At 49.3% G+C, this 52128-nt stretch carries 67 protein-coding genes, 2 tRNA genes and 4 pseudogenes (2 of these 73 only partly in view); 63 read left to right on the top strand and 10 right to left on the bottom strand.

Translation table 11 applies throughout. The features are described from left to right. The 37 genes and pseudogenes from ACH0WD_RS06860 to ACH0WD_RS06680 form a co-directional block, all read left to right on the top strand. A protein-coding gene (locus ACH0WD_RS06860; protein ID WP_000424138.1) for a CII family transcriptional regulator crosses the window boundary here: on the top strand, positions 1-74 show its final stretch. It extends 217 nt beyond the left edge of the window; 74 of the gene's 291 nt are visible here — the last part of the coding sequence; its start codon lies off the left edge, out of view; the stop codon is at positions 72-74. A 20-nt stretch (positions 75-94) separates the two neighbouring features. Next, positions 95-256: a hypothetical protein gene (locus tag ACH0WD_RS06855; protein ID WP_000166968.1), complete on the top strand. Its 162-nt coding sequence runs from the start codon at positions 95-97 to the stop codon at positions 254-256. Further along, complete coding sequence (locus ACH0WD_RS06850; RefSeq protein WP_023241434.1) at positions 243-1064, top strand: replication protein; 822 nt, start codon at positions 243-245, stop codon at positions 1062-1064. Before ACH0WD_RS06855 ends, ACH0WD_RS06850 begins: the two co-directional genes overlap by 14 nt. Continuing rightward, positions 1061-2437: a replicative DNA helicase gene (locus ACH0WD_RS06845; RefSeq protein ID WP_023241433.1), complete on the top strand. Its 1377-nt coding sequence runs from the start codon at positions 1061-1063 to the stop codon at positions 2435-2437. The genes ACH0WD_RS06850 and ACH0WD_RS06845 overlap by 4 nt, the downstream gene beginning before the upstream one ends. Before the next feature lie 72 nt (positions 2438-2509). Beyond that, positions 2510-2716: a hypothetical protein gene (locus ACH0WD_RS06840; RefSeq protein ID WP_112922110.1), complete on the top strand. Its 207-nt coding sequence runs from the start codon at positions 2510-2512 to the stop codon at positions 2714-2716. A 17-nt stretch (positions 2717-2733) separates the two neighbouring features. Next, positions 2734-2997 carry a hypothetical protein gene (locus ACH0WD_RS06835; protein WP_001518144.1) on the top strand — a complete coding sequence of 88 codons (264 nt, stop codon included), beginning with the start codon at positions 2734-2736 and terminating at the stop codon, positions 2995-2997. Between the two features lie 2 nt (positions 2998-2999). Next, positions 3000-3206, top strand: coding sequence for a hypothetical protein (locus ACH0WD_RS06830; protein ID WP_112922111.1), 207 nt, complete (start codon positions 3000-3002; stop codon positions 3204-3206). Between the two features lie 8 nt (positions 3207-3214). Continuing rightward, a complete protein-coding gene (locus tag ACH0WD_RS06825) occupies positions 3215-3625 on the top strand; it encodes a recombination protein NinB (protein ID WP_172480781.1) in 411 nt (136 codons plus the stop codon). After that, complete coding sequence (locus tag ACH0WD_RS06820; RefSeq protein ID WP_172480780.1) at positions 3622-3804, top strand: NinE family protein; 183 nt, start codon at positions 3622-3624, stop codon at positions 3802-3804. The genes ACH0WD_RS06825 and ACH0WD_RS06820 overlap by 4 nt, the downstream gene beginning before the upstream one ends. Then, positions 3801-3971 carry a protein NinF gene (locus ACH0WD_RS06815; RefSeq protein WP_062946370.1) on the top strand — a complete coding sequence of 57 codons (171 nt, stop codon included), beginning with the start codon at positions 3801-3803 and terminating at the stop codon, positions 3969-3971. Before ACH0WD_RS06820 ends, ACH0WD_RS06815 begins: the two co-directional genes overlap by 4 nt. Then, positions 3964-4200, top strand: coding sequence for a hypothetical protein (locus tag ACH0WD_RS06810; RefSeq protein WP_001089628.1), 237 nt, complete (start codon positions 3964-3966; stop codon positions 4198-4200). Before ACH0WD_RS06815 ends, ACH0WD_RS06810 begins: the two co-directional genes overlap by 8 nt. Next, a complete protein-coding gene (locus ACH0WD_RS06805; protein WP_023241429.1) occupies positions 4181-4651 on the top strand; it encodes a hypothetical protein in 471 nt (156 codons plus the stop codon). The genes ACH0WD_RS06810 and ACH0WD_RS06805 overlap by 20 nt, the downstream gene beginning before the upstream one ends. After that, positions 4639-4821 carry a hypothetical protein gene (locus tag ACH0WD_RS06800; protein ID WP_015995309.1) on the top strand — a complete coding sequence of 61 codons (183 nt, stop codon included), beginning with the start codon at positions 4639-4641 and terminating at the stop codon, positions 4819-4821. Before ACH0WD_RS06805 ends, ACH0WD_RS06800 begins: the two co-directional genes overlap by 13 nt. Beyond that, positions 4818-5582, top strand: coding sequence for an antitermination protein (locus tag ACH0WD_RS06795; RefSeq protein WP_023241428.1), 765 nt, complete (start codon positions 4818-4820; stop codon positions 5580-5582). Before ACH0WD_RS06800 ends, ACH0WD_RS06795 begins: the two co-directional genes overlap by 4 nt. 152 nt (positions 5583-5734) lie before the next feature. Beyond that, positions 5735-5809 (top strand) — tRNA-Asn (locus ACH0WD_RS06790). A gap of 5 nt (positions 5810-5814) precedes the next feature. Continuing rightward, positions 5815-5890: transfer RNA gene (locus ACH0WD_RS06785), tRNA-Thr, on the top strand. A gap of 245 nt (positions 5891-6135) precedes the next feature. Continuing rightward, positions 6136-6339: a phage holin family protein gene (locus ACH0WD_RS06780; protein WP_000286100.1), complete on the top strand. Its 204-nt coding sequence runs from the start codon at positions 6136-6138 to the stop codon at positions 6337-6339. Then, a complete protein-coding gene (locus ACH0WD_RS06775) occupies positions 6317-6814 on the top strand; it encodes a lysozyme (protein ID WP_023241427.1) in 498 nt (165 codons plus the stop codon). The genes ACH0WD_RS06780 and ACH0WD_RS06775 overlap by 23 nt, the downstream gene beginning before the upstream one ends. A gap of 88 nt (positions 6815-6902) precedes the next feature. Further along, positions 6903-7340, top strand: coding sequence for a lysis protein (locus tag ACH0WD_RS06770; protein ID WP_023241426.1), 438 nt, complete (start codon positions 6903-6905; stop codon positions 7338-7340). A 195-nt stretch (positions 7341-7535) separates the two neighbouring features. Next, positions 7536-8033: pseudogene (locus ACH0WD_RS06765) on the top strand (KilA-N domain-containing protein). A gap of 648 nt (positions 8034-8681) precedes the next feature. Then, complete coding sequence (locus ACH0WD_RS06760) at positions 8682-9113, top strand: terminase small subunit (RefSeq protein WP_000147264.1); 432 nt, start codon at positions 8682-8684, stop codon at positions 9111-9113. Next, entirely contained in the window at positions 9097-10416 is a 1320-nt protein-coding gene (locus ACH0WD_RS06755) for a PBSX family phage terminase large subunit (protein ID WP_000445802.1), read from the top strand. The genes ACH0WD_RS06760 and ACH0WD_RS06755 overlap by 17 nt, the downstream gene beginning before the upstream one ends. 132 nt (positions 10417-10548) lie before the next feature. After that, complete coding sequence (locus ACH0WD_RS06750) at positions 10549-11901, top strand: anti-CBASS protein Acb1 family protein (RefSeq protein ID WP_000130171.1); 1353 nt, start codon at positions 10549-10551, stop codon at positions 11899-11901. After that, on the top strand, positions 11855-12814 hold the full coding sequence (locus ACH0WD_RS06745; RefSeq protein WP_023230828.1) for a phage minor head protein: 960 nt from the start codon (positions 11855-11857) through the stop codon (positions 12812-12814). The genes ACH0WD_RS06750 and ACH0WD_RS06745 overlap by 47 nt, the downstream gene beginning before the upstream one ends. Before the next feature lie 15 nt (positions 12815-12829). Further along, positions 12830-14092 carry a hypothetical protein gene (locus tag ACH0WD_RS06740; protein ID WP_052939564.1) on the top strand — a complete coding sequence of 421 codons (1263 nt, stop codon included), beginning with the start codon at positions 12830-12832 and terminating at the stop codon, positions 14090-14092. 12 nt (positions 14093-14104) lie between these two features. After that, complete coding sequence (locus ACH0WD_RS06735; protein ID WP_052939563.1) at positions 14105-14563, top strand: hypothetical protein; 459 nt, start codon at positions 14105-14107, stop codon at positions 14561-14563. A gap of 13 nt (positions 14564-14576) precedes the next feature. After that, positions 14577-15680, top strand: coding sequence for a major capsid protein (locus ACH0WD_RS06730; protein WP_052939562.1), 1104 nt, complete (start codon positions 14577-14579; stop codon positions 15678-15680). 10 nt (positions 15681-15690) lie between these two features. Then, entirely contained in the window at positions 15691-15975 is a 285-nt protein-coding gene (locus ACH0WD_RS06725; protein WP_052939561.1) for a hypothetical protein, read from the top strand. A 61-nt stretch (positions 15976-16036) separates the two neighbouring features. Then, the gene (locus ACH0WD_RS06720) at positions 16037-16243 is read left to right on the top strand and encodes a hypothetical protein (RefSeq protein WP_052939560.1); all 207 of its coding nucleotides are present in this window, start codon (positions 16037-16039) and stop codon (positions 16241-16243) included. A gap of 2 nt (positions 16244-16245) precedes the next feature. Continuing rightward, on the top strand, positions 16246-16647 hold the full coding sequence (locus ACH0WD_RS06715) for a hypothetical protein (protein ID WP_052939559.1): 402 nt from the start codon (positions 16246-16248) through the stop codon (positions 16645-16647). Then, positions 16647-16826 carry a DUF551 domain-containing protein gene (locus ACH0WD_RS06710; RefSeq protein ID WP_052939558.1) on the top strand — a complete coding sequence of 60 codons (180 nt, stop codon included), beginning with the start codon at positions 16647-16649 and terminating at the stop codon, positions 16824-16826. Before ACH0WD_RS06715 ends, ACH0WD_RS06710 begins: the two co-directional genes overlap by 1 nt. After that, positions 16819-17181 (top strand): hypothetical protein, encoded by a 363-nt coding sequence (locus tag ACH0WD_RS06705; protein WP_052939557.1) that lies wholly within the window; start codon positions 16819-16821, stop codon positions 17179-17181. Before ACH0WD_RS06710 ends, ACH0WD_RS06705 begins: the two co-directional genes overlap by 8 nt. 87 nt (positions 17182-17268) lie before the next feature. Then, positions 17269-17706: a hypothetical protein gene (locus ACH0WD_RS06700; protein WP_001144359.1), complete on the top strand. Its 438-nt coding sequence runs from the start codon at positions 17269-17271 to the stop codon at positions 17704-17706. Next, complete coding sequence (locus tag ACH0WD_RS06695) at positions 17703-18089, top strand: hypothetical protein (protein ID WP_000198516.1); 387 nt, start codon at positions 17703-17705, stop codon at positions 18087-18089. Before ACH0WD_RS06700 ends, ACH0WD_RS06695 begins: the two co-directional genes overlap by 4 nt. Positions 18090-18106: 17 nt before the next feature. After that, on the top strand, positions 18107-18847 hold the full coding sequence (locus ACH0WD_RS06690; protein ID WP_000896574.1) for a phage tail tube protein: 741 nt from the start codon (positions 18107-18109) through the stop codon (positions 18845-18847). Between the two features lie 44 nt (positions 18848-18891). Continuing rightward, complete coding sequence (locus ACH0WD_RS06685; RefSeq protein WP_000644471.1) at positions 18892-19545, top strand: DUF6246 family protein; 654 nt, start codon at positions 18892-18894, stop codon at positions 19543-19545. Positions 19546-19766: 221 nt separating this feature from the next. After that, positions 19767-20495 carry a KilA-N domain-containing protein gene (locus ACH0WD_RS06680; protein ID WP_000065269.1) on the top strand — a complete coding sequence of 243 codons (729 nt, stop codon included), beginning with the start codon at positions 19767-19769 and terminating at the stop codon, positions 20493-20495. A gap of 21 nt (positions 20496-20516) precedes the next feature. Here ACH0WD_RS06680 and ACH0WD_RS06675 read toward each other — a convergent pair whose 3' ends face one another. Then, positions 20517-20729, bottom strand: a complete 213-nt coding sequence (locus ACH0WD_RS06675; RefSeq protein ID WP_223155098.1) for a hypothetical protein — start codon at positions 20727-20729, stop codon at positions 20517-20519. A gap of 79 nt (positions 20730-20808) precedes the next feature. Here ACH0WD_RS06675 and ACH0WD_RS06670 point away from each other — a divergent pair, with 79 nt between their 5' ends. Continuing rightward, entirely contained in the window at positions 20809-21066 is a 258-nt protein-coding gene (locus ACH0WD_RS06670; RefSeq protein ID WP_023230837.1) for a hypothetical protein, read from the top strand. 20 nt (positions 21067-21086) lie between these two features. Here ACH0WD_RS06670 and ACH0WD_RS06665 read toward each other — a convergent pair whose 3' ends face one another. Next, the gene (locus ACH0WD_RS06665; protein ID WP_000049860.1) at positions 21087-21413 is read right to left on the bottom strand and encodes an Arc family DNA-binding protein; all 327 of its coding nucleotides are present in this window, start codon (positions 21411-21413) and stop codon (positions 21087-21089) included. A gap of 110 nt (positions 21414-21523) precedes the next feature. On the opposite strand from ACH0WD_RS06665, the gene ACH0WD_RS06660 reads away from it, so the two are divergent. From ACH0WD_RS06660 to ACH0WD_RS06625, 8 genes are all read left to right on the top strand, one after another. Further along, on the top strand, positions 21524-21697 hold the full coding sequence (locus tag ACH0WD_RS06660; protein WP_001154344.1) for a hypothetical protein: 174 nt from the start codon (positions 21524-21526) through the stop codon (positions 21695-21697). Between the two features lie 73 nt (positions 21698-21770). Further along, entirely contained in the window at positions 21771-22409 is a 639-nt protein-coding gene (locus ACH0WD_RS06655; RefSeq protein ID WP_001028069.1) for a P22AR C-terminal domain-containing protein, read from the top strand. A gap of 79 nt (positions 22410-22488) precedes the next feature. Beyond that, positions 22489-23277, top strand: a complete 789-nt coding sequence (locus ACH0WD_RS06650; protein WP_001187765.1) for an ORF6N domain-containing protein — start codon at positions 22489-22491, stop codon at positions 23275-23277. A 406-nt stretch (positions 23278-23683) separates the two neighbouring features. Continuing rightward, positions 23684-24058: a hypothetical protein gene (locus ACH0WD_RS06645; protein WP_023167675.1), complete on the top strand. Its 375-nt coding sequence runs from the start codon at positions 23684-23686 to the stop codon at positions 24056-24058. Further along, positions 24051-24428, top strand: coding sequence for a hypothetical protein (locus ACH0WD_RS06640; RefSeq protein ID WP_000247488.1), 378 nt, complete (start codon positions 24051-24053; stop codon positions 24426-24428). Before ACH0WD_RS06645 ends, ACH0WD_RS06640 begins: the two co-directional genes overlap by 8 nt. 82 nt (positions 24429-24510) lie before the next feature. Then, the gene (locus ACH0WD_RS06635) at positions 24511-24864 is read left to right on the top strand and encodes a hypothetical protein (protein ID WP_000758150.1); all 354 of its coding nucleotides are present in this window, start codon (positions 24511-24513) and stop codon (positions 24862-24864) included. A 101-nt stretch (positions 24865-24965) separates the two neighbouring features. After that, complete coding sequence (locus ACH0WD_RS06630) at positions 24966-25352, top strand: hypothetical protein (protein ID WP_023135292.1); 387 nt, start codon at positions 24966-24968, stop codon at positions 25350-25352. 39 nt (positions 25353-25391) lie between these two features. Beyond that, positions 25392-27632, top strand: a complete 2241-nt coding sequence (locus tag ACH0WD_RS06625) for a tape measure protein (RefSeq protein WP_023135291.1) — start codon at positions 25392-25394, stop codon at positions 27630-27632. 24 nt (positions 27633-27656) lie between these two features. Here the strand turns inward: ACH0WD_RS06625 and ACH0WD_RS06620 are convergent, their stop codons facing one another. Next, on the bottom strand, positions 27657-27896 hold the full coding sequence (locus ACH0WD_RS06620; RefSeq protein ID WP_000730009.1) for a hypothetical protein: 240 nt from the start codon (positions 27894-27896) through the stop codon (positions 27657-27659). 85 nt (positions 27897-27981) lie between these two features. Here ACH0WD_RS06620 and ACH0WD_RS06615 point away from each other — a divergent pair, with 85 nt between their 5' ends. The 8 genes and pseudogenes from ACH0WD_RS06615 to ACH0WD_RS06580 form a co-directional block, all read left to right on the top strand. Next, on the top strand, positions 27982-28329 hold the full coding sequence (locus tag ACH0WD_RS06615; RefSeq protein WP_001115294.1) for a phage tail protein: 348 nt from the start codon (positions 27982-27984) through the stop codon (positions 28327-28329). Positions 28330-28364: 35 nt separating this feature from the next. Then, complete coding sequence (locus tag ACH0WD_RS06610) at positions 28365-29069, top strand: phage minor tail protein L (protein ID WP_001204732.1); 705 nt, start codon at positions 28365-28367, stop codon at positions 29067-29069. Continuing rightward, positions 29069-29788, top strand: a complete 720-nt coding sequence (locus ACH0WD_RS06605) for a C40 family peptidase (protein ID WP_001156981.1) — start codon at positions 29069-29071, stop codon at positions 29786-29788. The genes ACH0WD_RS06610 and ACH0WD_RS06605 overlap by 1 nt, the downstream gene beginning before the upstream one ends. Beyond that, complete coding sequence (locus tag ACH0WD_RS06600; protein WP_016062821.1) at positions 29731-30258, top strand: tail assembly protein; 528 nt, start codon at positions 29731-29733, stop codon at positions 30256-30258. The genes ACH0WD_RS06605 and ACH0WD_RS06600 overlap by 58 nt, the downstream gene beginning before the upstream one ends. A gap of 9 nt (positions 30259-30267) precedes the next feature. Then, positions 30268-33447, top strand: coding sequence for a host specificity protein J (locus tag ACH0WD_RS06595; RefSeq protein ID WP_016062822.1), 3180 nt, complete (start codon positions 30268-30270; stop codon positions 33445-33447). A gap of 8 nt (positions 33448-33455) precedes the next feature. After that, entirely contained in the window at positions 33456-34415 is a 960-nt protein-coding gene (locus ACH0WD_RS06590) for a DUF6453 family protein (protein WP_001113925.1), read from the top strand. Positions 34416-34425: 10 nt separating this feature from the next. Continuing rightward, positions 34426-35562 carry a tail fiber domain-containing protein gene (locus ACH0WD_RS06585; protein WP_001272645.1) on the top strand — a complete coding sequence of 379 codons (1137 nt, stop codon included), beginning with the start codon at positions 34426-34428 and terminating at the stop codon, positions 35560-35562. Positions 35563-36166: 604 nt separating this feature from the next. After that, positions 36167-36421 (top strand): annotated as a pseudogene (locus tag ACH0WD_RS06580) (Arm DNA-binding domain-containing protein); the annotation flags it as partial. Positions 36422-36438: 17 nt separating this feature from the next. Here the strand turns inward: ACH0WD_RS06580 and ACH0WD_RS06575 are convergent. Continuing rightward, a pseudogene (locus ACH0WD_RS06575) lies at positions 36439-37218 on the bottom strand (IS3 family transposase); the annotation flags it as partial. A gap of 1 nt (position 37219) precedes the next feature. Between ACH0WD_RS06575 and ACH0WD_RS06570 the strand changes: the two are divergent. From ACH0WD_RS06570 to ACH0WD_RS06535, 8 genes and pseudogenes are all read left to right on the top strand, one after another. After that, positions 37220-37942 (top strand): annotated as a pseudogene (locus tag ACH0WD_RS06570) (diol dehydratase reactivase subunit alpha); the annotation flags it as partial. 109 nt (positions 37943-38051) lie between these two features. Beyond that, positions 38052-38375: a DUF1889 family protein gene (locus ACH0WD_RS06565; RefSeq protein WP_001573898.1), complete on the top strand. Its 324-nt coding sequence runs from the start codon at positions 38052-38054 to the stop codon at positions 38373-38375. Positions 38376-38715: 340 nt separating this feature from the next. After that, positions 38716-39954: an MFS transporter gene (locus ACH0WD_RS06560; protein WP_012543325.1), complete on the top strand. Its 1239-nt coding sequence runs from the start codon at positions 38716-38718 to the stop codon at positions 39952-39954. A 131-nt stretch (positions 39955-40085) separates the two neighbouring features. Next, positions 40086-41507 (top strand): 3-isopropylmalate dehydratase large subunit, encoded by a 1422-nt coding sequence (leuC, locus tag ACH0WD_RS06555; protein WP_001274857.1) that lies wholly within the window; start codon positions 40086-40088, stop codon positions 41505-41507. Position 41508: 1 nt separating this feature from the next. Then, positions 41509-42135 carry a 3-isopropylmalate dehydratase small subunit gene (leuD, locus tag ACH0WD_RS06550; protein WP_000379342.1) on the top strand — a complete coding sequence of 209 codons (627 nt, stop codon included), beginning with the start codon at positions 41509-41511 and terminating at the stop codon, positions 42133-42135. A 14-nt stretch (positions 42136-42149) separates the two neighbouring features. Then, on the top strand, positions 42150-43028 hold the full coding sequence (locus ACH0WD_RS06545; protein WP_000780210.1) for a fumarylacetoacetate hydrolase family protein: 879 nt from the start codon (positions 42150-42152) through the stop codon (positions 43026-43028). Next, positions 43028-43942: an alpha/beta fold hydrolase gene (locus ACH0WD_RS06540; protein ID WP_000105592.1), complete on the top strand. Its 915-nt coding sequence runs from the start codon at positions 43028-43030 to the stop codon at positions 43940-43942. Before ACH0WD_RS06545 ends, ACH0WD_RS06540 begins: the two co-directional genes overlap by 1 nt. A gap of 33 nt (positions 43943-43975) precedes the next feature. Next, complete coding sequence (locus ACH0WD_RS06535; protein ID WP_000859023.1) at positions 43976-44941, top strand: LysR family transcriptional regulator; 966 nt, start codon at positions 43976-43978, stop codon at positions 44939-44941. Here ACH0WD_RS06535 and ACH0WD_RS06530 read toward each other — a convergent pair. Beyond that, a complete protein-coding gene (locus ACH0WD_RS06530) occupies positions 44886-45158 on the bottom strand; it encodes a hypothetical protein (RefSeq protein ID WP_001675688.1) in 273 nt (90 codons plus the stop codon). The genes ACH0WD_RS06535 and ACH0WD_RS06530 overlap by 56 nt on opposite strands. 691 nt (positions 45159-45849) lie before the next feature. Here ACH0WD_RS06530 and ACH0WD_RS06525 point away from each other — a divergent pair. Then, complete coding sequence (locus tag ACH0WD_RS06525) at positions 45850-46248, top strand: hypothetical protein (RefSeq protein ID WP_000766845.1); 399 nt, start codon at positions 45850-45852, stop codon at positions 46246-46248. A 46-nt stretch (positions 46249-46294) separates the two neighbouring features. Here the strand turns inward: ACH0WD_RS06525 and stbE are convergent, their stop codons facing one another. The 5 genes from stbE to ACH0WD_RS06500 all read right to left on the bottom strand — a co-directional run. Next, a complete protein-coding gene (stbE, locus tag ACH0WD_RS06520; RefSeq protein ID WP_001247032.1) occupies positions 46295-47053 on the bottom strand; it encodes a fimbrial biogenesis chaperone StbE in 759 nt (252 codons plus the stop codon). Further along, entirely contained in the window at positions 47019-48344 is a 1326-nt protein-coding gene (gene stbD, locus ACH0WD_RS06515; protein WP_000899102.1) for a fimbrial usher protein StbD, read from the bottom strand. Before stbD ends, stbE begins: the two co-directional genes overlap by 35 nt. Before the next feature lie 4 nt (positions 48345-48348). Further along, entirely contained in the window at positions 48349-50910 is a 2562-nt protein-coding gene (locus ACH0WD_RS06510) for a fimbrial outer membrane usher protein (RefSeq protein WP_000075334.1), read from the bottom strand. Beyond that, positions 50894-51655, bottom strand: a complete 762-nt coding sequence (stbB, locus tag ACH0WD_RS06505) for a fimbrial biogenesis chaperone StbB (protein WP_000861796.1) — start codon at positions 51653-51655, stop codon at positions 50894-50896. The genes ACH0WD_RS06510 and stbB overlap by 17 nt, the downstream gene beginning before the upstream one ends. Before the next feature lie 61 nt (positions 51656-51716). Beyond that, positions 51717-52128, bottom strand: the 3' portion of a protein-coding gene (locus ACH0WD_RS06500) for a fimbrial protein (protein WP_000062038.1). The gene runs 125 nt beyond the window's last position; the window shows 412 of its 537 coding nt (coding positions 126-537); the start codon falls outside the window, past its right edge; it ends in the stop codon at positions 51717-51719.

Below are 52128 nucleotides of genomic sequence, written 5' to 3'. Positions count from 1 at the left end.
AAGCTGTGATGCCGAGAAATAAAAAACGCCCGGCGGCAACCGAGCGTTCTGACCAAATCCAGATGGATTTCTAAGGGCATCAGGAGAGGTAATTATGACAAAACGTAGTAAGAAATACCAGGAAAAAGAAGAGATTCGACATCCTGATTCACCTGAGGGATTAGTGGTAGCCGCAGCAAATAACAGGGCGTTCGCAGAGCGCCTTGTTGGTGTTTACAGACTAGCCAAAGCAGGAGTGAAACATGGGCGTCGTTAAGTTAGCTGATTACAGGCCTCAACTGGAGGTCGTGGAGCATCGCGTGGCAGATACCGAAGATGGTTTCATGCGCGTTGCTAACGAGATTACCGACAGTCTGCTGATGGCTGATTTAACCGTCCGGCAGCTGAAGGTGATGCTCGCTATCATGCGCAAGACATACGGATTCAATAAGCCGATGGATCGACTCACAAACACGCAGATAGCAGCCATGACAGGTATTCATCACACTCATGTTTGCGCTGCCAAGCGCCAGCTTATCGAGCGTAAATTCCTCATTGCTGATGGCGTGAAAATCGGAGTGAACAAGGTGGTTTCTCAGTGGATTAGCCAGGACAGCTTAACATTAGCTAAAGCAGCTAATAAAACATTAGCCAAGTCGGCTAATGGGTATAAGCCAAGTCAGCTAAACACAAAAGACAATATACAAAAGACAATAAATACAAATACCCCCTTACCCCCTAACGGGGGCGGCGATGGGCAGGTTAAACCTGAACGTCGCAAGGCAGAACGAATCGACTATGAATCCTTCCTGAACGCCTACAACACCGAAGTCGGTGACAGACTTCCACATGCTGTTGCGGTCAACGAGAAACGCAAACGTCGCCTGAAGAAAATCATCCCGCAACTGAAAACGCCAAACGTGGACGGTTTCAGAGCGTATGTCAGGGCGTTTGTGCATCAGGCCAAGCCGTTTTACTTCGGAGACAACGACACGGGCTGGACGGCAGATTTTGATTACCTGCTGAGGGAAGATTCGTTAACGGGAGTACGGGAAGGGAAGTTTGCAGACAGGGGGATTGCATGAGACAGGATATCGAAGCGAGCGTTATCGGTGGCCTGCTGATTGGTGGATTAACTCCAACCGCCAGTGACGTTCTGGCAACGCTTGAGCCGGAAGCGTTTTCAATTCCGCTCTACAGGAAAGCCTTCGAAGTTATCCGTAAGCAGGCGAGAAACAGAAACCTAATCGACGCGCTGATGGTTGCCGAGGCGTGCGGAGAGGAGCATTTCACGTCAATCCTGATGACCAGTAAGAACTGCCCGAGTGCCGCAAACCTGAAGGGATATGCCGGAATGGTCGCGGATAACTATCACCGCCGTCTAGTGCTGGAAATCATGGATGAAATGCGTGAACCAATTCAGAGCGGAACCATCGATACATCGAGTCAGGCGATGGATGAACTTGTAAAGCGTCTTTCAGCCATCAGAAAGCCCCGTGACGAGGTTAAACCTGTACGGTTAGGGGAAATCATCACTGACTACACTGACACGCTTGACAGGCGTCTGAGGAACGGAGAAGAGTCAGATACCCTGAAGACCGGAATCGACGAACTTGACGCCATCACCGGAGGGATGAACGCAGAAGACCTGGTGATAATCGCTGCTCGTCCTGGTATGGGGAAAACCGAACTGGCGCTGAAGATTGCCGAAGGCGTTGCAAGCCGCGTTATTCCTGGTTCTGACATCCGGCGCGGAGTGTTGATTTTCTCGATGGAAATGAGCGCATTGCAGATTGCAGAGCGAAGCATTGCCAACGCCGGGAGGATGTCGGTTAGCGTGCTGCGAAATCCTGCATCGATGGATGACGAAGGCTGGGCGCGCGTTGCTAACGGCATGAGTCAGCTTGCAGATTTGGATGTATGGGTAGTCGATGCCTCGCGGTTATCGGTCGAAGAAATACGCTCAATCGCAGAACGGCACAAACAGGAAAATCCAAACCTGTCACTCATCATGGCGGATTATCTTGGCCTGATTGAGAAGCCGAAAGCAGACCGCAACGACCTCGCAATTGCTCACATCTCCGGAAGCCTGAAGGCGATGGCGAAAGACCTGAAAACGCCTGTTATCTCCCTGAGTCAGCTTTCACGCGATGTTGAGAAGCGACCAAACAAACGCCCGACAAACGCAGATTTGCGTGATTCAGGAAGCATTGAACAGGACGCAGACTCAATCATCATGCTCTATCGGGAAGCGGTATATGACGAGAGCAGTAGCGCCGCGCCATTTGCTGAAATCATCGTGACGAAAAACCGTTTTGGCTCGCTTGGTACGGTTTACCAGCGGTTCTGTAACGGACACTTTGTTGCATGTGACCAGGATGAAGCCAGACAGATTTGCACAGCATCAAATGCACCTGCTGCGCGTGGCAGACGATATGCACAAGGGGCTGACGTATGACCATCTACATCACTGAGCTAATAACAGGCCTGCTGGTAATCGCAGGCCTTTTTATTTGGGGGAGAGTAAATCGTGGCTGAGTTTATGCTCGTCGCACTCAAATGCGTTGGCGTTGGATGGATTCTTCTGACGTTTTTTATTGTTCTGCATAGCTACATTCGTCTTGTGAATGACGGTAAAGACCCATGGTATACGTTGTTTGGCGCTGCATTTGTCTGGGTGATTATCGGTGTTATGCCTGTCTCTGTAGCAAAAATGGCGTGGCGTTTTGTGAGTTGAACTGAGGGTAAGTATCGATGGACGAATCAAGAAAGCAGTTTGAAGAATGGTTTGAAAATTACACCGGATGTGATCCTAAAAATAAAATATACGCCAATATGGTTGAGATGTATTGGCAAGCGTGGCAGGCATCGCGAGCAGCTATCGAGATTGAGCTGCAAAAGCCAAAGAAAGGCCCACTTCCCGGTGATTATCACATTGGCTATGACTCAGGTGCAGAATCGCAATACGAAAGCGATGTAGAGGCTATCCGCGCCGCTGGAATCAAAGTGAAGGAGTGAGTATGACAAATCAGCAGCAAATAGAGTTCATCCTTGAGCAGATCCGAAAAATGCGAGAAAAGAACCAGCCAGACATGATGGAAATATGGAGACGCCAGCAGGAAGAATACCGCAAGCATATTTTTGGTGAGAGAAAACAGGATGACTGGAGCCTATATGGCTATGGTACCAGGACAAATAAAAACGGATATAGCCTTTACAAATATTGAGGAATTCCATGAAACAGACAATTTTCCTCAGGAGTAAGCAACAACAGCAAGCCGCAATCAACGCCATCCTCGCAACACCACTCGATAAAGACAAGCCAGTTACCATCCGCATTACTGACTACAAGCGCAATCTTGACCAGAACGCAAAATTTCACGCGATGGTCGCAGATATCGCTAGGCAAGCTCAGTGGCGCGATAAATGGTTAAAACCAGAACAATGGAAGGTTTTGTTGATCAGCGGTCATGCAGTGGCAACAAAGCAGGAAGCTGATGTTTTGCCCGGGCTTGAAGGCGAATACGTCAACATTCGCGAAAGCAGCGCGCAGATGAGTGTGAAGCGTATGGCAAGTCTTATCGAGTACACAACAGCCTGGGCTATTGGTCATGGTGTCAGATTTACCGACAGGAGGTACGAATGAGACGACAGCGACGAAGTATCACCGACATCATCTGCGAAAACTGCAAATACCTTCCAACGAAACGATCCAGAAATAAACGCAAGCCAATCCCAAAAGAATCTGACGTAAAAACCTTCAACTACACGGCTCACCTGTGGGATATCCGGTGGCTTAGAGAACGCGAGAGGAAAACAAGGTGATTGACCCAAATCGAAGTTACGAACAAGAAAGCGTCGAGCGGGCTTTAACGTGCGCTAACTGCGGTCAGAAGCTGCATGTGCTGGAAGTTCACGTTTGTGAGCACTGTTGCGCAGAACTGATGAGCGATCCGAATAGCTCGATGCACGAGGAAGAAGACGATGAATAGCGTCAAGCCATATTCACCGAGGGAGCAGGATTACATCAGGCGCGTCGCCGGTAAGGTTCCGGCAGAAGTAATGGCGGCGGCACTTGGCAGAACCAGAAACAGCCTGGTTAACTGGGCTAATCGACATGGAATAAGCCTGAGGGTTCCTTACGGAATACTTAAAAAGCACTGGCCTGAATATGCTGAAAAAATGACAAAAGGGGGACGCAATGGCACTAAAGAGAGATAAGTTTGATGACGTTTTCTCCCAACTGGTGAGGGAGCGAACGGACTGGATCTGCGATTACTGCGGACGAACATTCCACCACGAAAGACAAAAACTCCACTGCTCCCACTTCAAATCCCGACGACACAAAGCAACCCGATACCATCCCTATAACGCCTTCGCCCACTGCATTGGCTGTCACCGAAAACTCGAAGAGGACCCATACGAATTCACCGCGCATGCGGAGATTGTCTATGGGGAGATGACAATAGAGCGTGTAGCGCGTCTGGCGTGCATTCCTGTGCGCTTAAAGCCTTGGCAGATGGATGAGCTATACCAGCACATGAAGAGCGAACTGAAGCGGTTACAGGAGCTAAGGGCGCATGGTGTTACAGGGCGCATCGATTTCACATTGCCAGACTGGTATCAGGACGGAATTCAACTCCGCATGGGGGAATCTCAATGTGCAGCATAACCAGCATTAACCAGGCAAAACAGCAGCGTGAACGTGACGAAGCTGAATTGCGCAGCGTCAGAGAGATGACGGAGCAACACCAGAAGGCGATGGATTATCTGCATGAGCGAGAGCGTGAACTGGTGAACCGGCTTGGATTGAACAAGCCAGCGGGAGGCGATGCTGCATGAATTTGGAAAATGTAGTGAAGTTTCACTTCGCAAAATCTACTCAGATAAACGATATCCCTCGCGCAACAGCTTCAGAAACGTTAACTGGCACTGATGTTATGGCAGCTATGGGTATGACTCAAAGTCGCGCATCGTTAGGTTACAGCGCGTTTCTTGGGAAGATGGAAATCAGCAGCAATGACCGTGAGAAAGCTATTGAACTGCTGACCCAATATGCACTTGAGCACTGCGATAAGGTCGCCGCCTTACGTAAGCTCGAAAACGATATTAAGCCAAAGGTAATGCAAGTGCTCGCAACATTCGCATTTGCTGATTACTCACGTAGCGCTGCCAGTACGCGAACCTGTGACTGCTGTGGTGGAAAGAAGTTTATCGATGCTGAAGTCATGACGATGAAAAGCATCGGAAAACCATATCTGGAAGAGCGTAAAGAGACGGTTAAAGTTCTGTGCCGCAAATGCAAAGGGAAGGGGGTGCTTACCAACGCTTGCCAATGCAATGGCAAAGGCGTAGTGGTAGACAAAGAGAAAACTATTCTACAAGGTGGCGTTCCTGCGTATAAAACCTGCGGACGCTGTAATGGGCGTGGATATGCTCGTCTTCTGCCTGATAGCGTTCGAAAATACATCTGCGCAACGGTGATTGATGTTCCTGAAACCACATGGCGCAGGTCTTACAAGGACTTCTTCGAAAGCTTGGTAGGTGAGTGCATTAAGCAGGAGGAATATGCAAATCAGATGTTGAGTAAAGTCACACAGTGATAAATATTTTCTACTAAAAAGACGTTCTGTAGAATGTGTTCTTTACAAAGTGGCGATTTTTGTTTAATATCGTTTCTAACAGTAGAAATCCGTCCTTTGTTAAGGTGGATTTGAAAGTATGCCCTGCGGATTCCGTGGGGCTTTTTTATTTTGGGTCAGTCGTATAAAGGTCATTACGGAAGGCTGTTAACCTTCTTATCGTGGTTCGAGTCCACGCTGTCCCGCCAAACATGCTGGTTTAGCTCCAATGGTAGAGCAGTCGCCTTGTAAGCGAATGGGTAGCGGTTCAAGTCCGTTAACCAGCACCATAACTGAGCCGTAGCCACTGGCTATCCTGAACTAATCAGTGATAGTTATGCTGCGGCCTTCTACACATGACCTTCGCGAAAGCGGGTGGCAAGAGGTTGCGATAACAACCTCCTGCCGTTTTGCCCGTGCATATCGGTCACGAACAAATCTGATTACTAAACACAGTAGCCTGGATTTGTTCTATCAGTAATCGACCTTATTCCTAATTCAATAGAGCAAATCCCCTCAATAAAGGGGGTAGAGCATGTACCGTATGGACAAAATAAGAGAATGGTTCAGTTACAGCTTCGGAGGACTGACTGCGATGGGTGGCATTCTCTCCCTGAATGACTGGGCTGTAATCATTGGTATTCTTTGTACTGTCGGCACATTTGGCATCAACTGGTACTACAAACGCAAAGAGCGTGAGGACAGATTGAATGGCAATGTCACCGGCACTACGAAATAGCGTAATAGCGGCGATAAGTGGCGGGGCTATTGCCATAGCATCTGTGTTAATCACTGGCCCCGGTGGTAACGATGGTCTGGAAGGTGTCAGATACAAACCATATAAGGACGTAGTAGGTGTATTAACTGTGTGTTATGGCCACACTGGAAAAGACATTATACCCGGTAAAACGTATACCGAGGCAGAATGCAAAGCCCTCCTGAATAAAGACCTCGCTACTGTCGCCAGACAAATTAACCCGTACATCAAAGTCGATATACCGGAAACAACGCGAGGCGCCCTTTACTCGTTCGTCTACAACGTGGGCGCAGGTAATTTCAGAACATCGACGCTTCTTCGCAAAATAAATCAGGGTGATATCAAAGGCTCATGTGATCAGCTACGTCGCTGGACATACGCTGGCGGTAAGCAATGGAAAGGGCTGATGACTCGCCGTGAGATTGAGCGTGAAGTCTGTTTGTGGGGGAAGCAATGAGCATGATTTGCTTTTTCATGGCAGCGTTGCTCGCATTTAATGGCAACGATGCGTGGCCGTGGTTTCTGGCCGTTGGGGTGTTGATGTCATGAGTCGGTTAACCGCAATCATCTGCGCTGTGGTTATTTGCCTGCTGGTTTCAATGGGGTGGGCTGTTAATCATTACCGTGATAACGCCATGACTTACAAAGATCAGCTCGACAAAGCCGCATCCATTATCGCTGACATGCAGAAGCGTCAACGTGATGTAGCAGAACTCGACGCCAGATACACAAAGGAGCTTGCTGATGCTAACGCGACTATCGAAAGTCTCCGCGCTGATGTTTCTGCTGGTCGTAAGCGCCTGCAAGTCTCCGCCACCTGTCCAAAGTCAACGTCCGGAGCCAGCGGCATGGGCAATGGAGAAAGCCCAAGACTTACAGCAGATGCTGAACTCAATTATTACCGTCTCAGAAGTGGAATCGACAAAATGACCGCGCAGGTTAACTACCTGCAGGAGTATGTCAGGACTCAGTGCCTGAAATGATTCGTCAACCAATAAACAGAACAGCCTGACTTCGGTCAGGCTTTTTTATACCCAAATTTCACCGCGCATTCTCGTGCGCATATCAACCAAGAGCCTTTCGGGGTAGAGCTTGAGATAGGGTAGTGGTAACGCTGACCGCTCTTGGGCTGCCCGTATCTACGAGAACAGGCTCAACCACCAAAAGGTATCAGCGAAATGAAATCATTAACCCTCTTCAATCAACCAATCCGTGTCGGGGAAGACGGCATGATCTGCCTCACCGATATGTGGAAAGACAGTGGCAAAAGTGATGCTGAATCTCCGTACCACTATCTGCGAAACAAGCAGACCAAGGAGTTCCTGGCCGAATTGAAGAAAAACCACGAATCTGTGGTTTTAACGACGCGCGGCGTACACGGCGGAACCTATGGCGGGAAATTTGTTGCTTACGATTATGCGGCCTGGTTAAACCCCGGGTTCAAGTACGCGGCCTATAAAGTCCTCGATGACTACTTCACCGGGGAGCTTCATCATCGCAACAGCTTAAGTGCGCAGCTCAACATGAAATGTCATGAGTTTGACCAGAAGAAAGACATGGCGAGCTTCTGCGGACAAGGCCTCGCGGCATAGCGCTACACGAAACCTGGTTTGATCGCTGAGATTAACACCCTGGCTAACCAGCTGCAGATTACGATCCCCGGGCTGCCAGGATGAGTAATCGCGTCATTGAATGCGCCTCCAGAGCGGGGCGCGACTTCTCAGAGTTCATGAAAGGCGAGAAGGGCATGATGGAAGCGTTGGCCTCGGTGGATTAGTTTGGCGAGCAGCTGCGCCTCAACGGCTGTGTCAATCATCACTTTGTCAGCTACATGATGCGGAACTCGATCATGCAGGCATTCATGGACATGGCAAAAGCCGAGAAGAAAGAAGAGCGCCGGCGTAAGCGAGCGGAAGCAAAAGCGAAGTAGCCATTACAAAGCCCATCAACGGGTGGGCTTGATAATGAAACCGGAATTTATTCTGGGTCACCAATTAGCAGCAGTACCGCGAAACAACCCAAGCCAGTAAGTGGGGTAAATAACAGCGTTGTATCGTCGCAGTATCATCGCATTAACAATGACCGCAGCCCTTAATGGGAGCTCCTTCTGCGTGAGTGTGCAATGATAATCAATAACGATGCATACCGGGGTTTGCAGCTTTTTCGATGGCTGGTTTATCCCTCATTGCTCGCCATCTCGATGCGGGGGTAGAAGAAATCGAGAGTGTTTTACAGAGCTTTCTATCGTAAAGGCTCGATAAAGCAGAATATGTTTTATGTGTGCCTGTAGGCATGATACTCAATAACTAGTGGAATATTCCAATATGACAGGTCTGACAATTAAGCAAGAAGCTTTCTGTCAGGCATACATCGAAACGGGTAATGCTTCTGAGGCTTATCGGACGGCGTATGCTGCTGACAAGATGAAGCCGGAGGCAGTACATGTTCAAGCATGTAAGTTGCAGGATAACCCTAAGATAGCCCTAAGGATAAAAGAATTGAGGGGCGAGATTAAGCAACGCCATAACGTCACCGTCGATTCTCTCCTCGCTGAACTGGAAGAGGCCAGACAAAAAGCCTTAAGCGCCGAGACGCCACAATCATCTGCAGCTGTAGCGGCGACAATGGGCAAAGCTAAGCTGGTCGGCCTTGATAAGCAGATTATCGATCACACCTCATCTGATGGAACCATGGCAACGAAGCCAACCACTATTCGCCTGGTAGGAGTTGACCCAGCCAATGGAAAGCCAAGTTGACCTCCAGATACCTGCCAAGTTAGTTCCTGTATTCGCGACAGAAGGAGTCCGTTATCGTGGTGCTCACGGTGGACGTGGATCTGCTAAGACGCGTACTTTTGCACTAATGACTGCCGTCAAAGCGTATCAAGCGGCAGAAGCCAATATCAGTGGAGTTATCCTGTGCGCTCGAGAATACATGAACTCGCTGGAAGAATCCTCCATGGAGGAGGTAAAGCAGGCAATTCGCTCCGTGGCGTGGCTTGACGATTACTTCGACATTGGAGAGAAATACATCAGGACAAAGAACCGCAAGGTCAGCTATGTATTCTGCGGTCTTCGCCATAACCTAGACAGCATCAAATCAAAAGCGCGAATTCTTGTAGCCTGGGTTGACGAGGCCGAGTCTGTTTCTTCGACTGCGTGGAAAAAGCTTCGCCCGACCGTTCGTGAAGAAGGCTCAGAAATCTGGGTTACGTGGAACCCGGAGAAGGACGGCAGCGCCACCGACAAACTTTTCAGAAAGAATCCCCCAAAAAGCTCAATTATTGTCGAGATGAACTATGTTGACAATCCATGGTTCCCCGCGGTGCTTGAGGAAGAGCGACAGGAAGACCTGGCAAACCTTGATTACGCAGATTACGCGTGGATATGGGAGGGGGCTTACCTCGAAAACTCAGATAAGCAGGTGCTGGCTAACAAATACGTCGTGCAGAGCTTCGAAGACAATCTATGGAGGAAATCAGAGCGCTTGCTGTTCGGTGCTGACTTCGGATTCGCGAAAGACCCCAGCACGCTTATTCGCATGTTCATTCTGGATAACAACCTCTACATCGAATACGAGGCCTACGGCAATGGCGTAGAGCTCGACGATATGTGGAAGTTTTATGCAGGCAAAACCGATGCCACGCCGAAACAGCTTGAGGACTGGGAGGTCACTGACGATGCGAAATTCCCCGGTATCCCTGAAGCGCGTAAATGGCCCATCAAAGCCGACAACTCCAGGCCAGAAACTATCAGCCATATCAAAGGGCAGGGATTCAACATCTCAGCTGCTCAGAAATGGCAGGGTAGCGTAGAGGACGGCATCACTTTCCTACGTGGATTTAAGAAGATCATCATCCATCCTCGCTGCAAAGAAACAGCGAAAGAGGCGCGGCTTTACTCGTACAAAACAGACCGTATCACTGGCGAAGTCTTGCCGATTATCGAGGATAAGTACAACCACTGCTGGGATGGAATCCGATACGGTCTGGACGGGTATATCAAACGCAAACCTCAATCGATGGGGATGATGATTCCTAAGCGCCTTAGGGGGAAATAATCATGAAAAACAAATGCAAATGCCCTGGCTGCGAACGCAAAAGAAAAGGCGGGCCGGGTTATCAGCCATGTGCCACCAAATATCCTGCCAGGGGAATTGCTCCACCACCTAAACGACCATAACGGACAATCCATGACTGACAAATTAACACTAGCCGTCAATCACGCGCTGAATGACGTCAGGCTTGCTCGCGCCCGCATGGGGCTACTTTATCCTTCAATGGGTTTGGACGCTAAGCGTAATTCAGCCTGGTGCGAATACGGATTCAAAGAAGAATTAACCTTCGATGACCTTTACAAGCTCTACCGCCGCGGTGGTATAGCTCACGGTGCCGTAGAAAAGCTTGTTGGTAAATGCTGGCAGTCAAACCCTGAAATCATTGAGGGTGAAAAGTCAGATGAAACACGCATGGAAACGTCTTGGGAGTCCAAAACTAAGCAGGTTTTCACTAACCGACTTTGGCGCGCGTTTCTTGATGCTGATCGGCGACGTCTCGTTGGCCGCTATGCAGGAATTCTCCTGCATATTCGAGATAATAAAGCGTGGAATCTGGAACCAACGAAAGGGCGTGGTCTGGAAAAAGTAAGTATTGCATGGGCCGGTTCACTGAAAGTCAGCGAATGGCATGACGGAGTGGTTTCAAAGAATTATGGTCAGCCGAAGATGTGGCAGTACACAGAGATTCTACCCAATGGTTCCTCTCGCCGTGTCGACATCCACCCTGATCGAGTTTTCATTCTTGGTGACTATACAGACGATGCGATCGGTTTCCTTGAGCCTGCATACAACGCTTTTGTCAGTCTGGAGAAGGTGGAAGGTGGTTCCGGTGAGTCGTTCCTGAAGAACGCTGCACGCCAGCTTAACGTCAACTTTGAAAAGGAAATCGACTTCAATAATCTGGCGTCGCTGTATGGCGTGAGTATCGATGAGCTACAGGAAAAGTTTAACGAAGTTGCCGGGGAAATTAACCGGGGTAACGACGTGTTAATGACCACGCAGGGGGCGACAGTTACACCACTTGTCACTGCCGTAGCAGACCCAACAGCAACCTACGACGTTAACCTCCAGACAGCTTCCGCTGGCGTAGATATTCCGACTCGCATTCTCGTAGGTAATCAGCAGGCCGAGCGTTCCAGCACAGAGGACCAGAAGTACTTCAATGCTCGCTGCCAGTCCCGACGAGGCGAATTGTCATTCGAGATTGAGGACTTCTGCGACAAGTTGATTAACCTCGGCATTATCGACCAGATAGGCCATAAAACAGTTATTTGGGACGACCTTAATGCGCAAAGCGATAGTGAAAAACTGGATGCCGCGCAGAAGATGTCGCAGATAAACAGCGCATCATTAGCAACAGGCGAGCAGGTATTTACTGGTGAAGAGATTCGTGTGGCTGCCGGGTATGAGGGTTCACCTGAACCACTTCCGGAGATAGATGATGACGAAGAAGAAAGCGAAATCACCGATACTACCCGGAAACCTTAAAGACCCGACAGGCGCTGACCGCCTTGAGCGCGGAGCAATGAACGAGTTCGCCAGGCGAATGAAACGCATTGGCAAAGCCTACAAGGATATCCTCGACCGCATTCCTGCATCACCATCAGTAAACCAGCGCTACACCTTCGAACTCGACTCCACCCAGCTATCAATGCTCCTCAGCAATGCCTCATTGCTGGTGGATGAGATTCTGGGTGCGGATAACGAGACGGGGTTCTGGTTCTGGACTGATTACGTCAACCCGGCGTATCAGCGCGGCACGGCGCAGGAATTTGCCAATCTGGCGCAGCAGTCAGCCGTGTACGCGGCAGGACAGGAAAGCGTATCGGCAATCCTCCTGAGTGAGCCGTACCGCCGCAGACTAATTCTGGTTCGCGCTCGCACCTTTGAGGAAATGAAGAACATCAGTGCCACTGTTAAAGCCGATATGGCGAGGATACTGACCGATGGTCTCGGGCGCGGACAGAACCCTCTGGAGATAGCGAAGCGCATCACTGAGCAGACAGGTATTGAGTCTCGCCGGGCTAATCGTATTGCCCGGACGGAGATTACCACCGCGCTGCGCCGTGGTCGATGGGATGAATCAGATGAGGCAACGGAGCAATACGGGATACTCACCCGTCAACTGCATTTGTCAGCGCTCAGCACGACCACCAGGCAGTCTCACGCGTTACGACATGGAAAGCTCTACACAACGGAAGATGTGAGGGAGTGGTACAGCATCAATGGAAACGCAATCAACTGCAAATGCACTCAGGTATCTGTTCTCGTTGATGAGGCGGGAAATCCTCTTTACCCGAACGTTATCAACATGGCCAAAAAAAGGCTGGAGAAAGCGAAGCAGGCAGGACTGGTTCCCAATTATTCGCATTGCGGTTGTGGGCGCAAGCACGCTGCATAAACGTGAGAATCTTCAATGAAAGTACAGGTTAATGTCACTTCAAAAGTGAACAGCAAAGCCATTCGCAGGGAACAACACAACGGACGCGAACATTGGGTTGTCCCTTCCTACACACTCCCGGCAAACGTGGTCATGAACGGCGGTCTGTATCCGTCCAGCGAGATTGACCAGCACTACACTGGCCTGGAAGGAACGCTGGCACCGCTTGGGCATCCACAGGTCAACGGTCAGTTTGTTTCGGCCTTTAGTCCTGAAGGGCTGAATGTGGGTTACGTCGGAGCATGGAACAAAAACGTCAAGAAGTCCGGCAACCGCGTCTACGTCGAGAAGTGGATCGACACAGAAGTGGCAAAGCGTACCGATGATGGCAAGCGTCTTCTTGAGCGTCTTGAAGCGCTGGAGAAAGGCGAGGATGTACCGCCAATTCATACCAGTGTTGCCGTATTCCTGGAAGAACTGGAAGCGAACGATGAGCAGAAAGCTCAGGGGGCTTCATGGGTTGCGAAAATTCACGCGATGGATCATGACGCCATCCTTCTGGATGAGGTTGGAGCGGCCACACCTGAGCAGGGTGTCGGAATGATGGTGAACGCTGACCTTGCCACGCCACTGAAGGCTAATTCCGGCGCTCTGGTGGGAGAAACATATCGCGAGCGCGAGCGCCGACTGGAGAAGGCTGCGAAAGATAAATTCGCTCCCGGAGAGAAAGAATATGCGTGGGTGGCTGACTTCACTGACTCACAGGCCGTAATCATCCTCAACAATGGCGATCCGAAGGTTTACGGATACAAATCTGAGGGCGGAAAGATTGTCTTTGACGATACCGGGACAGAGGTTCAGCGCCAGAGTTCATGGGTTGCCGTCGTCAACAAGCTCAAATCATTTTTCACACAGCAGGAACAGCCTGCACCAAACCACAAAACGGAGGGCGACATGCCTTTAACCAAAGAAGAACTGGAACAAATCGGCAGCATGGTTAGCGAGGCCGTCGCCACCAATACCGAAAAGGCTATCAAGCCTCTCGCGGAAAAGGTTGATGCGCTACAGGCCAATCAGGACAAGCTGACCGAAACCCTGACCGCAAACTCCCGCGCCGAAGAGAAATCGAAGCGTGAAGCGGTGGCAAAAGTTCACGGCGAGATTGTGGCTAATGCACTGTCAGGCGAAGCGCTGGATGCGATGTTTAAAACAATCGGTGAATCCGCGCCGCTTGGCACCAACTCTGCACAACAGCAGAACGAAACCGGTGCGCCGAACCCTGACGAATACTTCAAATAAGGAGCCAGACTAATGGCACGTTATCGTCGCGTTAATATCGACGGTCAGTCTCTGTACAAGACCGAAACCCGTAAAGTGGCCGCCGCGTCATTGCCGGGAACTTTCGTTACCATCAACGGTGACAATGAGTTTGCAGTAGCCGCAACAACGGTTGGTCGCCTGTATGTGCTCGACCCTGCATTCAGCGAAGGGCTGGGTATTACTGACTCTATCCCTGCTGGTCACTCCACATCTGGTAACTACGTGGAAGAAGGCCGCGAACTGGCAATTCTGTGTCCTGCGGGCACTTACGCCAAAGACACCCCGATCAAGTTGGGAGCAAATGGTCAGGGGGCGATTGCCGACTCTGACACCGACACCGTTCTTGGCTATAGCCAGGACGATGCAACTATCGCTGCCGGCGCTACCGACTTTATCCTCGTGCGCTTCCGCGTAGGTACTGTAGCCCCGGCAACTGGCGGCGGCGAGTAAAAGGAGAATATGAATGTACTTCACTAAAGAAACGCTTGCCACGAATAGCCGCCTGCGCCTTCACTGGAACTCTCTGTGGGCGCAGCGCAACATCTGGGATACCGCGCATAACATCATGGTTAACCAGTACCGTGGCGCGATGGATGCAGAAACGCTGGCAGCCAATGCGCTGGCCGGTGATGGGCTTGGTCGTGAGTTCTGGGCTGAAATTGACCGCGAAATTGTCCAGTCTCGCAATCAGGTGATCGGCATGGAAATTGTCAACGATCTGATGGCTGTGCAAACCGTCCTGCCGATCGGTAAAACCGCCAAACTTTACAACACTATTGGCGATATCGCTGATGATGTCTCTGTGAGTCTTGACGGTCAGGCGCCGTATTCCTTTGACCACACTGATTACGGTAGCGATGGTGACCCGGTTCCGATTTATACCGCTGGCTTCGGTGTTAACTGGCGTCTTGCCGCAGGACTGAACACCGTCGGCATTGATCTGGTGCTGGATTCGCAGACAGCAAAAACCCGTAAGTTCCATAAACGCCGAGTGACTGGTTATCTGGATGGTAATCCGACAATTCAGGTTCAGAACTATCCGGCACAGGGCCTGCGCAACCACCGCAACACCGCCAAAATCAACCTTGGCTCTGGCGCGGGTGGCGCGAACATCAACCTGACCACTGCAACCCCGGCACAGGCGCTGGCGTTTTTCGGTCCGACCGGTGCATTTGGTGTGACTGCCCGGGCCAACCAGGTTACAGCCTATGACGTTTTGTGGCTGTCCCCTGAAATCATGGCGAACCTGTCCAAGCCATACACCATTGAAGTGGGTGACGGTACCAACGCGATCATCAGCGGTTCAGTTCTGGATGCTATTCGTAAGTTCATTCCTGTGAAAGATATCCGCCAGACTTATGCGCTGAGCGGTAACGAGTTCCTGGCTTATGAGCGCCGCAAAGATGTGATCTCACCGCTGGTTGGCATGGCCGTTGGTGTTGTTCCTCTGCCGCGTCCTATGCCTCAGAGCAACTACAACTTCCAGATCATGTCTGCTGAAGGTTTGCAGATTAAACGTGATGACGAAGGTCGATCTGGCGTGCTGTACGGCGCGAATCTGGCATAAGGAGAGCAACATGGCTAAATACCAGGTAACCAGAGCATGGCATGGAGTGAACGTCGGTGATGTGGTTGAAATTGAGAAACTGCATCCTGCGCTGAAGCCTCATGTTATGAAACTCTCTGATGCGGCATTAACTCCGGCGACGCCAAATGCAGGTACGGATGTGAAATCCCGTAAAGAGATTATCGCAGAGCGCCTGACTGAGCTGGGTATCGAATTTAAAGGAAACCTTGGGGCTGAAAAGCTTAGTGAGCTGTTGCCGGATGGCGAACTCGAAAAACTTTTCCCTGCTGAATAACTGCCGCCGCTAAGGCGGTTTTTTTATGCCCCGTTCCGGCGGGGCTATTTCAGGAGACTATATGAACCAGGAAGATATTAATCAGCCACTGCCATATTCGCAGTTTTCTGAGATTTCATCGTTGAGCGTCACCAATGAGATTAGTCTGGCGATATCCAGCACTACCGAACTGGTTAAAGACTCTTCGAGCGTGGAACGACTGATTCTCCTAAAGCATCTTCGCGCGCTTTGCGATCTGCAACTCAATAAATTATCAGGGCTGGAATAGTTATGGTGACGCTCGAACAGGCCAAACAGTATTTGCAAGGGCAGGGCGTTTCTATTCCAGACTTCATGCTTCAGGCGTTAGTGGACGATGTTAACAGCATTCAGGAATGCCTCGATGCGCATTACCCGGCATCAAAGGCGTTGGCAATCCAGATGTATTTGCTTGCATTGATGGGCCTGGGGCAAGGCGATAAGTACATTAGCTCCCAGACTGCACCCAATGGTGCATCGCGTTCATTCCGGTATCAGTCGTTCACCGACCGCTGGAAAGGGGCGCTGGCATTGTTGCGTGGCGCTGACAAATACGGTTGCGCTAATGACCTCATCCCTCCAGACCCGACCAATACAGCGTTTGCTGGTATCTGGATTGGCAAGGGTGGCTGCATGTGCAGTGGGAGTAAGTAATGGCATGGATATCGGTTAAGCAGCGATTGCCTGAGCCGTTCGTGAAAGTCTGGGTGATGACCGACAGTGGCAAGCGCGTTACCGGCTATGTCAAAAGTAACGGTGAATGGTATCTGCTGTGCCGGAAGGTTGCGGCGGAGAATCCGGAGGTGATCCGGTGGGAGGATGGCAATGTCTGAAATAGCACGCTGGAGTTACACCAATGTTGCGACCATCTACCCGCGCGTCTACGACGACTGGAACAGCACCTGGACAAGCGGAACTCCCTACCTGATTGACTGCACCTGGACGGCAAACAATGAAGTTGCGGTAGATGCCAGCGGGAAAGAGTTCACCACGAATCTGATTTTCTTCACTGAACTGAAGTGTAACGGCGTCGATGCGACCATGCCGTTACGCGACTGGTATATCGCCAGAGGTGACACAACGGCGCAGGTCGATCCCCTGAAAGCTGGCGCGAACGTCATCAAAGCGGTGACGGAATGGGATATGTCACCATTCGGCGAGGAGCCGGACTACAAAATTCTGACGTGAGGTGAACTATGTTTTCTCTTGGATTGGCTTGTTTTGTCCTGGGTTTCTCTTGCTGCGCTGCGTTTATTCAAATTATCAGGTGGTGGTATGCCCGTTAAAGGTATCAAGCGTGTTCAGATGAACACCAGCAAGGTGCTGGCAGAAATTGCCGGGCCACGCACAGAAAGAGTGCTGACTGAGGTCATGATTGTCGGATCGTCTCACGCCGCGCTACTTACTCCCATTGACACATCCACGCTTATCAACAGCCAGTACAAAAAGCTTGAACCAATGCCCGGTGGGATGCAGGGAAAGGTCGGGTACACGGCTGCATACGCTGCCGCCGTTCACGGTATGTCCGGGAAGCTAAAAGGCCAGCCGCGTGAACACTTCGGCAGAACTCGCGCTGGAAAAGAATTCGGTGGCGGCACGGGGAAGGGGAACTACTGGGATCCCGATGCCGAGCCGGGGTTCCTGACCAAAGGCTTCGAGCGTGACGGTTTCAACGAGATTAAGGCCATCATCAAGCAAGGGTACAAAGTATGACACGTAGCGAAGTGTATGACGCGCTGAGAGCGTGGTTGCAATCGCATGGCTTTGATGCTGGCTATCGCATCCAGAAACGCTTCTGGAATGAACTGGAGAGTACGGAGGGGGAACGATATCTCATTATCCAGCAAAACGGCGGTGGCAAGCCTGAGGAAGCCATAACGCGCGACTTTTTCCGCATCCTTGTTTTGTCAGGCCAGAACGACAGCGACATCAATGAAGTTGAAAACCGCGCCGACGCCATCCGCCAGGCGATGATCGACGACTACAGAACCGAATGCATCATCTCGATGCAGCCAATCGGCGGTATCACCGCCATCCAGACCGAAGAAGGCCGTTACCTCTTCGAGATTTCCTTTCAAACCATCATTTCCAGATAACATGGAGATAATTAATTATGGCCGGATGTGAGTCAGGTGCATTCACAGGGCGCGATGTCGTTGTTTATTACGCGATTGGCTGCCCGGAAGTACAACCTACCGCCAGCGCTTACCAGCGACTCGGCATGATGCGCGGTAAAACAGTTAATGCAGAGTGGGAAACCGCAGATGCAACTGCCGATATGAGCGCCGCGTTTACGCAGGAAAATCTTGTTACCTATAAGAACATTTCGTTCTCTGGTGACGGCGTTACCCGCAAAGAGGATGTATACGCGCAAAACGCGCTGAAGCGTCACGTTTATAACCCGCCAGCGGAGACCAGCAACCAGCCGTATGTGTGGTTCAAAATCATCTCTCCAAACGATATCACCGAAGGGCCATTCATGGTTACTTCATGGGGTGATGAAGCTCCACACGATGATGTGGCAACGTGGTCCATTGAGGCATCAAGTGCAGGTCAGGTTGATGTGCGTGATGTCGGTGCAGTTATTACCATTACCACCCAGCCGCAGGGTAAAACACTGACTGCTGGCGACACCCTGAATCTGACAGTTGCAGCTACTGTTTCAGATAGCTCATCATTGACTTATCAATGGAAAAAAGACGGAACCAATGTGAGCTCCGGTGGTACGACAGCTATATATACTAAGTCCAGTGCGACAACAGGCGATTCTGGTTCATATACTTGTCAGATTAGCTCCAGTACCGCAGCCAGTGTAACCACCAATCCGGTCACAGTGACTGTCAACGCATCGTAACTTCTTGCCAGGAGGCACCGTCCTCCTTTTTCTTATGGGGATTCATGAAAGCAATCACCGATATCGGCCAGGCTGTCATTCGCGCCGGCGACAAAGAGATATTTCTCAACCCTTCATTTCTGGCTATGTCCCGAATCGGAACGCCTGAACAAATCGTTGATGTTTTCGTGAAAGTTCATGCGGGCCATTACCCAAAGCACAGAATTGCTGACCCCCAGATACTAAAAGCGGCTAATGCCCGCTGCTTTGCTGAAATGGCGGCAGCTGCAGCCAACGTAGTCAAGCGCTGTTCTGAAGGTGACGTTGCTGAAATTATCGGATCCTACTCGGTTACTAGTGCGGGGCGACTTCTGTTCAAGCCGGGAGCCATCCCGATCGAGGATGTTATCCAGATTGCCCGCCATCTGATTCTTCATGGTGTAATGGGCGACCAGCCACCGGAAGAATTCGAAGGAAAGAAGGGTGAATACAGCGACAAATTCGATGTACGGTCATTCGTCTATACCGCTGTTGCTCACCTCGGCATGAGCGAGTCAGACGCATGGGATATGACCATGACCAGCTTCCGGGCCGCCATGAACGCTAAATTTCCGCAGAAAGAGAAAGCCAGAGTGCCGACTCAGGAGAAATACGACGAAGTCATGGACTGGGCAGAACAAATGCTGGCGATGGATGCGCAGAGGCATGGGCCGCACTAAAAAATCTCTCGCCTTAAGAAATTCGACAAGTGACTTTTAAGACAATGCCTCGCATACGCGGGGCATTTTTGTATCCGCAGTAAATGCGCATTCCCCGCGCTAATCAAACCAGGAGCCCTTTTCGGGATATGAGACAGAGATAGGACGGTGGCTTCCGTCGTGCCGCTCTTGGGCTGTCCATATCTGGGGAACTGGCTCATATCACCAAAAAGGAAAGAATGATGTCTAACATTATCCCAATTAATTTCGAAGGCCACTCGATGCGCTTCTATGATGATGGCTGGATTGATGCAACAACAGCAGCGGAAAAATTCGATAAAGTGCCAAATGAATTCCTCCGTCTGCCGGAAACTGAATCATATATTCAAGGACTTGAGCGTAGATACGGGAAAATCCCGTATGTAAAAACCAGTCGGGCGCGTAAAGATCGTGGCGGCGGAACATGGCTGCATCCAAAACTGGCTGTTCGCTTTGCACGCTGGCTTTCTGTAGATTTTGAAATCTGGTGTGACGAACAAATAGACGCCATTATTCGCGGCCATACAGCACCTGTTGATGATGAGCGCATTAAGGCAATCTTTCTGCTTAGCGATCCGTCTTCGTGGGAAAAGCGTTTTAATGACCCGCTGTATGATGCGCTATTCAGAATGACCGGGCTTCCCCGCCATAGAAATGATCGAAAACCAATGTTATTCAGCCTTATTAGCGCTAAGTGGATTTACGGGCCGGTCCTGCCTGCTGAAGTCTACGCGGATGTAAAAGCACGACTGGCGGTCGGTGAGAAAATCCACCAACACCTAAAACCAGACGCACTTAAACTGGTTGAGAATCAGATTATTGCTGTGACCAGCATTGCTAACGGTTGTTCCGACTATCGAGACTTCGAATCCCGTTGCATGGCAGCATTCCCCGTCAAAGGGCAGATGAAGCTTCTTTATGCGGCAGCGTGATGAATGGTGCGTACAGCCCACTCAGGTGGGCTTTTTGTCGTCGCTCTCGCTGAATACGATTGTTTTGGCGTCTTCAAGGATTTCAGTCAATTCGTGGTGGGTGATGTTATCAAGCGATATCTTCTTCCCGTCCTTTTCGATGGTCGCTTTCTTGCCTCTGTTTCGGTTTAGATAGGCGATAAAGCAGGCGCTAAAAGCCGCCCAGAATGGTCCTGAGTTGATAAGTTCAATCACTATCTCCTTCATCGAATCCTGAGCTGAGTTAACAGCCAGTTTTGGTCCGTTATTTTTTTCTTCCGCTAAGGAGTGCTGTATGGCGTATTCATCAAGAATTGTACAAAAAGCATCTGACATATCAGACGGCAAGGACAGCCTTAAGCCGGGGGTGCGCATAACATTCTCCTTTGATAGTTGGTCTGAACGACTTTGTTGTTTGCGCTTCTTTCTTCGCTCCGCCATTGCAGCTTTGCTGAACAAAGAGCTGGAACAAATCTTCTATGATGAAGATTTTGGAAAGATCACCAAAAACATGACCAAAGTACCGCAAAAAAGAGAACGCCAGGAAGCCTGATATTTGATCAGGCTAGCCGGTCAGGTGGGCTTGCTGCTCTTCTTTGGGATCATTTCATACTTTTCTATAAGGTTTTCAACGACACTTTTTGCAGTATCTTCAGCAGCAAGCGACACAATCTTGTTAAGTTGACTCATCGACATAGTGACAACCTCATCACTTGATGATGGGGAGAGTGGCTTATCCCAAGCAACAATCTGCGCCTTAAGGGCATCCTCCAGTATCTGAACTATCTCAGAGTTCATTGACCTGCCATTAGCTTTGGCGCGTTCGGCTATGGCGTCGCGCATCCCGTCCGGGAAGCGGAGGTTGAACTTATCTTGCATCTGGCTTGGGTACTTACTCATAACATCACCTGAGAATATTTTGAAAATTATTATGGGGCCAACTTGACATATCGCGCAATGGTGTTAACTTAATATCAGGTGTTAACTTGGCCCCAAAAGGAGATAAAGCAATGCAAGATACGCTTTTTACTGAGCGCAAAAACATCAAACTCAATCTTCGACTACCTTCTCGACTCGATCAGGAGCTTCGCAGACTGGCGGAAATGGACTGCATTTCGCTGAACTCTGCAATAGTTCGTTTGCTGGCAAAGGGTGTAAGGGAAGAGGTGGCGAATGGTCGTTAAAAATGTTGAAGCCCCAACTGCTCGAACAGCTAGGGCTTCAGTGTCAAATGATTCCAGCGAAGGAAATATCGACATGAATATTGTAGCAAAATCAGATTACAACTTCCAAGGATTCGCTTTTAATCCTGTGACAGAAGGCGGTTCTATTTGGTTTACCTCCACTGAACTAGCTAAGGCCCTCGGCTACAAAAAAACCGATGCCATCAGCCAGATTTATGCTCGTAACGCCGATGAATTTTCCGACTCTATGTCGTTGACCCTCAATATGAAGGTCAACGGGATAAACAATAGCTTACGTAACAAATCGGTCAGAGTTTACTCACTCCGAGGCGCTCACTTGGTGGCGATGTTTGCTTCTACGCCCAAGGCCAAAGAGTTCCGCCGTTGGGTGCTGGATATTTTGGATCGGCAGGCAGAATGCTCACCGATTGCAAAACAGTTTACTGACGAAGAGCTGGTCAATCTCTGCTACTTACAATTGTGGATGGAGAAGAGTCAACAAATGTGCAAACACATCTATCCAGGAATGAAGCAAATTGGTTCTGAGCTTTCAGGAAGGATTTACGATATTGCATATGAGACTCGCTACATGTCAGAAGAAACCAAGAAATCACTTCTTCGTGAAATGAAGAATCTTGATACCAACAATTTTGTCGTAAAGAACGCTCAGCCAATGCTGGCAAAACTGCGCGGCGAGGAATGGATTCATTGATTAGTGCACAGGACAGCGCAAAAAGAAAAACCGCCAGTGGCTGCTGGCGGCTTACATTAACTACTGATTGGAGTCTTACATGCAACAATCTTCATCAACTGCTGTAAATGTAGCACCGTTAAATGCGGTTGTCGATCCCCTCGATTGCCCTGTAATCGTGTGGGAAGGAGTGAGGGTCGTCACGACTGATACTCTTGCCAAAGGATACGGAACGGATGAGTCCAATATCCGTAAAAATCACTCTCGTAACAATTCCCGATTTATTGAGGGGATCCATATTTTCACTGTTAAAGGAGGAGAGCTGAAGAGTTTGCGAGTGACTAATAGTCACGCACAAATTTCAAACAAAGCGCGCTCTGTGACGCTCTGGACAGAAAAAGGCGCGGCTCGCATGTCAAAAATTGTCGATACTGACGAGGCGTGGTCTTTCTTTGAGCGCCTGGAGGATTCGTACTTCCGTCCAGCCACGGCTGTCGGCATCCCACTTACCTACGAAGCGGCTTTAGAAGACCTGCTGGCAAAGGTGAAGGAAAACCGGGTTATCACCGAACAGCGTGACCGGGCAGTGAAAGAGAAGCTTTGGATCTCTGAGAAGCGGGAAGCTACTGCTATGGCGACCGCCTCTGCGGAGAAACGTAAGGCGAATGCTTTGGCTGAGAAATTGGGTGAATGCAAAAAACACGCGACTATTAAAGCAGTGCAGCGAGTAACTGGTAAGTCATTCAGCCACTGGCCGTTGAAGAAATGGTGTGCCGCTAATGGCATGGAGCCTAAAGACGTACCGGATGCGACCTACGGTAGTGTAAAATCATGGCCCGCAGAGGCATGGAAGGCAGTTAACCAAATCGACATAAAGGGGATGTTCTGATGCAGGCTTTACAGCGAGTAAGCGCCCCGGTGTACGTGGTTTCTAATCATGGCAAGACGTTCCGCTGTTTTAGTCGAAACACAGCAATTAAGCGGCTTGCTCATTTTATGACCCAGCGGATGTTCTGTCGCGCAGGTATTGAGACACGACCGGTTACGAAGGTGGATCGTGATGACGTAGCTATCCACTACATCAACAAGCCAATCCAGCGTTACTGGGATGCACAGGCGAGATGTGAAAGGCGGCTGAGAAAGATCCTTTCCAGAAAGTAGCACCACCCTTTAGCAAAGCTATAACCCAAACCCGCTTAACTGCGGGTTTTGTCGTCGCCATGGATAGATGATCAGTTTATATAGCGATGTCCCGCGTGATAAATTTACGGAAATACATTTCGTGGTGAATCAAAGTGGAAGATGAAAAAAAGCGCCAAATGCAGCTTCAACTGACACTTCAGCGACGACTGGAGAAAGTCACTCCAGAGCTATTCTCTGAATATCTTTTCGAACGCGGCGTCAAAACAGTCATATGTCCAATGTGTGGTAGTGATGATATTTCTATCCCTAACGCCAGTTCGATGACTGTAGGGCCTGAAGGGTGTGAAAGCAACACTTATGCCATTCCAGTCAAACTAGACACAGAAGGGCCACCATACTCATTGGTGAAATATGAGTATCGATTGATATGCAAAAACTGTGCGTATTCGATGCATTTTGCAACGTGGCCGGTATTGAAGTGGGTGGAGCAGAAGCTTTCTGATTCAGGGAAGGGAACCAATGGTTAATAAAAAAATAGATGATAATATTTATTTTGGAGACTTCCCTAAACATGGTGGCGGCGGAAGCGGAGGTGGTGAAATGCTCGAAGTACGAGTGGCTAAGCTTGAATCCAACGTTGAGGATATCAAAGCAAACCTGTCTGAGGCGCGGGTTGACATTCGAGACCTTCGTAACACGTCATCAGGAACAAGTAGAGATGTGGCGGTAATTCTTCAGAAACAGTTAGATATTGACGAAAAACTATCAAAAAAACCCAGTATCAGCGATATGGACAGAGCCATATCAACTGCCGCAAACAAGCAAATAATCTGGACGGTTTCTGTCATGGTAGGAATTGCGGGCCTATCAATGGCTGTAGCTAAGCTCATTTTCTAACGCAGGATAAGCTCAGTTTTCTCATTGACCTCACTATTCATGATGTTAGGATGTTTCCGATTGCAATCAAAGGAAACATAAAATGAAGAAGGTAGTTGCTTTAGCTCTCGGGGCTTTAATGCTGTCTGGCTGTACTGTTCGCGTTGCTGATATGACCGTAGGTAGTACCAAAAACTACAACCTGAACGCAGCTAAGTTTGAAAAAGGTCAGCGCGTAACTGGCGAAGATAAAGCACCAATTGTGATTTTCCCTCTTGGTATCCCAAGCGTCAAAACTGCAATGGATCGCGCTATTGAGAAAGATAAGTGCGCTGTTGGTCTGAGTGATGTTGTTATCTACCAGCTTAACCATGCGTTCCTGTTCGGCACGTATGGTTTCCGTGTTGAAGGTACTCAAATCATCGATAAATCTCAGCTTGGTTGCGAAAACCGCTAATCTGCTGGGTATACTGACAAGCCACCTCCGGGTGGCTTTTCTTTTTCGAGCGCGAGATCCCTGCTAGGATTCCCTCATCTTTTACTAAAGGGGATAGGGATATGAAACGAGAAACAATTCTCTTGGCATCAATGCTGACGTTGACTGGGTGTTATGATACTCCGCCAACCAAGGACGAGGCTTTCCAGTTAGGGAAAAGGGAACTTTCAATGGCTTTATGCGGAGATAAATCAGCGTCATGCTTCATTGTCCAGGGGGGAAGCTCCAAGGTTTCAGAAAGGAAGAATGACAATACCTATGGAGCTTCGGCGACTTTCAGGAATATCGTTGGAAAAGAAAAACCATTGGATTATCAAGAAGGTATTGTTTTCTTTGATATTGATGCAAAAAATAAGGCCGTTTACGTAAAATCAATCGAGGCTTGGTCGACAAACGGAAGTAAGTCAATCAGGTTATGCGGCCATAATTACAAATTTTGTAAATCGTAACCCGCTCCGGCGGGTTTTTTATTGCCCGGAGAAAGTGAAATGACCCAAAACGTCGGTGATATTGAATATGTGATTAAGGCTGATACTGCTCAGCTGCTGCGCGCAGATAAGAAGGTTACATCTGTAACCAATAACATGGATACTGGGTTTAAGAAGGCTGATAATTCTGCGTCAAAGCTGTCTACGACAATAAGCAAGCTGTCTGCCGCCATTTCTGTTGCGTTAATTGTTGAGTGGGGGAAGAAGTTCCTTGAGCTTGCGGACAACATGACACAACTCCAGGCAAGGATAGCAAGGCTTTCAACGGATGCCTCCACAGCAAAAGAAACGTTTCAGTCGTTGACGCAAATATCGTCAAAAACAGGCGCCAGTCTGTCGGATACAACCAAACTGTGGGAAACATTGACATCGTCTCTTAAAGAAGCTGGCGCATCGAATGCTCAGGTATTAAATCTTACCGATACGCTGCAAAAAATTGGTCGCATAGGCGGAAACTCGACAGAAGAAATGTCGAATGCTCTTCGCCAGTTTGGGCAGTCAATTGCGTCAGGCACTGTCAGAGCAGAAGAATTTAACTCAATCCTCGAACAGATGCCTGAGTTAGCAAGACAGATTGCTGCTGGCATGGGTATTAGCATGGGTGAGTTGCGTCAGCGAATGCTCAATGGAAAGTTGACAGCGCAAGATGCTCTTAATGCTATACAGGACAGAACGACAGTTGTTAACGAGGAATTTAATAAGCTTCCACGTTCATTATCACAAGCTACCGGCTCTCTCGAAACATCATTTGCAAAACTTGTCTCCTCAATAAATGACGCAACTGGAGCATCAAGTGCAGCAGTTACTGTCATTGATGGATTGGCAAAATACATCGAGTTACTCGGAGACTCGTCAACATCAACTGCAGATAAACTATGGTCTCTCGCTGGTGCTATTTCAAAACTTAATCCTGGATATATTGGAAAACTTTTAGCTGACGGGCTTATAGGAGATGAACCTCCAAAACAAGTCGATGTATTAAGCGAGAAAATTGCCAATCTTACCGGGGATTTAAAAGGGCTTTATGGGCAGGCTGAAAAAACAGCGCATGTGGAGATACCTCAGACCGATAACAATAAGGGAGGAAAAGGAGGTGGTGGGAAGTCCACTAAGAAACAGGCAGATGAAGCAACAGAGTCTCTCGCCAGACAGCAAGCCGCACTCGATCGCCTGAACACTGGTTACGCCGATGGCTCTCTCGAATTAGCGAAATACGACGCTGTAGTTGCTCTTGGAAATAAAGCATCAGGAGAGCAGATTGCCAAAGCTGAACAGCAAGCGGAATCCATATGGAAAATACAGCAGGCAACCAAAGCGGCGGCAGAAGAGGAAAGGAAGCGCACACAGGCGGGTCAAAACTTTACCGGGCTACATGGGCAGGTATCACCAGTTGCCGCAGTAGATAACACCTACGCACAGCAAATGGCGCAGCTTGACGAGTATGTGCAGCTTTACCCACAAAAAATTGCAGAAGCAGAAGCCGTCCGCGCAGGAATTGAAGATCAGTATCATCAGAAACGCATGGCCGCAATGTGGGAGGAATGGCAGCAGCAAAGCGAGATTAATAGCATGCTTGGCGCGGCTGTAGATTCGCTTCAGGGCGGGGCGACCAATGCCATAACCGGGCTGATTAACGGAACTCAGAGCCTTCAGGAGTCACTGGCAAACATCGGCACAACCATCCTGAACAGCGTTGTTGGCGGCTTCGTTCAGATGGGCGTCGAGTGGGTTAAAAGCCAGTTAATGGGACAGGCCGCAGCGGCATCATCATTAGCGTCTACGATGGCTCAGGCTACAGCAGCAGCTTCAGCGTGGGCACCGGCAGCAATGAGCGCCTCAATCGCAACGTACGGTAGCGCCGCAGCCATAGGTCAGGCTGCTTATGCGGAATCCATGGTCGCTGCGAAAGGGCTGGCTCTTGCCGGAGGCCGTCGCTACGGCGGCACAGTATCAGCCGGCAACGCCTACCGCATCAACGAAGATGGACGCTCTGAAATCTTCCAGACTGCAGGTGGGCAGCAGGCATTCATCCCGAACCAGTCAGGGAAGATTATTCCTGCTGACAAGGCCGGAGGAGGCGGGTCGTTTAGCCCTGTAATGAACCTCACGATAAATACTACGGGAGGAATTGGTAATGAGGAGATCGCAAGGCTGCGTAAAGTGTGGAACAACGACATGCTGAAAATGATGGTAGACCAGAGCACGCGGCCGAACGGTTTACTGCAAGGGCGGAGAAAATAAGCGGCCTTAAAGCCGCTTAATAATTCACTCTTGGCCAACTCCCGTTTTGACTATTTCTTCAATGATGTCGTTAACGGTATCGGCTGCTGCACGAAGCTCTTCCTTCGAGGTTGAGTTACTTTCAATCCCATCAAAATTCATAGATCTAGTTTCTGCCAGTCTCATAAGAATTTGTTTTTGATCTTCATTAAGAATTGCGATTACGTAGCTGAGAACTGTTTTTACAGCCAATCCAGTAAGTAGTTCATTAGAAGGTGCAGCCATGTTTTTAACCTCTTATTTTGATGGATAAACAAACGCAATTGTAACATGCAAAACCGTACAAAAATAAATCCATAAGGGCTTAAATATGCCAGAAACATTCACATGGACACCGCAGAAAGCCTACTCCGTTGAGCGAACGCCGAACGTAGCCGTCGTTAAGCTCGGTGACGGTTACGAGCAGCGACAGGTGAAGGGTATCAATCCGTTAATGGATAAATATTCGATCACCTTTCGCGGAGTCAGCGGCGCTTGCCGCAGCAACCCGGCAAAGGATGCTGAGGCATTTCTCAAGGCTCGAATGGCGGTAGAGTCATTCTACTGGACTCCATCCGATACGGGAGTGCAGGCATTGTTTGTCTGCCGCTCCTGGAATATGACAAAGACCGGGCCGCTGTTTGAACTGACGGCCACATTTGAACAAGTACCACGATAAGCCACCTCCTGGTGGTTTTTTAATGGGAGTTTGCCGTGCGCGACATACCAGCAAATTTGATTATCGACAGCGTGGACGCCGGAGTTGGCGCATTTATCGACCTGTTCGAAGCTGACCTGCAACCATTTGGTGGTGACCTTATCCGTTTCCATTCCGGCACAAACGGCTATTACGGCAATGTTATCTGGAAAGGTAACCAGTACCAGGCGTACCCGATAGCGGTTGAAGGATTCGAGTCAAAGAACGAAGGCACATATGCCCGCCCATCAATGTCGGTGGCGAACGTTACCGGCCTGCTGACCGGGATTAACCATGACTTTGACGACATGCTGGGCGTGGTTATTACCCGGCGTCAGGTTCCGGTGAAATATCTGGACGCGGTGAATTTTCCGAACGGCAATCCTGATGCAGATCCGACACAGGAAGCCGTTTCCCGCTACGTTGTGGAAGAGATGACCGAAGAGACATTTGAGCAGGTCACTTACACGCTGGCGACGCCGATTGACTGCGATAACGCCATCATCCCGGCCAGAACTATCCTTGCAGACGTATGTCAGTGGCAGTATCGGGGTGTTGGGTGCGGCTATGACGGCCCCCCTGTTGCAGACGAGCGCGACAACCCAACCACTGACCCGGCGAAGGACAAATGCTCACATCGACGTACTGGTTGCCGGTTCCGCTATCCACGGCCTGAACCAATGCCAATAAGCAGTTTCCCTGGCTCTCAAAAGGTCTCCTGATGCAAGAATTACTCGATTATGCGGCATCGTCGCAGGATGAAGTATGCGCGCTTATCCTGGGTGAAGAGCGAGTGTTTCGCTGTCGGAATGTGCATCCAGAGCCATGGCATCACTTCCGCATAAGTGATGATGACTGGCTTGCGGCGGAGGAAGAAGGGGAGATTATCGCAGTCTTCCATTCGCATCCGCAAAGCCAGCCAGTGCTTTCTGGTTCTGACCGGCAGATGCAGGTAATGACGGGGCTGCCATGGTGGCTTGCATCTGGCGGGCAACTGAGGAAATACAGGCCCGTTCCATTCCTGCGGGGGCGCAGGTTCGAACATGGCGTCATGGACTGCTACACCCTTTTCAGGGACGCATACCACCTGTGCGGCATTGACCTGCCTGATTTTGAGCGCACTAACGGATGGTGGTTGCGCGGTGAAAACCTCTATCTGAGCAACATGCCGCTCAATGGATTCCGCCAGGTATCGCCGGGAGAGGCGCAACCAGGTGACGTCATTATCAGACAGCCATTCCCCGGCGCTGACCCTTGCCACGCAATGATTCTCCTCGAAGACAACATGGTACTTCATCACGACCACGCCGGACACCTGAGCCGGAGAGAACCAATGCGCCCGGCATACGTTAAGCAGATGCATTCAATCTGGAGACACGAACAGTGCTCATCTTTAAATTTGCAGGCAATTTACGCCGATTTTACCGCCAGATATCCCTGAATGTTGATACGCCAGCGCAGGGGTTGCGCCTTCTGCTGGCGCAGGATTTTGAATTCAAAAAAGCCTTTCTCAATACAAAGCTGCGGGTGCGGGTGGCGGGCGAGGATGTTGAGGAATCTGCGATGCAATGGCATCTGGACCGCCACCTTAAAGATGGCTCAGTGGTTCTGTTCGTGCCGGTAGTGGAGGGGGCAATTTCTGCTGCTGCGGCCGCATGGATTGCGGTGGCCGTCAGCGTGGCTTCGGTAGCTTACTCGGTCTACATGTCACGAAACATGAAAACCAAAACCTCTGCAGAAGCCGCAGAGACTAATACGCTCACAAACAACTCATTTACCAGTGCTGAGAACCGGGTGGGGCAGGGCCGGGCGGTACCAATCCTTCTCGGAGAAATGGCTGTTGGGAGTAACGTAATCAGTCTCGGGATCGACACTTCTAATAATTCCGACTGGACAGAATCAATAGGCTAAGGTGGCTATATGTCTTCAGGTGGTGGTAAAGCATCAACCCCAAAACTCCTCGACGATAACCTCAAATCAAAACAGTTTTACCGGGTTCTCGATCTGATATCGGAAGGTCCGATTGCAGGGCCTGTCGATCAGGAACACATGTCATCGTTTATGCTTAACAAGACACCAATCACGGATGCAAGCGGAAACGTTAATGTGAATGGAATTAGCGTAGCGTGGCGCCCCGGATCGGAAACTCAGCAGCCAATTAATGGCTTTTCTGCTATTGAAGCAACCACCATCGTAAACACAGATGTAACCCATGACACCCCTCTTGTTCGTACCATAACCGACCAGGACGTAACCCGGGTGCGGTTCAACGTAGGCGTTACCGGTCTGGTTGAGCAGGACACTAAAGGAAACCAGAACAACACTTCCGTCACCATGGTGCTTGAGAGTAGAACAGGTGCTTCAGGATGGGTCATTGAAAAGACAGTTACTATCACCGGTAAAATATCAGGCCAATATCTCGAGGCTCATCTGATCGACGCTCCAGATATTAAGCCGTTTGATATTCGTGTACGCCGCATTACGCCTGACAGCAGCAGCGATTTACTGTCCAACGGCACTATCTGGAATAGCTACAGTGAAATCACCGACGACAATCTGAGCTACCCATTTTCAGCCATCGCTGGCGCTGTTATCGACCGCGACCAGTACACTGACACTCCAAGCCGCACCTACCATCTTCGCGGACTGATTGTGGACGTTCCTGACAACTATGATCCGATTGCCAGAACTTACTCGGGGTTGTGGACTGGCGGATTCAAAAAAGCGTGGACTAACAACCCGGCGTGGCTGTTCCGTGAACTGGCCAAGAATACGCGTTTTGGCCTGGCGAAACGTGCCGGTTATATCGATGTAGATGACGGTGCGTTGTACGTCCTCTCACAATATTGCGATCAGCTTGTGAACGATGGCTATGGCGGGCAGGAACCAAGGATGACGCTGAATGCCTATATTACCGAGCAGGCGAGTGCGCGTGACATTCTCGACAAGATAGCGAGCATGTTTCGGGGTATAGCGCTGTGGGACGGGATGCGACTGTCTGTCATGCTGGACGCGCCACAGGATCCGATAGCGACAATCACGAATTCTAACGTGGTTGATGGCGAGTTCAAGCGTAGCTCCGTGAAGCGTTCAGAGAAATACAATGCCGTTGTTGTGTCCTGGACTGACCCTGATAACGGCTGGGAGCAGGTAAAAGAGTATGTTTCCGACGATGAGATGATTGCCCGCGGAAACTACAACGAAACCACTCTTGAGGCGTTTGGCTGTACCTCACGCGGTCAGGCATGGCGAGCAGGGAAATGGCTGCTGGAAACAGCAAAGCGTGAAAGCAGCAGACTGTCTTTCCAGATGGCGCGCGATGCTATCCACTTCACACCGGGTGACATAGTTGAAATCATGGACAACAACTATGCTGGCGCGCGGCTCGGCGGCAGAATTATGTCACATTCAGGCAATAAAATTACCGTTGATGCTGTCGAATCATCGCTTATAGCTGGCGGCGATACCATGTCTATCATGGGGAGCAGCGGTAAGTTCGTGAAGTACGTCATTGATGGCGTTGCTAACAACGTTGTAACCCTGAAGACGACTCCATCATGGGTGCGGGATGGAACAGTGTTTGCTATCTCTACCAGCAACGTTTCAACTCGGTTATTTCGTATCCTCAGCGTCGCAGAGACAGAAAACAATTCCGTATACAGTATTACTGCATCACAGCATGATCCGAATAAACAGGCCATTGTGGATGAAGGCGCAGTGTTCGAAATTCCTAACGACACGCTTAATGGCTACCGCGTTCCGAACGTTGAAAACCTGCGGATTATTAACACCAATTCGGAAACGGTACAGGTTATGGCGACATGGGAAACAGCTACGACGACCAAAAAGCTTGTTTTCGAACTTTATGTCTACTCGGGTGATGGGAAAGTGGTTTCTCAGTACGAAACAGACCAGTTCCGGTATGAGTTTTATGGGCTGGCCGCCGGTAGCTACACGCTGGGTGTTCGTGGCCGCAATGAAAACGGGATGAAAGGTGTTGAAACGCAGATCAGTATGATTATCGGTGCGCCACCTGCACCATCCAGCATTATCTGGACGCCCGGCCTGTTTTCTGCTGACCTGGTGCCAGTCATGCGTATCACCGCCACCACAGATACTTCTTTCGAATTCTGGTACTCAGGGCAAAACAAGATTACCGATCCGGCTAATATCGAAGACCTGGCGCAGTTTTTGGGGCGCTCAAACCAGTGGACACTCCACGGCCTGCAGGCAGATAAGACATATTACGTTTATGTGCGCACCAGGAATGCTTTTGGTGTGTCTGAGTTTGTTGAGGCGTCAGGTCAGGCGTCATCCGATATTCCAGGTATGATAGATCTCATTGATGAGCAGATACGCGAGTCAGACGCGTTCAAAAATGTTCAGGAAGGTGTCGACATTAACCTGGAAGGCGTCATGTCGAACGCACTGGCTAATCACGGTAAGGTTGAACATCAGTACCAGCAGTATGGGGAGGTTCGCGCCGACATCCTTGTTGTGAAAACAACTGTCGCTACTGCCGAGCAGGGGCTCGCCGATCTTTCCACTTACGTACAGGCACAAATAGGCCCTGAAGGAGAGTTAACCTCAGCCGTAAATCAGAAAATGACCGCTGAGGTAAATAGTGATGGGACTGCAAAAGCCTCTTACACACTCAATATGGGGATTGTCAGGAACGGTGTGAAATATAACACCGGATTCGGCATGTCTATCGAGCCATCGGGGAATAGCTATAAATCTACCGTTGTATTTGCTGCGGAACAGTTCGGCATTTATTCCGGTAATAACCCCGGCAACTGGCAGGCTGCATTCTTCGTCTATAACGGACAGGTATTTATTCGTAGCGCATTAATTCAGGAAGCATCCATCGATTTTGCGAAAATTACCGATTCACTTCAGTCTGCAAACTTTATCCCCGGTGGTGGTGGACGCGGATGGAATTTACCAAAATCTGGTAGCCCAGAATTCCATGGGAAACTCTATGCCGACAGCGGTGAATTTGCATTTAACGGAGTGAATAACGTTACTCGCATTGACGGCAATGGGATCACAGTAAATCTCTCAGGAGGTGGTCGTGTTGTTGTTGGACGATGGACATAAGGTGAAATATGCCGGAAGGAATACTGATAGATTATAACGATGGCCGTCCTGCGATGGCGATTACAGCGGGGCTCCGTGCCCCGTCATTCTGCACAAGTTTTGCTGGTTACGGTACGGGGGCAAACCAGTTTCAGGTTAATACTCCATTAACGTCAGGCTCCACAGTTTTTGTTTTACCGACACGTCCGGTTGACGTTCAGGAGTTCGCAGACAATCAGACATGGATAGTTTTACCGATATATATGACATCCGTTACAAGAAACGGAGACAACGGTGTGACTGTTAACGGTACAAACAGGGGAAACTACCAGCGAATACCAAACTGGGCAGGAACTGTATTTGAAATTCTCCCTGCTGCTACTTACAACGAAGGACTTCTCGTTTCCAACTCTACTGATTTCACTGCAATTTCGAATCAGGCAAGATTAATGACATGTGCTTATGTTGGCACGGTGACAGTCAACGGCTCGATGGCGCTTCCCGTATCAGGAATACCATTCGGGAAGTGGGATAACAATAATGTGTCTGTAGGATTTGACGGAGCAAATATTATTGTAAGAGACATCAATTACTCAGGACGGGATGATGTTTCCGCATCTGTAACAATGGAACTGGTAATTTTCAATAATACCGCGCCTGTAGCCGGTGATGGCATTACCATGACTAATTCGGCTGGGCAGGTGACATTTTCAACAGTGAAGCGCCCATTTGTATATGACCAGCAGCTAACGGTAACAGACAATAATCAATACATAGGTGATAAATATTGCCAGATAGTATTTACAGGTGCGCAGTCAAGACGAGTGGATGGATATTTTAATATAAGGAAAAAGGGCGTGGTAATGTCAGGTGGAAGCATCCGGTCAGCGTATAATCAGGTTGTTGGTAATTACAATGACAACAGATTTGATATGACATTTAATCAAAATATCAATATGCCAATTCTTGTCCTTCCGGATATGTATTGAGGAAATATTCATGTCAGCAGGAACCTTAACTCTTACCAATGACACAGATGCTGTTACTGGCAGCGGCACAGCGTTTACAGCAGAACTTGCTGCTGGCGATTTTATTGTCGTAACTGTCGGCGGCATCCCTTATACACTTCCGGTTAAAGCAGTAAATAACAATACATCACTGACGCTGGTTAGTGTTTACACAGGCCCGACACAATCCGGCGCTGCGTGGTCTGCCGTGCCTCGTGTTGCTTTGAACATGGTCACGGCTGCCTTGGTGGCTCAAAGCGCTGAGGCATTGCGAGGACTGAATTACGACAAACAGAACTGGCAGCAGGTTTACAGTACAGACGGAAACATCACAGTGAAGCTGCCAGATGGCACTACCTTCACCGGCCCGTCATGGAAATACCTGTCTGACAATATTGTGTTGCAGAATGATTCTCGTCTGACAACCATAAATGGTAAAACCGGTGGAATTATTAACGGCGAAATTTCCCTCACTCGTTCAGCCACAGAAAATATTTCAAACAGAATCGTCTTTACTACCATTGTTGCTGCTGAGGGGTTAACTGCATGGGCTGAGCGTCATAATTTTGCTGATGGCACTAATCGCCAGATACTCAACTTAAGTTCTGTATCAGGTTCGCGTAAAGCGGTACTTCATGCAGATGGTGGGGTCCTCTGCAGAGCGGGTATGAATAACCTTTCGTTGTTACGTACTGGATACTTTATTGATTACGAGTCAGGTCCAATCTCCCTTTATATAGACTCTACCCGTATGGGAGAAATACAGCTATCAGCGACCTCTGACAGGCTTTTGAAGAAAGAAATTGAGTATTTATCAGATATGGTTGGTGCAGATCCTTCTGCCAATGCGCTGAATGAAGTACTCCAATGGAACCCGGCAACATTCAAGTATAAGAAACGCAGCATTATCCCAGAGAGCGATACCCATCTTGGGTTCATTGCTAATGACCTTGTCGAAGTCTCGCCGGAGTGCGTTAAGGGGAAAGGGCTGGAAGATGGCTATGATGAGAACAATACAGCGGAAGCATATTCACTCGATGAGATAGCTATGATAGCTAAGCTGACATTGTCTATTCAGGAGTTGCAAAAACAGATTTCCGAACTTCAGGCGAATGGTGCTGGAAGCTGAATAATGCGCAGCCATCGTATGCAAGAACGTGCTTTGGTAGGCCGCCTGACAAGAGCGAAGCATCAGACACTTCGCGTCCGGTGTTCGGAGTAATAACGTACTTCATCAACAGTGCGACAGATGATTTAAGTCAAGCTAAAGGTGGCACTACGCCACCTTCTCATCAAGCCAGTCAGTCCAAAATTGCATCATCTCCAGGTGTGTATCAGGATACGCTGTGCGGTTGTACACAGATCGAGTCCCAGTTAGTTTTATGTTTTCTCGGTGACGTGAGACAAAAATGGGACGTAAAGGCTTTTATATGCCTTTCGACCAATTTCTATCTTTTTCGAATATGGGACGTGTGAGCGCAGGTATGACGCGGTATGTTGTTGACTTAAAAGGTAGTTCTTATAATTCGTAATGCGAAGGTCGTAGGTTCGACTCCTATTATCGGCACCATCTCAAGTTCCTCAAACGTCCGTATTCATCCATAAATACACTGATTTATAACGACTTTATTGCTTTTTTGTCCATCACCGTCCGTAACCATCCAGTAGAATCCGACACTGAATGTGTATAGGATTATGTATATGTTCCTGTTCGGTCTTGGATTCCTATCCACATGCCTTTAAACGATATGCAGATTCGCTGCGCTAAGCCTGAAACTAAAGCCTATACACTCGGAGATGGGCAAGGGTTGTCATTGCTAATTGAACCTAATGGAAGCAAGAGCTGGCGGTTCCGTTATCGTTTTGCCGGTAAGCCAAAAATGATCTCGCTGGGTGTGTATCCGACGATCACACTTGCAGATGCCAGTTCTCGTCGTGATGATGCCCGAAAACTTGTGGCAGAAGGAAAGAGCTGTGATCCTACCCGCGTAATATGGGCACAACCCTAAGCGAGGTTCTGGTTTTCAAATTGTTCCGGACTGAGACCGCCACAGGCACTGTGACGACGCCACCGATTGTAATCACACTCAATATAATTAAACACTGCTGTCCGCATTATTTCCCGGCTGACAAAGTCCTCTCCGTGGATACATTCCACCTTCAGCGTATGGAAGAAGCTTTCCGCACAGGCATTGTCGTAACAACAACCTCTGGCGCTCATACTTCCCCGCAGATTATGGCGTTTCAGTAAGCTCTGATAATCCGTTGAACAGTACTGACCGCCTCTGTCTGTATGCACGATGACATTTTCCGGACATTTACGCCGCCACAGCGCCATCTGTAACGCATCGCAGGCAAGCTGTGCTGTCATCCGCGAAGACATCGACCAGCCAATGACTGACCGCGACCACAGATCGATAACCACGGCCAGATAAAGCCAGCCTTCACCAGTGCGAAGATACGTGATGTCATCCACCCACTTCTGATTCGGGCCGCTGGCGTAAAAGTCCTGCTTCAGCAGATTCTCTGAGACTGGCAGACCATGTTTGCGGTAACTGACCGGACGGAACCGGCGCGAGGCTTTCGCCCGCAGCCCCTGCCGACGCAGGCTGGCCGCCACGGTTTTCACGTTGAACTGGTAACCCTGAGCACGAAGCTCATCCGTCAGGCGTGGCGCACCATAGCGTTGTTTTGCGTCACTGAATGCTTCCCGGACGACGTTATCACAGACAAGGCGGAACCGCTGACGCCGGTTTATCTGATGACGACGCTGATGCCAGACGTACCGCTTACAGATGCAGGCTATCGCCAGCGAGCTAAGCGCCCGGTTAAATACCCCAGTTGAAGTCGGTGGTGTGGAAGCCAACATGGCTGTGGCTGGCGCGTTAACGACGCCTGGATGCGACGCTCCGCTGGCGATCCTCGATTTAGGCGCAGGATCCACCGATGCCGCCATTATTAATAGCGACGGCGTAGTGAAGGCGGTACATCTTGCCGGGGCGGGGAATATAGTCAGCCTGCTAATTCAAACGGAACTGGGCTTAAGCGATCCGTTTTTAGCAGAGGAAATTAAAAAATACCCGCTGGCCAAAGTGGAGAGCCTGTTCAGCATTCGCCACGAGAACGGCGCGGTGGAGTTTTTTCGTGAACCGCTCAGCCCGTCAGTATTTGCCAAAGTGGTGTATCTGAAAGAGGGCGAGCTGATCCCGGTCGATAACCAGACCTCGCTGGAGAAGATTCGTCTGGTGCGCCGTCAGGCCAAAGAGAAAGTCTTTGTCACCAACTGTCTGCGCGCATTACGCCAGGTCTCACCTGGTGGCTCGATTCGCGATATCACTTTTGTGGTGCTGGTAGGCGGCTCATCGCTGGATTTTGAAATTCCGCAGATGATCACCGATGCGCTGGCGCATTACGGCGTTGTCGCCGGGCAGGGCAACATCCGGGGTACTGAAGGCCCGCGCAATGCGGTGGCGACCGGGCTGGTTTTAGCCGGAGAAGCCAAAAAATAGCGCAGAAAACAGCCGCGCAAGCGTTTAGCTGCGGGGTAAGTCAAAGAAAGGCGATGTTCTCTTTGATATCCCGGCGGAGTTGGGTACATAGTATCAAGGTGTCTCTCACGTGGTTAATTTTAAGGATAAGAGCATGCCAACAGCAATTGAAAAAGCCTTGGATTTTATTGGTGGTATGAACACTTCGGCGTCAGTACCCCATTCAATGGATGAAAGTACCGCTAAGGGAATTCTAAAGTATTTGCATGACTTAGGTGTGCCAGCGAGTCCGGAAGTTGTGATGGCAAGGGGTGAGCAGGAGGGATGGAATCCTGAGTTCACGAAAAAAGTGGCCGGATGGGCAGAAAAAGTCGCCTCCGGTAACCGCATCCTTATCAAAAACCCAGAGTATTTTTCGACCTATATGCAGGAGCAGCTCAAAGAACTCGTGTGAGCTGACTATCGAATAAAACGCTAACGGACGTTTCCATCTAAGGATGGCGGCGTCCAGAAGGGTTGCCAGTGACAGTTTTGGACTGCCGATTCATTTCTTTTCGTCAAATTAATGTCTATATATTTATTGAATAAATATATAGTTCATAACTTACTACGTTGCCATTACCGCGTCATTCTTAGATGATCTACATTTCATAAAATACTTGATTCCATTTTGTCTCTATTAAGAAAAATAAAATGTGAACGCTGTCAATTCTGCAAACGTAAAAGATAAATATTGTATACACGGATGTTTGTTGGCAAACAGGCAGATGGCAATCAGGATCTTTTACGGAACATTGTGTATGAAAAATAATATTGAAGAGACAATAGGTAAGTACTTGCCTATTTTAATGATATTACCTCTGGCGGGTTTGGCAGAGTTAGCTTCTTTATATTCAATCCAGGCTTTATTACCAAAGTTAAGTGAGGTTTATAATATTCCATTGAATCAGGTAGGGATGATTTTGTCTGCTGAGGTGGGGTTTCTGGCATTAGCCATGTTATTTAGCGGCACGTTATCTGACCGTTTTGGGCGAAAGCCAATCATTTTTTATTCGTTGCTGGCAGGAGGTATTTTAACTCTATTGTGCGCAACTGCATCATCATGGCCTATGCTGGTGGTATACCGCGCTTTGCTCGGCATTGCAGTAAGTGGTATTACGGCGGCCGTTACAGTCTATATCAGTGAAGAAGTCTCTCCTGCTTTGGCAGGGATTGTTACTGGATATTTTATTTTTGGCAATTCGCTAGGAAGTATGTCTGGTCGTGTGTTTGCAACTTTGATGATGGAGCATGTATCTATAGATACGATTTTCTTTATCTTCGGTGGTGTTCTGATTGCTATGGCACTCGCGGTGAAGTTGTTTCTCCCGACATCCCGACAGTTTGTTCCTACACCTTCACTACAGCTTGGTGCAGTGTTGAAAGGCGGGTTGGAACATTTTAAGAATATCCGCGTATCATTATGTTTTGTCATTGGATTTATTCTTTTCGGCTCTTTTACGTCCATCTTTAATTTTCTGGCGTTTTACCTGCATCGACCGCCTTATGAGCTGAGCTACACCTGGATAGGTTTGATTCCAGTTAGCTTCTCATTAACTTTTTTTCTTGCGCCATATGCTGCCCGTGTCGCGTTGAATATTGGGTCGATGAATGCGCTCAGTATGCTGATCATCTGTATGATGGTCGGTGCATTTCTTACGCTAATCGCCCCTTCTCTGTGGGTTTTCATTTCAGGTATCGTTTTACTGTCAGTCGCATTTTTCTCTGCTCATTCCACCGTATTAGCTTGGGTCAGTTCACGGAGTCCAAACGCAAAAGGACAGGCGACATCGTTTTATCTGCTTTGCTACTACTCTGGCGGTGCAGTAATGGGGTATTTAAACGGGTATCTTTTCTCCTGGCAGGGATGGAATGCTATTGCGGCATCATGTCTGATGATGCTGGGGATAGGATTATTTATCTGCCGGTTTATTTTCGCAAAATATGAGAAACAACCGCAAATCAAAAAACAGTCAGTTCAGGAGAGTTTCTGATTATAGACACGAAGTGTGTTTTTATACTTTCCATAATGGAATCATCATTTTTTCATTAATGTGTCACTATAGCTAAAAGCTTAAACTGTGAATATTTGGCTACCCGGATATTCGTTGCTCCAGGAATATATATGTCTGCTAAAACGCTGTATGAAAAATTAGTTGAGTCACATACCATTCGTGAACTTGATAACGAAGGACATGTTTTACTTTATATTGATCGTTCAATACTGAATGAATATACCAGCCCGCAGGCATTTAGCGGGTTAAGAGAACGCGGCCGCACCGTTCGGCACCCCGACACGTTTTTATTGAATATTGACCATGTTAATCCCACGCGGTCGCAACGGGATGACTTAATGACCGATCCGGGAGGACAGCTACAGGTTGATTACTTTCGGGAAAATGCCGCTGACTTTGGCATCACATTATTTGATGTGCTGGATCCGCGTCAGGGGATTGAACACGTGGTTGCTCATGAACAAGGGCTAGTGATGCCTGGCATGGTGATCGCCGCCGGGGATAGTCACACGACAACCTACGGTGCATTTGGCGCGCTGGGCTTTGGTATCGGGACGTCGGAAATTGAACATCTGCTGGCCACGCAGACGTTGGTTTACCGCAAGCTCAAAACCATGCGCGTAAGTGTTCAGGGAGAGCTACCTTTCGCCTGTTCCGCAAAAGATATTGTTCTTGAATTGCTTGAACGTATTGGCGCTGATGGCGCGACGGGATATGCCATTGAATTTGTGGGTGAGGCCATCAGCGCGTTGAGCGTTGAAGGACGAATGACGCTCTGCAACATGGCGGTAGAAGTGGGGGCGCGTGGTGCCATTATTGCGCCGGATAAAAAGGTTTTTGACTATATCTACGGTAAACCGCAAATGCCTGTAGGTGAACTCTGGCAGCAGGCATTGCTGGAATGGTCACAGTTGAGCAGCGATGCTGATGCGGTATTTGATAAGACGGTGGCGATCAACTGCCATGATCTTGAGCCTAAAGTCACCTGGGGAATCAGTCCGGATCAAACAGGTTCCATCACCGGACGTGTCCCTTTCCCGGAACAGGAAACCAATCCGCTTAAACGCCTGGCGCTTGAGAAGGCCCTTCATTACATGGGATTAACGGCTGGCATGTTGCTGAAAGATATTCGTATCTCTCACGCTTTTATTGGTTCATGCACAAATGGTCGCATTGAGGATTTGCGTGCCGTTGCGAAGGTGCTTGAAGGGCGCAAAATCGCCAGCCATGTTCGCGGGATCATTGTGCCTGGTTCAACAATGGTAAGACGCCAGGCGGAAGAAGAAGGACTGGCGAAAATCTTTATTGCTGCCGGTTTTGAATGGCGGCAGTCGGGTTGCTCAATGTGCCTTGCGATGAATGAAGATGTGTTGTCGCCCGGCGATCGCTGTGCATCAGGTACGAACCGTAATTTCCCTGGACGACAGGGCGCTGGAGCAAGAACGCATTTGATGAGCCCGGCGATGGTTGCGGCGGCGGCGGTAGCGGGGCATCTGGTCGATGTTCGGTCATTACTTCAGGCAGGGGAATAAGATGGATACGTTTAAGCAAATCAGCGGGCGAATTGCGCCGATGCTGGAACCGAATATCGACACTGATGTGATTATGCCAAAACAGTTCCTGAAAGGGATCGATCGCCAGGGGCTGGATAAAGGGGTGTTTTTCGATCGTCGCTTTATGGCTGGCGGCCAACCAAATCCTGATTTTATTCTGAACATGCCGGGCTGGCAGAGCGCGACATTCCTGCTGGTTGGCCCCAATTTTGGCTGTGGATCGAGTCGTGAACACGCCGTATGGGGATTAAAACAACTGGGAATACGGGGGCTGATAGGTAGCACATTTGCAGGCATTTTCGATGATAACTGCCAACGCAACGGGATCCTCACGGTCTCATTAGATGAACCTGCTTTGGCGCGCCTGGCGCAGCTTGCCGCGAGTGCTGATACCAATTCTATCACTGTTTCACTCGATCGCTGCGAAATTACGACGGCAGAGGAAACGATCTCCTTTGTGATCAGTGAACTCAAACGGGCGATGCTGGCCGCAGGCGAAGATGCGATAGCCTGGACATTGCAATACTTGCCGGAGATTGAAAATTTTGAGGTTGCGCATTATTCACGGCGGCCGTGGTTAAAACGCCCTGCATCTCCGCGCGGTTAAGGAAGAAGACTGCAATGAAACTGGTTCAATATCTTGTGAACGGTGGCAAACGCTACGGCATTATGCAGGAAACCGGAATAATTGATCTCTCGCAGCGGCTTGGCGACAAATATCCCACTTTGAAATCTCTACTGTGCGCTAATGCGCTGACGGATGCGGCGTTATGGTGTGATGAGCCGGCGGATTATTACTACCAGGAAGTCACTTTTCTGCCGGTGATTGACGATCCGCAGAAGATCATCTGTGTCGGAATGAATTACGCCGATAAGCGTATTGAGTTTAATGAAACCAACCCGGCCCCAACCCTTTTTGTCCGCTTTGCGGATTCTCAGACCGGGCATAATGGCCTGCTGCTGAAGCCTGAAAATACCAATGAGTTCGACTACGAAGGTGAATTAGCCGTAGTGATTGGGCGGCGATGCTCCCGGGTCAGCGCTGAGGATGCTTTAGATTATGTCGCCGGATACAGCTGCTATATGGATGGTTCAGTGAGGGACTGGCAGCATAGCTGGTTTACGGCTGGAAAAAACTGGCCTTCGACAGGATCATTCGGTCCGTGTCTGGTGACCACAGACGACATTCCCGATCCCCAGATGCTACGTTTACTGACACGACTAAACGGGCGGGAGGTGCAGAACGAATCTACGGCAAATATGATCCATCCTATCGCTTCACTCATTGCTTATATAAGCACCTTTACTCTGCTTTCCCCTGGCGACACGATCCTCACAGGGTCGCCTGGTGGAGTGGGCAAAAAACGCGTTCCACCGCTGTTTTTACACGATGGTGATGTTATTGAAGTTGAGATTGAACATATTGGAACCCTGCGCAATGTCGTCCGGGATAGCCGTTATTTAACATCATCTGTTAGCTGGCATGACGGGAGAAAGTGATGAGTACACTGATTGAATGCGGCGCCTCTCCGTTTATTCCGGGGTTTGCGCTCAAGGATGTTCGTCTGGAAAATGGTCTGACGGTAAGAGTGGCTATCGGAGGCAGCGGTTCACCTTTGGTACTGCTACATGGGCATCCGCAGAATCATACAACATGGCGGAAAGTCGCACCGACATTGGCGCAAAATCATACAGTCATTTTGCCGGATTTGCGTGGCTATGGCGACAGCGATAAACCAACGAGCGATCCGGCGCACCGTACCTATTCAAAGCGCACCATGGCGCAGGATATCGTCATGTTAATGGATGCGCTCGGCTTTTCCCGTTTTGCCTTCGTAGGGCATGATCGTGGCGGACGCGTAGGACACAGGCTCGCGCTGGATTATCCGGATCGTGTGACCTGTTGTACTTTTATCGACATTGCTCCAACCGCGACGATGTACGCCTTGACCGATAAATCCTTTGCTACGCGTTACTTTTGGTGGTTTTTCCTGATTCAACCTTTCCCGTTACCCGAAACGATGATTGCGCACGATCCGGCATTTTTTCTGCGTAAGCATATTTCTGGCCAGCTAAAAATAGAGGGCGCGACCTCGCAGGAAGCATTCAATGAATACCTGCGCTGTTACCAGAACCCTGAGATGATCCACGCGATCTGTGAGGACTACCGGGCTGCTGCGACGATTGATTTGGACGATGATGCCGCAGATACGTCGGCGCGTATCCGGTGTCCGTTACAGTTGCTGTGGGGAGGGCTGGGAACGGTAGGGCAACTATATGATGTGGTTGGTACCTGGAAAGAAAAGGCGCTAAACGTTCAGGGGGAAGCATTGCCTTGCGGACACTCTCCGCAGGAAGAGTGTCCTGAGTACTTTATCCAGAAACTTCAGTCCTTTTTACATTCAGTGTTATAACTCGGTCATTCTTTGCAACTTCGCACTGATGCTATGAAAACGACACCTGTAGGAAAAAAACATCGCCAGCCCCTTGAGGGCTGGCCTTCTGTTGAAGATCTTTTCGTTTTTGTCACCGTTGCTCGCAACGGTGGATTTGCCCGGGCAGCGCTGGAGCTGGGGTTATCTCCCTCCTATATCAGCAAACGTATCGCTATCCTTGAAAAATGTCTCAACGCCCGGCTTTTTTTTCGAAATAACAGAGTGATGCGTCTCACACCGGAAGGCGAAAATGCGCTGGGTGGGGCTATGCAGGTCGTCAGTGAAATGGATGGTTTTGTCAGTCGTTTGGATAATCAACGTGGTGTGTTGGCTGGTAATATCACCATCAACTGCTCATTTGGTTTTGGGCATAAATATGTCGCAGAGGCGCTGTCGTCATTTATGATCGCCTATCCTGATATTACGGTAAAACTCACGCTAACGGATCGTGAAGTGGATCTGGTGGAAGAGGGGATCGATATTGAAATTCGCGTTGGGGATGATATCAACGAATTGTATATCGCACGGCAGTTAGCCACTAATCGACGGATCCTGTGTGCTTCCCCTGAATACCTCGAACGCCACGGCAAGCCAGAGTCTGTTAGTGCGCTTGTGCAGCACGATTGCCTAATGATTCAGGAAAAAAACTCGGCATTTGGCAATTGGATATTAACGGACGGTAAGCAGCAGACACATTGCCGACTAAACGGTTTTCATTCTTCCAACAGCGGCAGTGTGGTGCTTATTTGGGCCTTGAAAGGCCATGGCATTACATTGCGGTCGGAATGGGATGTTGCGCAGTATATTGAACGAGGTGAGCTGGTTCGCGTGTTGCCTCAGTGGTATCAGGAAGCGAATATCTGGGCTGTATATACCCGGCGTTCATCAAGTTCTGATCGTATCAAAATCTGCATCGATTTCCTCACGGAGCATCTTGCACAATGCTTGCCAGGCGGTAAAGCACCGGGCGTACTGTGATCAGTCGGCGCCAACTGTCGTGGCGCCAGATGCTCTGACTTACGTTTACTGTTAGGTGTTCTTTTTGCCAGCACCCAGTAGCTTTTAGGGCGTTGCGTTGGTGGCGCGGTTTTGTTTCCGCTATCGTGGCAAAGTTATCTTTTATCCCACCACGAGGCCCAACCTCCACATAGATACCTCCATTATTACCGGATTTCTCACCTGGTTTTAACGTCATATTTTATCTCCTGATTTTTGGGTGACGATTATCGGAGGTTGAGAATTCTATTGGTATCGGCTGGATGGCATTGTAAGTATCACACACTCACTCCATAACAATCAGATTGATTGAGCGACTACTTTAGCTCAATAGATATGTGTTCATCTTAAGCGTATTATCGCAGGTTAGCAATTAAAATTCTTTTAAAAAACAATACCATCCATCAATTCAATCTGCTGATTTTTCGAGGTTTTCTCAAATTTAGTTATGCTTATGTAATGCTACCTAACTGACTAAAAGTAATGCTCTTTTCACACAAAAGCCTTAACAGAGGAAACGCAATATTACGTGACTTAATGCCTCTGCTCATTCTCATTAGTTATACCAATGTAATGTTTTCTCACAGCAAAAGAGAAGTAGCTACCTGTGCAGCATTATAGGCGGAAAATCCATTGGGGGTATTACCAAAGATGAAATAGAAAATTAATATTATTAATTAAATGAATATGAAATAGGTATTGTTCCTGTTATCGTTACAACCTTTTCTGTCATAACAATCTTCTCATTTTCTTTCTCGCATACTTGCTGAGCATGGTATAAATGTCTATGAGGACGTCAGCTCGGAAAGCATTCGTTCTGCATGGTATGCCTTTCGCTATTCTCAGGGGCGTGAAATGAAAGTTTTCTTTGATGGAGTCTATATAAGTATATGAAATTGATAATAATCCTCCTTCTCGCGCTATTCCCGTTATGTTCATCTGCCAGCAATCATTATGCCCTTGTTTTTGAAAATAACACGATACTGCTTGTTTTAAATCTTAAATGTTCTCCCTGTGATTTAAACTGCGCAAATATTCAATATCAGCTTTTCAATAAAGAGACGGAATCTGTTATTTCAGGGGTTGCTAAGCCTGTGACAACGGGCATCGAAAATAATTTTCGTGGTTATATGATGCGTAATAATAATACGTTCTACACATTAATTGAGTCAGATAATGAAAACGTATGGGATATGTCTGTTGAGGAGAAGGGAACTCAACAGAACAAAGATGCCGTGCAAAAAGTAAAATATCAGCTTAATACTATTTTTGACAATGGTACATGCTGAGTCTGACTTGTCTCAGGGATACGATCGCATCCCTGAATATTTCCCATCAAAACTCAGGAGTAAAATCACTCTCACTAATATATTTTTCCAGTATGGCGGTATATTGTCGCCAGTTCCCGGAGTCATTGATTACTGCATAATTTATCGATGCTCCCGGCGTTGGCGAGCGTGTTAGCGGCACATCACGTGCTGTTTTCGGCGCAACCATGATATCGCCGATACTTTTCTTGTTATCCATCGTTAACGTTAAACTCATATACCACGAGGTGGGGTTAACTATCCGTATAGTATTCTCTTTAGCAATAAAGCGTAATTTTTTCTCCTCCGCTTCCGTTGGCGCTTTTAATCCGGTCGGGCGAATTAAAATTTTTAGCCGCAAACGAAGCGGTAATACCAGTTTTCGCGGGTGGTTTTTAATGTCCTGGGTGACTGGCGGTATCTGATAAATGTTTAGCCAGAAGAGACTCTCCCGGTCCGTTGCCAGCTGCTGGCGGGAACTCAGGAGCAGGCGAAGCGTTCTCAGTTCTCCTGGCTGCATTTTAAATACCGGCGGCAGCGCCACCAGCGGCGTTTTGCTGTTATCCGGAGAGGCGTCAATGTTTCCGGCGTCGGTCCATACCTGTAACAGCATCGGCGTTGTATTATCGTTGGATAATGTCAACGATTGAGCGACATCATCTGAAGCAAAAATAATTCGGGTTCTGTCAATATTAACGGCGGCTTGTGCCGGGCCATACCATCCCGTCAACCCAAGTAGCGTTAATATGACTTTACTGAAAACTAACCACTGCCTGTAATTGCGCATTCACGCTTCCTGCCGTTACTGTTTGTCCGCCGATCGCCTCAAGCGAGGCAGTAAAATCACCGCTGTAGGTTTCTACTGAACCGGATGATACCCGTGTGGTTAAATCTTTATAGCCATACCAGCCTCGGGCGTTGCCAGTGCCTGTCTTGATCCGATCGGGTAACAGGTTAATTGGCGTACCGGCATCGTTATAGATGCGGATACCCACTCCGGAAGCTACGCCAGGTTCGCCATAATGGGTGTCCAGTAGCCACGACAGACCGCCTGCGGATGTGGTTAGCCCCAGGCGACGCGCCGCCGCCACAGCGGTGGGTTGATTAACGACAAACCCCATTGCGACATTAGCGGCGCTGGTGGACGGGAGGGCACTGGACACGGCGCCGGACTCACATTCCAGGCTGACGTGGAAAGGCGCCTGACTATTGCCTCCGGAGGCTAATATGCCGACGGCGACAGGGGGAATTTTCACGATCGCAGGATAATCTGTGATTTTACATAACGCGCCGCGAACATAGGTGACGCTATTATATGTACTCCATGCCCCGGGCCAATAGCTGGGCCAGCCATAATAATCGCTGGCATGATCCAGTCCCGCTTTGATCCGCTCGGTAATCAAGCCTGGGCCTTTAAACGCGATATAACCCCGAGGCTGCGTCCAGGTATCTCGGTCCATTGGATTCTGGTAGGCAAAATATTTTCTTGAGTCAATTTTAAACATCTCATATAACACGTTGCTAAACGCGCTGGCAGGAATATAAATATATTTGTCATCCTGAAACCAACTGTCTGCGGTAAGTTGGCGTTCTTTCCAGAAGCGGCTGTAATATTCGCCGGTACTGAGGTTTGTCATACGGACAGCAACATTACGCTCCACATCATAATAAGCGCCTTCTACTTCGGGAGTAAAAAATGCCCCCGCAAAAGCGCTATCGCCATTTGTCGAATACATCTCATAGAGCTTCCCGGCATCGGCGGTATCGCAGCGGTAAAGTACCTGTTTACTGGAATAGGGCGTGCCGGTGGCGGCCGTCAGGAAGTTACCGATCCCACTGGCCAATAGCGTGCCGGAGGGTTGAAATGTTTCACTATTACTGACGCTAATCACCGTTGGCAAACCGATATTACCGGTATTTGTGTCAGTTGCGCCGATCCAGTTTTGCGCCGTGTAGCCCGCTTTTATCGCCGCGTCAGAGAGCGCGCTCTTATCGGTGACTTTGATACATGACGACCATGTTCCGGCGCTGACGAACAGGCTGGTGATAAACAATAGCGTTCGGAAACTAAAAAGCATTGTGCTATTCCTTCTCGCAGATTTTGTTCAGATAGAGAAACGGTTCTTTGGTGTGAAGATCGAGTTGGTAGGCAACCCGGCAACGCTGGTTTGCCCCTGTTCCCCAGCGCACCAGTAGAGAACCCGACGGATGGGCGATACGGGCATAAATCTGCCCACTCTGGCCGACCATGCCGATGTTTGTGCCTTCACCGTTGAAAACATCAGCGCCCATTGGCGGTATGCCGCCATCCGGCATCTTCACGGAGATCAGCACTGCTTTGCCGCTGATAGTGGCGAAATTGACACGCGCGATGGCGCCGGCATAGGGCACAATCTGCTGACTTCCTCCCGTCAGTTCGGCATCGCTGCGCATCTTACGGGTATCGAGCGTAACGTTATTGACGCGGTAAGGAGATAACGAAGGCAGAATGGCGTAACCAAAGCGATCAACCACAGCGCCCTGGCCATTTTGTACGATCGCGCCCTGCGCGCCATCGGCATGAATAAGCGCAAAGGTATCGCTGGTATAGGGGCCAGCCGTCAGACCGCCAGGGTGAAGTACCAGGGTGCCGGACGCGCCCAGCCCTTCCTGACGATAGTTATCACCCTGGTCATAGTTGGCGCGAAGTGCGCCAAACCGGGTGTTTTGTTGTAGATTACCGCCAAACGTCGTTGGCGCGCTGCTATCGCTATTACTATTGCGATAACGCTCGTAGCCGCCATAAACCGACCATGACAGGTCGCTGTTTTCACCGTTACTGCCGGTCATGGATACGGTTGAGGAACGGCTTTGACTGGACTGGTTATAATTCATGGCGACAGACGTTCTGTTTTCGCCCCAATCCAGCGGTATAGAGACATTAAACGACATTGTGGTTTCGGTATATTTTTGTCGGCTACTCACGTCCAGTGGTTCGTTAACGCCGTGATAAAAGCGATCGTAATCCCAGGTGGTGCGCTGTCGTGCGATATTCACCCCGTAGCTTATATTCCGCCACTGGTTGCTATACCCCATTTGTAGCTGTGTTATACGCGATTGGTTATTGTAGTAGTCTGCGGTGCTGGCGCTGAGGTTAAGCGTGCCAAGCCGTCCTAACGGCTGGCTTACCGTCGCGGACAGGCGATTGCGCTGATGCAGCGTGTCGGAGTAGTAATCAATCCCCGTTTTTGCTTCCCGGCGTACGCCGAGCACGTCCTGAAGATCGCGAAAGCCGTTGGTTGAATAACGATAAGCCGCCAGTACCAGGTTAGTGCCGGTGGTAAACGTTTTGCTGTAACTGAGTTCCGCGCGCCAGCCTTGCTGGCGATCGTTATGCTCTGCGCGCGCATTCGACCAGGTGGCGTTGAGGCCGAATGCGCCCATACCGGTGGCCCAGACGCCGCCCGCCAGCCATGCCTGGTAACGCTGCGCAATTCGTGAACCGAGGTTGAGGGTAATGGTGTTATTAACGCCGTGCTGGAACGTTCCCTCAAAGAAACGATTTTCAATATCGTAGTACTGACGAACCCTGCCGAAGGCCAGCGAATAGTGCCAGTTACCGGGACGTACCGAATCCGGCACGGAAGAATAAGGCACGGTGAAACGTGAGGTTTTACCGCTGGCCTCGATAACCTCTACCTCCAGATCGCCTTGATAACGGGTGTTGTACAGATCGTCAATATAAAATGGGCCCGGCGGAACGTTGGTTTCATAAATCACTTTCCCCAGTTGTTTTACTACCACGTGCGCGCTACTGGCCGCTACGCCCCGAACTTCCGGCGCATAACCGCGTTTGCCCTGCGGGCGCATCCGCTCGTCGGTGACAAGTTTAGCTCCGTTAAAAGACAGACTGCCGAATAAGCTGGAGTCCGTATAGCTATCGCCCAGCGACAGAATACTGTTAATAGACGCGACAGGTCTTTGCACCCAGGTTCGAACGCTATTATAGCGCCAGGCGCTTCCACTCTGGTTGCTATTGGCATAGCGCAGATTACTTTGATGACGGACCTGCCAAAGTCCGAGGTTAACGCCCATGTTTAAACCGCTCCATAAGTATTGGTAGCGATAATGGCTGTCGGTATTTTCGGTGTGGGTCCAGTTTGTGTTATGGCGTAAAAACAGCGCCAGCGCGCCGCTATCCCACTCTGAAGGGGAGATATAACCGCGCGGTTTGTGCGTAAGTTCGGTCATTGGAATCGTTAGCAACAGGCGAAGCGTGGCGCTATCAAATTGCCAACCGGCATGAGGCACCCACTCCCTGAGCGGGCGACACTCGGTCGCAGCGTCGGTCGCGGGGAGTGATTTTATCTGTGCTGCTTTCATCACCGATAAGGGCAGACAGGGTTCAGTCTGTTGACCCTCTTTTACAGCATTAAATCGAATATTAGTGCTCGAGGTTACCAGCGTGCCATTAACGTAAACGTCGGCAAGATAGTCTCCGGAAGGCGTTTGCTGTTCATTAAAACGGGCAATATTTTGTCCGTAAGTGGCCCCCTGAAGTAGCGCAGGATCAAAATAATACTCTTCACCCTGCGCGGAGCCTGAGCAAACTATGGCGATCAATAGCGCAAGGCTTTTGCGGTTCAAATTAATGGTGGGGGACATCGTAGCTCTCGCTTATCCTTGCGCCCAGGTCGTTAACCAAAGTAACGGTGACTGTACCGGAGAAGGATTTGAGTGACCGTTTGCCCGGCAGCCACCAGGTTTGACTGGAGAAAGGGGCAATCATGTCAGCATCCAGGTTATACGAAGCGCCGTTCACTTTTACATTCAGGTTACTTAAAGAGGCAAACCAGGGCTGCGGATTAACAATAACAATACCGCTTTTTCCGGAACCCTTATTTACCGTTTTAATCTGTAGTTTTTTCGCCAGATTATCAGGTTTACCTAGCCCGTCAGGACGATAGAAAAGTTTTATTCTTGAGCGCAGCATCACCAACATTTTATTTTGCCCGCTGTCGCTGCCAATATTCGTTGGTGGTACCTGTAATACGTTAAACCAGAATACTGATTCACGATCCTGCGGCAATTTTTTTGTGTTGTTATAAATTACGCGTACCACCTGGCCTGCTTTGGGTTGAATACGAAATACCGGCGGCGTGGCAATGAACGGCATCGCGCTGCTATTTTCCGGGCTGGTATTCATATCGCCATCATCAAACCAGGTTTGTACGATATAAGGTATTGCATCATTATTTTTTAACTGCACATCTACGGAGGAGGCTGTTGATGGGTAAATTATTCGGCTACCCAAAATAGTAACGCTCGCCCACGATGCTGTGGCGGGTAGGGCCAGCAATAGAAAAACTATTAAGTAATATAATGCGGAATGTCGGGTATCCACTTTCATCTCAACAACTCCCTGGCGATTGAAAATGGTCTGGCGTTTCAACGCCAGACCGTAGCGACAATTATTTATACGAAACGGCGTATTGAAGTGTGGCAGCGACTGTCCCAGCCTCTGCTTTCCCGGTAGAGTAATACCGCGCGGTATAAGTCGCGCTCGCTTCAGAAGCATTTGGTTCCAGCTGTAGGTCGCCGTCGCCAGTAAAGCCGCCGGTCAGATTGATTGGCTCCCCTGAAGTGTCGAGTAATTGGACTTCAACATTTTTCGCGCTGCCAGTATTACCCAGGTTACCGTTACTGGTGACCTGATTACCGACAAAGACAGTGGAAATTTTTGTTGTTTTGTCCTGAGAGCCGGTACACCCGGACAGCCCAATATCAAACGTTATTGGCCCCGCGGTTTTCCCTTGTTCTGATAACTCTTTAGTACTTACTGTTGGCAATAACACGACGGGTTTAGCCTGATTACCATTAATC

It is taken from the genome of Salmonella sp. 2020_1395, assembly GCF_043848115.1.
In the GTDB taxonomy this organism is placed as follows: Bacteria; Pseudomonadota; Gammaproteobacteria; order Enterobacterales; family Enterobacteriaceae; genus Salmonella; species Salmonella enterica.
The sequence above is the reverse complement of the archived record's forward strand: the minus strand, read 5'-3'. Positions and strand labels throughout refer to the sequence as shown.

Bases quoted from the DNA above. Each gene is read 5' to 3' on its own strand.
- ACH0WD_RS06760 (WP_000147264.1), top strand. From the start codon at position 8,682: ATGACAGGTCTGACAATTAAGCAAGAAGCTTTCTGTCAGGCATACATC.
- ACH0WD_RS06775 (WP_023241427.1), top strand. From the start codon at position 6,317: ATGTCACCGGCACTACGAAATAGCGTAATAGCGGCGATAAGTGGCGGG.
- ACH0WD_RS06700 (WP_001144359.1), top strand. From the start codon at position 17,269: ATGCCCGTTAAAGGTATCAAGCGTGTTCAGATGAACACCAGCAAGGTG.
- stbD (WP_000899102.1), bottom strand. From the start codon at position 48,344: ATGCTTTTTAGTTTCCGAACGCTATTGTTTATCACCAGCCTGTTCGTC.
- ACH0WD_RS06585 (WP_001272645.1), top strand. From the start codon at position 34,426: ATGTCAGCAGGAACCTTAACTCTTACCAATGACACAGATGCTGTTACT.
- ACH0WD_RS06690 (WP_000896574.1), top strand. From the start codon at position 18,107: ATGGCCGGATGTGAGTCAGGTGCATTCACAGGGCGCGATGTCGTTGTT.
- ACH0WD_RS06830 (WP_112922111.1), top strand. From the start codon at position 3,000: ATGACAAATCAGCAGCAAATAGAGTTCATCCTTGAGCAGATCCGAAAA.
- ACH0WD_RS06680 (WP_000065269.1), top strand. From the start codon at position 19,767: ATGTCTAACATTATCCCAATTAATTTCGAAGGCCACTCGATGCGCTTC.
- ACH0WD_RS06655 (WP_001028069.1), top strand. From the start codon at position 21,771: ATGAATATTGTAGCAAAATCAGATTACAACTTCCAAGGATTCGCTTTT.
- ACH0WD_RS06630 (WP_023135292.1), top strand. From the start codon at position 24,966: ATGAAACGAGAAACAATTCTCTTGGCATCAATGCTGACGTTGACTGGG.
- leuC (WP_001274857.1), top strand. From the start codon at position 40,086: ATGTCTGCTAAAACGCTGTATGAAAAATTAGTTGAGTCACATACCATT.
- ACH0WD_RS06735 (WP_052939563.1), top strand. From the start codon at position 14,105: ATGGCACGTTATCGTCGCGTTAATATCGACGGTCAGTCTCTGTACAAG.
- ACH0WD_RS06820 (WP_172480780.1), top strand. From the start codon at position 3,622: ATGAGACGACAGCGACGAAGTATCACCGACATCATCTGCGAAAACTGC.
- ACH0WD_RS06545 (WP_000780210.1), top strand. From the start codon at position 42,150: ATGAAACTGGTTCAATATCTTGTGAACGGTGGCAAACGCTACGGCATT.
- ACH0WD_RS06800 (WP_015995309.1), top strand. From the start codon at position 4,639: ATGTGCAGCATAACCAGCATTAACCAGGCAAAACAGCAGCGTGAACGT.
- ACH0WD_RS06535 (WP_000859023.1), top strand. From the start codon at position 43,976: ATGAAAACGACACCTGTAGGAAAAAAACATCGCCAGCCCCTTGAGGGC.
- ACH0WD_RS06805 (WP_023241429.1), top strand. From the start codon at position 4,181: ATGGCACTAAAGAGAGATAAGTTTGATGACGTTTTCTCCCAACTGGTG.
- ACH0WD_RS06510 (WP_000075334.1), bottom strand. From the start codon at position 50,910: ATGTCCCCCACCATTAATTTGAACCGCAAAAGCCTTGCGCTATTGATC.
- ACH0WD_RS06825 (WP_172480781.1), top strand. From the start codon at position 3,215: ATGAAACAGACAATTTTCCTCAGGAGTAAGCAACAACAGCAAGCCGCA.
- ACH0WD_RS06710 (WP_052939558.1), top strand. From the start codon at position 16,647: ATGGCATGGATATCGGTTAAGCAGCGATTGCCTGAGCCGTTCGTGAAA.
- stbE (WP_001247032.1), bottom strand. From the start codon at position 47,053: ATGCGCAATTACAGGCAGTGGTTAGTTTTCAGTAAAGTCATATTAACG.
- ACH0WD_RS06660 (WP_001154344.1), top strand. From the start codon at position 21,524: ATGCAAGATACGCTTTTTACTGAGCGCAAAAACATCAAACTCAATCTT.
- ACH0WD_RS06770 (WP_023241426.1), top strand. From the start codon at position 6,903: ATGAGTCGGTTAACCGCAATCATCTGCGCTGTGGTTATTTGCCTGCTG.
- ACH0WD_RS06705 (WP_052939557.1), top strand. From the start codon at position 16,819: ATGTCTGAAATAGCACGCTGGAGTTACACCAATGTTGCGACCATCTAC.
- ACH0WD_RS06670 (WP_023230837.1), top strand. From the start codon at position 20,809: ATGGCGTATTCATCAAGAATTGTACAAAAAGCATCTGACATATCAGAC.
- ACH0WD_RS06665 (WP_000049860.1), bottom strand. From the start codon at position 21,413: ATGAGTAAGTACCCAAGCCAGATGCAAGATAAGTTCAACCTCCGCTTC.
- ACH0WD_RS06745 (WP_023230828.1), top strand. From the start codon at position 11,855: ATGACGAAGAAGAAAGCGAAATCACCGATACTACCCGGAAACCTTAAA.
- ACH0WD_RS06755 (WP_000445802.1), top strand. From the start codon at position 9,097: ATGGAAAGCCAAGTTGACCTCCAGATACCTGCCAAGTTAGTTCCTGTA.
- ACH0WD_RS06650 (WP_001187765.1), top strand. From the start codon at position 22,489: ATGCAACAATCTTCATCAACTGCTGTAAATGTAGCACCGTTAAATGCG.
- ACH0WD_RS06795 (WP_023241428.1), top strand. From the start codon at position 4,818: ATGAATTTGGAAAATGTAGTGAAGTTTCACTTCGCAAAATCTACTCAG.
- ACH0WD_RS06810 (WP_001089628.1), top strand. From the start codon at position 3,964: ATGAATAGCGTCAAGCCATATTCACCGAGGGAGCAGGATTACATCAGG.
- stbB (WP_000861796.1), bottom strand. From the start codon at position 51,655: ATGAAAGTGGATACCCGACATTCCGCATTATATTACTTAATAGTTTTT.
- ACH0WD_RS06855 (WP_000166968.1), top strand. From the start codon at position 95: ATGACAAAACGTAGTAAGAAATACCAGGAAAAAGAAGAGATTCGACAT.
- ACH0WD_RS06730 (WP_052939562.1), top strand. From the start codon at position 14,577: ATGTACTTCACTAAAGAAACGCTTGCCACGAATAGCCGCCTGCGCCTT.
- ACH0WD_RS06540 (WP_000105592.1), top strand. From the start codon at position 43,028: ATGAGTACACTGATTGAATGCGGCGCCTCTCCGTTTATTCCGGGGTTT.
- ACH0WD_RS06850 (WP_023241434.1), top strand. From the start codon at position 243: ATGGGCGTCGTTAAGTTAGCTGATTACAGGCCTCAACTGGAGGTCGTG.
- ACH0WD_RS06725 (WP_052939561.1), top strand. From the start codon at position 15,691: ATGGCTAAATACCAGGTAACCAGAGCATGGCATGGAGTGAACGTCGGT.
- leuD (WP_000379342.1), top strand. From the start codon at position 41,509: ATGGATACGTTTAAGCAAATCAGCGGGCGAATTGCGCCGATGCTGGAA.
- ACH0WD_RS06695 (WP_000198516.1), top strand. From the start codon at position 17,703: ATGACACGTAGCGAAGTGTATGACGCGCTGAGAGCGTGGTTGCAATCG.
- ACH0WD_RS06685 (WP_000644471.1), top strand. From the start codon at position 18,892: ATGAAAGCAATCACCGATATCGGCCAGGCTGTCATTCGCGCCGGCGAC.
- ACH0WD_RS06740 (WP_052939564.1), top strand. From the start codon at position 12,830: ATGAAAGTACAGGTTAATGTCACTTCAAAAGTGAACAGCAAAGCCATT.
- ACH0WD_RS06525 (WP_000766845.1), top strand. From the start codon at position 45,850: ATGAAATTGATAATAATCCTCCTTCTCGCGCTATTCCCGTTATGTTCA.
- ACH0WD_RS06615 (WP_001115294.1), top strand. From the start codon at position 27,982: ATGCCAGAAACATTCACATGGACACCGCAGAAAGCCTACTCCGTTGAG.
- ACH0WD_RS06530 (WP_001675688.1), bottom strand. From the start codon at position 45,158: ATGACGTTAAAACCAGGTGAGAAATCCGGTAATAATGGAGGTATCTAT.
- ACH0WD_RS06620 (WP_000730009.1), bottom strand. From the start codon at position 27,896: ATGGCTGCACCTTCTAATGAACTACTTACTGGATTGGCTGTAAAAACA.
- ACH0WD_RS06845 (WP_023241433.1), top strand. From the start codon at position 1,061: ATGAGACAGGATATCGAAGCGAGCGTTATCGGTGGCCTGCTGATTGGT.
- ACH0WD_RS06605 (WP_001156981.1), top strand. From the start codon at position 29,069: ATGCAAGAATTACTCGATTATGCGGCATCGTCGCAGGATGAAGTATGC.
- ACH0WD_RS06750 (WP_000130171.1), top strand. From the start codon at position 10,549: ATGACTGACAAATTAACACTAGCCGTCAATCACGCGCTGAATGACGTC.
- ACH0WD_RS06715 (WP_052939559.1), top strand. From the start codon at position 16,246: ATGGTGACGCTCGAACAGGCCAAACAGTATTTGCAAGGGCAGGGCGTT.
- ACH0WD_RS06590 (WP_001113925.1), top strand. From the start codon at position 33,456: ATGCCGGAAGGAATACTGATAGATTATAACGATGGCCGTCCTGCGATG.
- ACH0WD_RS06720 (WP_052939560.1), top strand. From the start codon at position 16,037: ATGAACCAGGAAGATATTAATCAGCCACTGCCATATTCGCAGTTTTCT.
- ACH0WD_RS06780 (WP_000286100.1), top strand. From the start codon at position 6,136: ATGTACCGTATGGACAAAATAAGAGAATGGTTCAGTTACAGCTTCGGA.
- ACH0WD_RS06640 (WP_000247488.1), top strand. From the start codon at position 24,051: ATGGTTAATAAAAAAATAGATGATAATATTTATTTTGGAGACTTCCCT.
- ACH0WD_RS06635 (WP_000758150.1), top strand. From the start codon at position 24,511: ATGAAGAAGGTAGTTGCTTTAGCTCTCGGGGCTTTAATGCTGTCTGGC.
- ACH0WD_RS06835 (WP_001518144.1), top strand. From the start codon at position 2,734: ATGGACGAATCAAGAAAGCAGTTTGAAGAATGGTTTGAAAATTACACC.
- ACH0WD_RS06595 (WP_016062822.1), top strand. From the start codon at position 30,268: ATGTCTTCAGGTGGTGGTAAAGCATCAACCCCAAAACTCCTCGACGAT.
- ACH0WD_RS06625 (WP_023135291.1), top strand. From the start codon at position 25,392: ATGACCCAAAACGTCGGTGATATTGAATATGTGATTAAGGCTGATACT.